Source organism: Haladaptatus sp. SPP-AMP-3 (assembly GCF_049568665.1).
Taxonomy (GTDB): domain Archaea; phylum Halobacteriota; class Halobacteria; order Halobacteriales; family Haladaptataceae; genus Haladaptatus; species Haladaptatus paucihalophilus.
On record NZ_CP145898.1, the window covers coordinates 169,729 to 224,426 of the forward strand.

The 54,698-nt window shown below is 63.1% G+C and carries 58 protein-coding genes (1 of these 58 running past the window's edge); 35 read left to right on the plus strand and 23 right to left on the minus strand.

What is annotated here, in order from left to right:
• The 3 genes from V5735_RS17460 to V5735_RS17470 all read left to right on the plus strand — a co-directional run.
• Positions 1-621 carry the 3' portion of a tyrosine-type recombinase/integrase gene (locus tag V5735_RS17460; RefSeq protein WP_423746377.1) on the plus strand. Its footprint begins 477 nt before the window's first position, so the window shows 621 of its 1,098 coding nt (coding positions 478-1,098); the start codon falls outside the window, past its left edge; it ends in the stop codon at positions 619-621.
• A 96-nt stretch (positions 622-717) separates the two neighbouring features.
• Complete coding sequence (locus V5735_RS17465; protein ID WP_423746378.1) at positions 718-1,983, plus strand: DUF7405 family protein; 1,266 nt, start codon at positions 718-720, stop codon at positions 1,981-1,983.
• A gap of 86 nt (positions 1,984-2,069) precedes the next feature.
• Complete coding sequence (locus V5735_RS17470) at positions 2,070-3,125, plus strand: DUF7350 domain-containing protein (protein WP_423746379.1); 1,056 nt, start codon at positions 2,070-2,072, stop codon at positions 3,123-3,125.
• On the opposite strand, the gene V5735_RS17475 is transcribed toward V5735_RS17470, so the two are convergent.
• The 3 genes from V5735_RS17475 to V5735_RS17485 form a co-directional block, all read right to left on the minus strand.
• Entirely contained in the window at positions 3,122-4,192 is a 1,071-nt protein-coding gene (locus tag V5735_RS17475) for a hypothetical protein (RefSeq protein ID WP_423746380.1), read from the minus strand. The genes V5735_RS17470 and V5735_RS17475 overlap by 4 nt on opposite strands.
• A 365-nt stretch (positions 4,193-4,557) precedes the next feature.
• Positions 4,558-5,544 (minus strand): transcription initiation factor IIB, encoded by a 987-nt coding sequence (locus V5735_RS17480; protein WP_423746381.1) that lies wholly within the window; start codon positions 5,542-5,544, stop codon positions 4,558-4,560.
• Between the two features lie 310 nt (positions 5,545-5,854).
• Positions 5,855-6,478, minus strand: coding sequence for a phosphoribosyltransferase (locus V5735_RS17485; RefSeq protein ID WP_423746382.1), 624 nt, complete (start codon positions 6,476-6,478; stop codon positions 5,855-5,857).
• Between the two features lie 162 nt (positions 6,479-6,640).
• Between V5735_RS17485 and V5735_RS17490 the strand changes: the two genes are divergently transcribed.
• From V5735_RS17490 to V5735_RS17505, 4 genes are all read left to right on the plus strand, one after another.
• Positions 6,641-9,205 carry a PAS domain S-box protein gene (locus tag V5735_RS17490; RefSeq protein ID WP_423746383.1) on the plus strand — a complete coding sequence of 855 codons (2,565 nt, stop codon included), beginning with the start codon at positions 6,641-6,643 and terminating at the stop codon, positions 9,203-9,205.
• Between the two features lie 194 nt (positions 9,206-9,399).
• Positions 9,400-10,800: an ArsR family transcriptional regulator gene (locus V5735_RS17495; RefSeq protein WP_423746384.1), complete on the plus strand. Its 1,401-nt coding sequence runs from the start codon at positions 9,400-9,402 to the stop codon at positions 10,798-10,800.
• A gap of 69 nt (positions 10,801-10,869) precedes the next feature.
• Complete coding sequence (locus V5735_RS17500; RefSeq protein WP_423746385.1) at positions 10,870-11,634, plus strand: class I SAM-dependent methyltransferase; 765 nt, start codon at positions 10,870-10,872, stop codon at positions 11,632-11,634.
• Between the two features lie 128 nt (positions 11,635-11,762).
• Entirely contained in the window at positions 11,763-12,737 is a 975-nt protein-coding gene (locus V5735_RS17505) for a WD40/YVTN/BNR-like repeat-containing protein (RefSeq protein WP_423746386.1), read from the plus strand.
• 53 nt (positions 12,738-12,790) lie between these two features.
• Here the strand turns inward: V5735_RS17505 and V5735_RS17510 are convergent, their stop codons facing one another.
• From V5735_RS17510 to V5735_RS17520, 3 genes are read right to left on the minus strand one after another with little or no spacing between them, the layout of a single operon-like run.
• A complete protein-coding gene (locus tag V5735_RS17510) occupies positions 12,791-12,952 on the minus strand; it encodes a hypothetical protein (RefSeq protein ID WP_175424287.1) in 162 nt (53 codons plus the stop codon).
• Between the two features lie 54 nt (positions 12,953-13,006).
• Positions 13,007-14,677, minus strand: coding sequence for an NADH-quinone oxidoreductase subunit D (locus tag V5735_RS17515; protein WP_423746387.1), 1,671 nt, complete (start codon positions 14,675-14,677; stop codon positions 13,007-13,009).
• Positions 14,674-15,336, minus strand: a complete 663-nt coding sequence (locus V5735_RS17520; RefSeq protein ID WP_007980706.1) for an NADH-quinone oxidoreductase subunit B — start codon at positions 15,334-15,336, stop codon at positions 14,674-14,676. The genes V5735_RS17515 and V5735_RS17520 overlap by 4 nt, the downstream gene beginning before the upstream one ends.
• Before the next feature lie 222 nt (positions 15,337-15,558).
• On the opposite strand from V5735_RS17520, the gene V5735_RS17525 reads away from it, so the two are divergent.
• A complete protein-coding gene (locus V5735_RS17525; RefSeq protein ID WP_423746388.1) occupies positions 15,559-16,251 on the plus strand; it encodes a glycosyltransferase in 693 nt (230 codons plus the stop codon).
• A gap of 20 nt (positions 16,252-16,271) precedes the next feature.
• Here V5735_RS17525 and V5735_RS17530 read toward each other — a convergent pair whose 3' ends face one another.
• On the minus strand, positions 16,272-16,853 hold the full coding sequence (locus V5735_RS17530) for a DsrE/DsrF/DrsH-like family protein (protein ID WP_423746389.1): 582 nt from the start codon (positions 16,851-16,853) through the stop codon (positions 16,272-16,274).
• Between the two features lie 2 nt (positions 16,854-16,855).
• A complete protein-coding gene (locus V5735_RS17535) occupies positions 16,856-17,113 on the minus strand; it encodes a sulfurtransferase TusA family protein (protein WP_007980708.1) in 258 nt (85 codons plus the stop codon).
• A 216-nt stretch (positions 17,114-17,329) separates the two neighbouring features.
• On the opposite strand from V5735_RS17535, the gene V5735_RS17540 reads away from it, so the two are divergent.
• The 8 genes from V5735_RS17540 (at position 17,330) to V5735_RS17575 (ending at position 22,974) form a co-directional block, all read left to right on the plus strand.
• Positions 17,330-18,517: an MBL fold metallo-hydrolase gene (locus V5735_RS17540; RefSeq protein WP_423746055.1), complete on the plus strand. Its 1,188-nt coding sequence runs from the start codon at positions 17,330-17,332 to the stop codon at positions 18,515-18,517.
• A gap of 18 nt (positions 18,518-18,535) precedes the next feature.
• Entirely contained in the window at positions 18,536-19,027 is a 492-nt protein-coding gene (locus tag V5735_RS17545) for a YeeE/YedE family protein (RefSeq protein WP_026177962.1), read from the plus strand.
• Complete coding sequence (locus V5735_RS17550; protein ID WP_423746056.1) at positions 19,024-19,494, plus strand: DUF6691 family protein; 471 nt, start codon at positions 19,024-19,026, stop codon at positions 19,492-19,494. The genes V5735_RS17545 and V5735_RS17550 overlap by 4 nt, the downstream gene beginning before the upstream one ends.
• 337 nt (positions 19,495-19,831) lie before the next feature.
• Positions 19,832-19,981 carry a DUF7512 family protein gene (locus V5735_RS17555; protein ID WP_007980712.1) on the plus strand — a complete coding sequence of 50 codons (150 nt, stop codon included), beginning with the start codon at positions 19,832-19,834 and terminating at the stop codon, positions 19,979-19,981.
• A gap of 17 nt (positions 19,982-19,998) precedes the next feature.
• A complete protein-coding gene (locus tag V5735_RS17560) occupies positions 19,999-20,976 on the plus strand; it encodes a sulfite exporter TauE/SafE family protein (RefSeq protein ID WP_423746057.1) in 978 nt (325 codons plus the stop codon).
• A gap of 397 nt (positions 20,977-21,373) precedes the next feature.
• On the plus strand, positions 21,374-21,523 hold the full coding sequence (locus tag V5735_RS17565; RefSeq protein WP_423746392.1) for a DUF7512 family protein: 150 nt from the start codon (positions 21,374-21,376) through the stop codon (positions 21,521-21,523).
• A gap of 2 nt (positions 21,524-21,525) precedes the next feature.
• Positions 21,526-22,497 (plus strand): sulfite exporter TauE/SafE family protein, encoded by a 972-nt coding sequence (locus V5735_RS17570; protein WP_423746058.1) that lies wholly within the window; start codon positions 21,526-21,528, stop codon positions 22,495-22,497.
• A 78-nt stretch (positions 22,498-22,575) separates the two neighbouring features.
• Positions 22,576-22,974, plus strand: a complete 399-nt coding sequence (locus V5735_RS17575; RefSeq protein ID WP_007980716.1) for a helix-turn-helix domain-containing protein — start codon at positions 22,576-22,578, stop codon at positions 22,972-22,974.
• Between the two features lie 49 nt (positions 22,975-23,023).
• Here V5735_RS17575 and V5735_RS17580 read toward each other — a convergent pair whose 3' ends face one another.
• On the minus strand, positions 23,024-23,668 hold the full coding sequence (locus tag V5735_RS17580) for a hypothetical protein (RefSeq protein WP_423746059.1): 645 nt from the start codon (positions 23,666-23,668) through the stop codon (positions 23,024-23,026).
• A gap of 72 nt (positions 23,669-23,740) precedes the next feature.
• On the opposite strand from V5735_RS17580, the gene V5735_RS17585 reads away from it, so the two are divergent.
• Together V5735_RS17585 and V5735_RS17590 are read left to right on the plus strand one after the other, a co-directional pair.
• Positions 23,741-24,178 carry a CopD family protein gene (locus V5735_RS17585; RefSeq protein WP_423746060.1) on the plus strand — a complete coding sequence of 146 codons (438 nt, stop codon included), beginning with the start codon at positions 23,741-23,743 and terminating at the stop codon, positions 24,176-24,178.
• Entirely contained in the window at positions 24,178-25,470 is a 1,293-nt protein-coding gene (locus tag V5735_RS17590; RefSeq protein ID WP_423746061.1) for an MFS transporter, read from the plus strand. Before V5735_RS17585 ends, V5735_RS17590 begins: the two co-directional genes overlap by 1 nt.
• A gap of 12 nt (positions 25,471-25,482) precedes the next feature.
• Here V5735_RS17590 and V5735_RS17595 read toward each other — a convergent pair whose 3' ends face one another.
• Positions 25,483-26,151, minus strand: a complete 669-nt coding sequence (locus V5735_RS17595; RefSeq protein ID WP_423746062.1) for a helix-turn-helix domain-containing protein — start codon at positions 26,149-26,151, stop codon at positions 25,483-25,485.
• 84 nt (positions 26,152-26,235) lie between these two features.
• Between V5735_RS17595 and V5735_RS17600 the strand changes: the two genes are divergently transcribed.
• Positions 26,236-27,132 carry an alpha/beta fold hydrolase gene (locus tag V5735_RS17600; protein WP_423746063.1) on the plus strand — a complete coding sequence of 299 codons (897 nt, stop codon included), beginning with the start codon at positions 26,236-26,238 and terminating at the stop codon, positions 27,130-27,132.
• 65 nt (positions 27,133-27,197) lie between these two features.
• Here the strand turns inward: V5735_RS17600 and cydB are convergent, their stop codons facing one another.
• Together cydB and V5735_RS17610 are read right to left on the minus strand one after the other, a co-directional pair.
• Positions 27,198-28,160: a cytochrome d ubiquinol oxidase subunit II gene (cydB, locus tag V5735_RS17605; protein WP_423746064.1), complete on the minus strand. Its 963-nt coding sequence runs from the start codon at positions 28,158-28,160 to the stop codon at positions 27,198-27,200.
• On the minus strand, positions 28,153-29,547 hold the full coding sequence (locus tag V5735_RS17610; protein ID WP_423746065.1) for a cytochrome ubiquinol oxidase subunit I: 1,395 nt from the start codon (positions 29,545-29,547) through the stop codon (positions 28,153-28,155). The genes cydB and V5735_RS17610 overlap by 8 nt, the downstream gene beginning before the upstream one ends.
• Positions 29,548-29,703: 156 nt before the next feature.
• On the opposite strand from V5735_RS17610, the gene V5735_RS17615 reads away from it, so the two are divergent.
• The 4 genes from V5735_RS17615 to V5735_RS17630 all read left to right on the plus strand — a co-directional run bounded on the left by V5735_RS17615 (position 29,704) and on the right by V5735_RS17630 (position 34,609).
• Complete coding sequence (locus V5735_RS17615; protein ID WP_423746066.1) at positions 29,704-30,135, plus strand: universal stress protein; 432 nt, start codon at positions 29,704-29,706, stop codon at positions 30,133-30,135.
• A 161-nt stretch (positions 30,136-30,296) separates the two neighbouring features.
• Positions 30,297-31,559 (plus strand): ABC transporter permease, encoded by a 1,263-nt coding sequence (locus V5735_RS17620; protein WP_423746067.1) that lies wholly within the window; start codon positions 30,297-30,299, stop codon positions 31,557-31,559.
• A 288-nt stretch (positions 31,560-31,847) separates the two neighbouring features.
• The gene (locus V5735_RS17625) at positions 31,848-33,473 is read left to right on the plus strand and encodes an ArnT family glycosyltransferase (RefSeq protein ID WP_423746068.1); all 1,626 of its coding nucleotides are present in this window, start codon (positions 31,848-31,850) and stop codon (positions 33,471-33,473) included.
• Positions 33,474-33,586: 113 nt separating this feature from the next.
• Entirely contained in the window at positions 33,587-34,609 is a 1,023-nt protein-coding gene (locus tag V5735_RS17630) for a Gfo/Idh/MocA family protein (protein WP_423746069.1), read from the plus strand.
• 58 nt (positions 34,610-34,667) lie between these two features.
• On the opposite strand, the gene V5735_RS17635 is transcribed toward V5735_RS17630, so the two are convergent.
• Positions 34,668-35,174 (minus strand): DUF3592 domain-containing protein, encoded by a 507-nt coding sequence (locus V5735_RS17635; protein ID WP_423746070.1) that lies wholly within the window; start codon positions 35,172-35,174, stop codon positions 34,668-34,670.
• 105 nt (positions 35,175-35,279) lie between these two features.
• Between V5735_RS17635 and V5735_RS17640 the strand changes: the two genes are divergently transcribed.
• A complete protein-coding gene (locus tag V5735_RS17640) occupies positions 35,280-36,506 on the plus strand; it encodes an MFS transporter (protein WP_423746071.1) in 1,227 nt (408 codons plus the stop codon).
• A 51-nt stretch (positions 36,507-36,557) separates the two neighbouring features.
• Here the strand turns inward: V5735_RS17640 and V5735_RS17645 are convergent, their stop codons facing one another.
• The 3 genes from V5735_RS17645 to V5735_RS17655 all read right to left on the minus strand — a co-directional run bounded on the left by V5735_RS17645 (position 36,558) and on the right by V5735_RS17655 (position 39,629).
• The gene (locus V5735_RS17645; RefSeq protein WP_423746072.1) at positions 36,558-36,773 is read right to left on the minus strand and encodes a DUF6684 family protein; all 216 of its coding nucleotides are present in this window, start codon (positions 36,771-36,773) and stop codon (positions 36,558-36,560) included.
• The gene (gene ctaD, locus V5735_RS17650; protein ID WP_423746073.1) at positions 36,773-38,551 is read right to left on the minus strand and encodes a cytochrome c oxidase subunit I; all 1,779 of its coding nucleotides are present in this window, start codon (positions 38,549-38,551) and stop codon (positions 36,773-36,775) included. The genes V5735_RS17645 and ctaD overlap by 1 nt, the downstream gene beginning before the upstream one ends.
• Positions 38,552-38,738: 187 nt before the next feature.
• Positions 38,739-39,629: a succinate dehydrogenase/fumarate reductase iron-sulfur subunit gene (locus tag V5735_RS17655; protein ID WP_423746074.1), complete on the minus strand. Its 891-nt coding sequence runs from the start codon at positions 39,627-39,629 to the stop codon at positions 38,739-38,741.
• 162 nt (positions 39,630-39,791) lie between these two features.
• Here V5735_RS17655 and V5735_RS17660 point away from each other — a divergent pair, with 162 nt between their 5' ends.
• The 3 genes from V5735_RS17660 to V5735_RS17670 all read left to right on the plus strand — a co-directional run bounded on the left by V5735_RS17660 (position 39,792) and on the right by V5735_RS17670 (position 42,981).
• Positions 39,792-40,352, plus strand: a complete 561-nt coding sequence (locus tag V5735_RS17660) for a twin-arginine translocation signal domain-containing protein (RefSeq protein ID WP_423746075.1) — start codon at positions 39,792-39,794, stop codon at positions 40,350-40,352.
• Positions 40,353-40,394: 42 nt separating this feature from the next.
• Positions 40,395-41,981 carry an acetolactate synthase large subunit gene (locus tag V5735_RS17665; protein WP_423746076.1) on the plus strand — a complete coding sequence of 529 codons (1,587 nt, stop codon included), beginning with the start codon at positions 40,395-40,397 and terminating at the stop codon, positions 41,979-41,981.
• 64 nt (positions 41,982-42,045) lie between these two features.
• Positions 42,046-42,981 carry a phosphorylase gene (locus V5735_RS17670; protein ID WP_423746077.1) on the plus strand — a complete coding sequence of 312 codons (936 nt, stop codon included), beginning with the start codon at positions 42,046-42,048 and terminating at the stop codon, positions 42,979-42,981.
• A 23-nt stretch (positions 42,982-43,004) separates the two neighbouring features.
• Here the strand turns inward: V5735_RS17670 and V5735_RS17675 are convergent, their stop codons facing one another.
• Complete coding sequence (locus V5735_RS17675; protein ID WP_423746078.1) at positions 43,005-43,823, minus strand: aldo/keto reductase; 819 nt, start codon at positions 43,821-43,823, stop codon at positions 43,005-43,007.
• 100 nt (positions 43,824-43,923) lie between these two features.
• Complete coding sequence (locus V5735_RS17680; RefSeq protein WP_423746079.1) at positions 43,924-44,748, minus strand: phosphosulfolactate synthase; 825 nt, start codon at positions 44,746-44,748, stop codon at positions 43,924-43,926.
• 124 nt (positions 44,749-44,872) lie between these two features.
• Between V5735_RS17680 and V5735_RS17685 the strand changes: the two genes are divergently transcribed.
• Together V5735_RS17685 and V5735_RS17690 are read left to right on the plus strand one after the other, a co-directional pair.
• Positions 44,873-45,349: a hypothetical protein gene (locus tag V5735_RS17685; RefSeq protein WP_423746080.1), complete on the plus strand. Its 477-nt coding sequence runs from the start codon at positions 44,873-44,875 to the stop codon at positions 45,347-45,349.
• A gap of 113 nt (positions 45,350-45,462) precedes the next feature.
• Entirely contained in the window at positions 45,463-45,597 is a 135-nt protein-coding gene (locus V5735_RS17690; RefSeq protein WP_423746081.1) for a hypothetical protein, read from the plus strand.
• A 51-nt stretch (positions 45,598-45,648) separates the two neighbouring features.
• On the opposite strand, the gene V5735_RS17695 is transcribed toward V5735_RS17690, so the two are convergent.
• The 3 genes from V5735_RS17695 to V5735_RS17705 all read right to left on the minus strand — a co-directional run bounded on the left by V5735_RS17695 (position 45,649) and on the right by V5735_RS17705 (position 48,154).
• The gene (locus V5735_RS17695) at positions 45,649-45,981 is read right to left on the minus strand and encodes a hypothetical protein (protein WP_423746082.1); all 333 of its coding nucleotides are present in this window, start codon (positions 45,979-45,981) and stop codon (positions 45,649-45,651) included.
• A gap of 154 nt (positions 45,982-46,135) precedes the next feature.
• A complete protein-coding gene (locus tag V5735_RS17700; RefSeq protein ID WP_423746083.1) occupies positions 46,136-46,441 on the minus strand; it encodes a hypothetical protein in 306 nt (101 codons plus the stop codon).
• Positions 46,442-46,810: 369 nt separating this feature from the next.
• Entirely contained in the window at positions 46,811-48,154 is a 1,344-nt protein-coding gene (locus V5735_RS17705) for an MmgE/PrpD family protein (protein ID WP_423746084.1), read from the minus strand.
• A 116-nt stretch (positions 48,155-48,270) separates the two neighbouring features.
• Here V5735_RS17705 and V5735_RS17710 point away from each other — a divergent pair, with 116 nt between their 5' ends.
• On the plus strand, positions 48,271-48,729 hold the full coding sequence (locus V5735_RS17710; protein WP_423746085.1) for a cupin domain-containing protein: 459 nt from the start codon (positions 48,271-48,273) through the stop codon (positions 48,727-48,729).
• 2 nt (positions 48,730-48,731) lie between these two features.
• Here the strand turns inward: V5735_RS17710 and V5735_RS17715 are convergent, their stop codons facing one another.
• On the minus strand, positions 48,732-49,124 hold the full coding sequence (locus tag V5735_RS17715) for a MaoC/PaaZ C-terminal domain-containing protein (RefSeq protein WP_423746086.1): 393 nt from the start codon (positions 49,122-49,124) through the stop codon (positions 48,732-48,734).
• A gap of 87 nt (positions 49,125-49,211) precedes the next feature.
• Here V5735_RS17715 and V5735_RS17720 point away from each other — a divergent pair, with 87 nt between their 5' ends.
• The 4 genes from V5735_RS17720 (at position 49,212) to V5735_RS17735 (ending at position 52,931) form a co-directional block, all read left to right on the plus strand.
• Positions 49,212-50,015, plus strand: coding sequence for an alpha/beta fold hydrolase (locus V5735_RS17720; protein WP_423746087.1), 804 nt, complete (start codon positions 49,212-49,214; stop codon positions 50,013-50,015).
• Positions 50,008-51,693, plus strand: a complete 1,686-nt coding sequence (locus V5735_RS17725) for an AMP-binding protein (protein ID WP_423746088.1) — start codon at positions 50,008-50,010, stop codon at positions 51,691-51,693. The genes V5735_RS17720 and V5735_RS17725 overlap by 8 nt, the downstream gene beginning before the upstream one ends.
• Before the next feature lie 216 nt (positions 51,694-51,909).
• Positions 51,910-52,113: a hypothetical protein gene (locus tag V5735_RS17730; protein WP_423746089.1), complete on the plus strand. Its 204-nt coding sequence runs from the start codon at positions 51,910-51,912 to the stop codon at positions 52,111-52,113.
• 116 nt (positions 52,114-52,229) lie between these two features.
• Positions 52,230-52,931, plus strand: a complete 702-nt coding sequence (locus V5735_RS17735; protein ID WP_423746090.1) for a helix-turn-helix domain-containing protein — start codon at positions 52,230-52,232, stop codon at positions 52,929-52,931.
• 3 nt (positions 52,932-52,934) lie between these two features.
• On the opposite strand, the gene V5735_RS17740 is transcribed toward V5735_RS17735, so the two are convergent.
• A complete protein-coding gene (locus tag V5735_RS17740) occupies positions 52,935-53,897 on the minus strand; it encodes an alpha/beta hydrolase (protein WP_423746091.1) in 963 nt (320 codons plus the stop codon).
• Between the two features lie 397 nt (positions 53,898-54,294).
• On the opposite strand from V5735_RS17740, the gene V5735_RS17745 reads away from it, so the two are divergent.
• Positions 54,295-54,693, plus strand: a complete 399-nt coding sequence (locus V5735_RS17745; RefSeq protein WP_423746092.1) for a hypothetical protein — start codon at positions 54,295-54,297, stop codon at positions 54,691-54,693.
• The last annotated feature ends 5 nt before the right edge of the window (positions 54,694-54,698 follow it).

Consider the following 54,698-nt stretch of genomic DNA (forward strand, 5'->3'; position numbering starts at 1 on the left):
CGACTGCTCGCGCTGACCGGCGTCCGCGGCGCGGAGGTGTTCCGCGACCCGGCGGACGACAAGCGGAGCGGCATCGCGTGGGACGACGTGGACATCGAGGGCGGTTCGGTTCGCGTCTTCGGCAAATCGCGCGAGTACGAGTACGCCCAACTGCCGCGGAAGGCGGCGGACGCGCTGGAGCGCTATCGTCGGGTGTACGACCCACCGACACCACGGTTTCCGGTGTTCCCGACCGACCACGCACCCTCTAAGTACCGGGTCGCGCGGGAGGCTTTGGGCGAGGAGTTTTCGGAATCGCGCGTCGAGAAAATACTCGACGAAAACGACATCGACGACGTGATACGCGACCACGAAATCGTCCTCCCCGCGATATCCACCCGCGGCGCGCGCAACCTGATGAAACGCCTCTGTGATTCGGCCGGACTCGACATCGACGGCGAGTACCTGAAACCGCATGGCGCGCGGCGCGGACTGGGCCACCAGTTGTACAGCGAAGGACACGCCGAACTGGCCCAGTCTGCGCTCCGCCACGCCTCTATCACGACGACCCACGAGAGCTACTCGAACATCCGCGCCAGCGAGACGGCTGAACGCGTGGACGACGTGCTTGACGGAAGTTGACTCGCGCGTTGGCGTCTCCCCGGTATCGCGTTTTCTCGACCCTTTTCGACGGGTGTACCAGAACCCCTTTTCTCGCCGACTCGCTAGTGTCGAACGATGAGCGAATCGACGCGAGGAATCCCCCGGCGCGAGTTCATGAAAGCGGCCGTCGCCATCGGCGGGTCGGCGGCGCTGTCGGCCTGTCTCGACCGGGGCGGGATGCCGGACGTATCGAAGGGACCGTCCGACCTCTCGACGCTCCCGGAGCGACAGCACGCGTGGAATCGGTTTCTCGCCACGGACGACCACGGCAACAACGTGGCCGCCCGTCACAAAATCCTGCTCTTCTTGAACTACCGGGGCGACGGCACGCCGACCGACGCCGACCGTGAGACGGTCGAGCAGTCGCTTCGGAGCCTCGAACGCGCTTACAAGCGCGGCCACGACGGGTTGTTGTTCTCCATCGGCTACTCGCCGTCGTACTTCGAACGGTTCGGTGCGACGGACGTGCTCCCGAAACCCAAGGCGCTCGCGTCGTTCGAGGACCCGAAACTGGACGAACAGGACGCCGTGGTGCAACTCGAAAGCGACCATCCACAGCTCGTCCTCGCGGCCGAGGAGGCGCTCCTCGGAAACCGCGACGAACTGAACGGCGTGGACGCGAGCGGCGTCACGGACGTGTTCGAGAAGGCGGACCGACGGACCGGATTCGTCGGCGACGGCCTCCCCGCCGACCATCAGGACGTGAACGGGATTCCCGACTCGAACCCCGTCCCGGAAGACGCGCCGCTCTACATGGGGTTCAAGTCCGGCTTCAAGAAGAATCAGGCGAGCGAGGACCGAATCACGATTCGGGACGGACCGTTCGCGGGCGGGACCACCCAACACATCTCCAACATCGAACTGCACCTGGACCAGTGGTACGAACAGGACAGCCGCGACCAGCGCGTCGGCAAGATGTTCTGTCCGGTACACGCCGAGAAGGGAAAAGTCGAGGGCGTCGGGAACAACCTCGGCGATTCGAGCGAGATGACGGACGAGTGTATTGACCACGTGGAAGACCACGCCCGTGAGCGCGGCATGGTCGGCCACTCCCAGAAGGCCGCCGGAGCGCGAAAGGACGACTCGCCGGTCATCCTCCGACGGGACTTCGACTCGACGGACGGCGGCAAAGCGGGCCTCCACTTCGTCGCCTTCCAGCGCACCATCGAGGACTTCGAATCGACGCGCACCGCCATGAACGGCGACGACCTCGCCGGGAACTCCTCCGTGGGTCAACGGCTGAACAACGGCATCCTCCAGTACATGACCGTGACTCGACGCGGAAACTTCCTCGTCCCGCCGCGCTCGCTTCGCTCGCTCCCGACGCCGAACCCGAAATAACCGCATCGGGCGACTCGGGTGGCGTTCTCCCCTTTTCGACGGGTGTACCAGAACCCCTTTTCGCGGGGAGTGGTAATTCCGAACCAATGAATCGCCGTAGCGTTTTGCGGACCGCTGGCGTCCTCGGCGTCTCCTCGCTGGCAGGCTGTTCCGGGCTGTTCGAGACACGAACGATGGCACGAGCGCCGCCGCTCGTCAAAAATCGGCCGGACGCTGTGTACATCCCGACGCACAAGGAGGGCATGGAGATGGCGGGGATGGCGAAACAGGGTCGATACCGCCTCGCGCTGTTTTACTCCTACCCGCACCGCTTCTGGCTGATGGGCGGCGGGACGGCGAAACAGGAGAAGAAGGTAACCATCAAGGACGCGGACGACCTGCACCTGATGGCGTCCGTCTGGGATTCGAAGACGAAGACGGTGCTCCCGACCGGCAACGTCCAGGCCGAACTGTCGAACGGCGACTGGAGCGACAGGAGGACGCTATGGCCCATGCTCTCACAGAACATGGGTTTTCACTTCGGGGACAATATCGGGCTGAACGGAGAGAGGAAATACACCGCAAAGATACGCGTTTCCGGGTTGGATGTCCGCCGGACGGGCGCGCTCGCGGGTCAGTTCGGCGACGGCGCGACGCTCACCACCGAGTTCGAGTTCGACAAGGACACGGTGGAGCAAATCTCGTACGAAAAGCTCGACGCGAGGAAGGGGCAGAAAGACGCGATTCAGCCGATGGAGATGAACATGCCGATGAGCCACGTTCCCCAACAATCGGACCTTCCGGGCCGACTCGTCGGCGAAGGGTCGAGCGGCGACGCGAAGTTCCCGGTTGCGGCGGTCGAAAACTCCGACTTCGCCGATGACACGTATCTGCTCGTCTCGCCGCGAACGCCGTATCGCCGCTATCCGATTCCGAACATGTCCCTGTCGGCGACGCTGAAGCGGGACGGAGAGGCGGTGTTCGACGACGCGCTGAACGCCACCCTCGACCCGGACGTTGGGTTGCACTACGGGGCGAACGTCCCGAGCGTCCGGACGGGAGACGAGCTCACGGTTCGGGTGGACTCGCCGCCCATCGTTTCACGTCACGAGGGGTACGAAACCGCGTTCCTGAAGATGCCGAAAATGCAGTTCTCGGTTTAGAAGGCGTCGAGTAGCGGCCAGACGAGGACGGCGATCCACATGACGAGACCCGCCTGTACCAACGAGTTCCAGCGTCCGTCCGTCTCCTGATACGAACCGCCGACCGCGAGCATGCCGACGACGCCCAGAACGGCGAGTCGGTGTAACACGACCGCGATGGGAAGCACGTTGACGCCGATGCTCCGATAGTCGAAGAGGAACCCGAGACCGAGGGCGAGGATGGCGACGGCCAACCAGTCCGTCGATTGTCGTCCGTTCGGAAGGGAAACCGCCGCCAGCGGAAGTCCGAGACCGAGAACGAGGTAGCCCACACCGGCGATTGCCTTTATCGGGACGGACGGGACGGCCGTCTCGACGGCGATGCTCGCGCTGCGCACGAACAGCGGCAGTCCGAAGAGAAAGACGCTGAAGGCGATGCCGCGTCGTACCGTCTCCCTCGTCAGCCGCGAAGCGAGGTCCCGAATCGTATCCACCACGGAGTCCGTTCGGTTGATCGAGCCGAGGAGTAAGACTGCTATCAACGCCACTGGAACCGGTCCCATTTTCGTCTTCGGTCGCAGGTCGACGACGGACACCCACCCGTTGGAGTCGATGATGCCGCCGTTCGCGTACCGTTGGCGCGAGACGCCGTCGACGTACCACTTCCCGTAGTACTGTCCGTCGAGGTGGTACTGTGCTTTTTCGAGCGACCCGACCGTGTGCCGGAGTCGAAACCAGTCGAAGTATTCGTGGTGAGCCTGGATGGCGGTCCACGTTCCGTTCCCCTTCCCGCCTTCGTACAGCCGAAGGTGATAGCGCGAGCCGAAGTACGCGCCGTCGTGGAGTTGGGCCGTCTCCGTCATCCATCCGCCGCGCGGACCCGGCGCTTGGACGTACGTGTACCGAACCGCCCCCGTCGTGTTGTGCCACTCGACAGCGCCTTTGCCGACGCCAGCCGTCTCCTCGTCGCTGGCGACGCCCTGCCACTCGTTCGAGTCGTTGTTCCACTGTGCGTCCCGTCGATGTCTGAGTTCGCTCACCACCCGCGACGCGGGTCCTTCGACGACGACGTTGATGGGAAGCGTCAACGAGTCGTATCGTTTGTGGCGGCTCGTGAACGGCCACAGCTTCGCCGAACTGTTCGGATTCGGCGAAACGAGTCGAACGTCAGTGGAACGCTTCGGGTGCGGTTCGTCTCTCTGATTCGGACTGAGGAATCCGGGCTGAACGACGAGGAGACTAAACAGTATGAGAAATATAAGACTGGTAGCAACTCGCCTGTTCAACCCGATACGAGAGCCGGGCATGGTTGCCCGGAAATTAAAAACCGTGTAAAATTAGTGTATCGGCCGTTTCCGCCCTCAAAAACCATGGATGTTTCAAAAATAGTTCATAGTTCGGACGTGGGTCGGATTCACGACCGTCGCCGGAAACGAAAGGGGGTCCGGGTCGCTTAGGCGGCGACGCCGCCGTCTTGGCTCGCTTCGAGCAGTTCCTGGTACCGGTTGCGGATGGTGACTTCGCTCACGTTGGCGACGTCACTGACCTCGCTCTGTGTCACCTTCTCGTTGCTGAGTAGGGCCCCGGCGTAGACGGCGGCGGCCGCGAGACCGACCGGCGACTTGCCGCTGTGGACGCCCTGTTCCTTCGCGGTCTTGAGCAGGTCCTTCGCCCGGCGCTCGGACTCGTCGCTGATGTCGAGGTCCGAGGCGAACCGCGAGACGTAGCTCAAGGGGTCGGCGGGTTGGATTTCGAGGCCGAGTTCGCGGACGATGTAGCGGTAGGTGCGCTTGAACTCCATCTCGTCGATGCGGCTGACGGCGGCTACTTCGTCCAGACTGCGCGGAACGCCGGTCTGTCGCGCGGCGGCGTACACCGCCGAGGTTGCGACGCCCTCGATGGAGCGTCCCGGCAGGAGGTCCTCGTCGAGCGCGCGGCGGTAGATGACGCTGGCCGTCTCGCGAACGTTCTTCGGGAGGCCGAGCGCGCTGGCCATGCGGTCGATTTCGCCGAGCGCCTGCTTGAGGTTGCGCTCCTTGCTGTCGCGGGTGCGGAAGCGCTCGTTCCACGTTCGGAGACGCTGCATCTTCTCGCGCTGGCGGGAGCCGAGGGTGTTGCCGTAGGCGTCCTTGTCCTGCCAGCCGATGTTGGTCGATAGCCCCTTGTCGTGCATCATCTTCGTCGTCGGGGCACCGACGCGGCTCTTCTGGTCTTTCTCCTTCGAGTCGAACGCGCGCCACTCGGGGCCGCGGTCGACGGAATCTTCTTCGACGACGAGGCCGCACTCGGCGCAGACGGTTTCGCCGCGACCTTCGTCGCTGATGACGTTGCCGCCACATTCGGGGCAGACGCCCTCTTCTCGCTCGTCCTCGCTCTCGTGTTCCCGTTCGTGGGCCGATACGCCGGACTCGCTATAGCGTTGTATTCTGGTTGTAGTCATGGGTATGCGTTGGCGGAGGCTCCCAGTAGGGAAAACCCGAAGAATCCCGGAAGCTTAGTTCCTAACTCCTGGTTAGGGCGAAAGTTACTTAAATGTTTCGCAATCTGGTGCGGTTTTCACCGGACCATATTCGCCGTTAATGACGCCGCTACCGCGCATTAATCGCTGTTTGAGTCTCAGATAATCTCCGTGTCCTGAATCGAAACTAACAAAATCCTGTCGGTTTATACGTCGGGGAATACTTCCCGGGCATTTCGGTCCCGTCGTCTGGCTCGTGTCGTCTTCGAACGATGCTCCTGTTCCCCCTATCCTAGCCCTCTAAATACGTTCTCGCCACCTCGTCGGGTACTTGCTCGAACACTCGATAGAACTGCCCGACCGCCCCGAACTGGAACGGCGCTTCGATGCAGAGCACCTCGTCCGCCTCGCCGCGCAACTCCTCGATGGAACTCGGCGACCCGACCGGAACGGCCAGCGTGACGCGACTGGCACCCTCGCTCTTCACCTGTCTCAAACAGGCGGTGGTCGTCGCGCCCGTCGCCACGCCGTCGTCCACGATGAGTACCCGTTTCCCCTCGATGTCGGGTACCCGGTCGCCGCCGCGGTACGTCTCCGCCTTCTCGCGGGCCGCTTCGGTCTTGCGCTCTTTCTCCCCTTCGAGGTACGCGTCGCCGACGCCGAGTCGGTCGATGAGGTCGTCGTTCAGCCAGACACTTCCGTCCGCGCCGACGGCCCCGATTGCGAGTTCCGGATTCCCGGGTGCACCCAGTTTCTTTGCGACAACCACGTCGAGCGGGACGTCGAGTGCGTCCGCGACCGGTCGTCCTATCGGCAGCCCGCCGCGTGGAATCGCGAGTACGATGTCCGCGTCTACCCCCTCCCGTGTGACGAGCGACGCGAGTTGTTCCCCCGCGTCAGTTCTGTCGTCGAACATGACTGTCCCCGTTCGGACAGAGGCGACTCCCGCGGATAAAGGTGTGCGCCGCCGAAAAACGCCGAACAATCCTCTTTCTGAACATAACAATTATGACAGCATACGCCAGTTATAGAACGAACTTGAGAGATGGGTGAGACGCCTCCTATCGTCGTTCTGTACGTGAACGACGACACAGAGATGTTCGGCCGCGCGGCGACGTTCCTCGAACGGGAGTCGAAGCAGCTACGACTCCGAACCGCAACCTCGGGCGAGGAGGCGCTTTGCACCCTCCGTGCGGAAGATATCCACTGTCTCGTTTCGGAGTACGTGTTGTCCGGAATGGACGGGGTGTCCCTCCTCGAATCGGTTCGGGAGGAGTTCCCGACCCTCCCGTTTATCCTTTTTACCGATGCGGGGAGCGAAACCGTCGCCGGTCGCGCTATTTCGGCTGGCGTCACCGACTACCTCCAAAAGGAAGCTTCGACCGAACAGTACGCGGTGTTGGCGGAGCGAATCGAAACCGCCGTCGATTCGACCGATACCGAAGACGCGCTCCAAGAGAGCGAGGAGCGTTATCGAACGGTCGTCGAGAGCGGTCACGACGCGGTGTACATCTATCAGGACGACCACTTCACGTTCGTCAACGAGCGTGCCTGTGAGATGACCGGCTACAGCGCGGACGAACTACGGGGCCTCAACGTCTGGTCGCTCGTCCACCCGGACGACCACGAGCGCGTGCGGACCATCGCCGAAAATCGACTGTGCGGGACGCACGACGTTTCGACCTACGACGCCCGATTCAAGACGAAAGGCGGGGAGACGCGATACGGGAACTTCTCCGTCCGCGAAACCACCTCCGAGGGACGCGCGGCGACCATCGGATCGGTTCGCGACGTGACCGACCGCAAACGAACCGAGGCGCGACTGAAGGCGCTCATCGAGCACTCTCACGACCTCGTAACGCTCGTCGACGACCGGGGGATGATCCGGTACGAAAGTCCCTCCGTCGAGCGTCTCGGCTACGACCCCGACGAACTCGTCGGCAAACCGGCCCTCGAATACATTCATCCGGACGACCGCTCGCACGTCGTCGATACGTTCTCCCGGACGCTCGATTCTCCCGAGATTTCGCCGACCATCACCTACCGCTTTCGGCACGCGGACGGCTCGTGGCGCTATCTCGAAACGACGGGTGAAAACCACATCGCGACCGTCGACGTGGAGGGAGTGGTGTTGAACTCGCGGGACGTGACCGAACACGTCCGCATGGAGGAAGCGCACGAGGACATCCTCACGCGCATGACCGACGCGTTCCTCGCGCTCGACGACGACTGGCGATTCACGTTCGTCAACGAACGGGCGGAAGAGTTGCTCAACCGAACCGCGCCGGAGATCATCGGCGACGTCATCTGGGACGAGTTCCCCGAGGCTATCGACTCGGCCTTCTACGACGGCTACCACGAGGCCATGCGAACGCAGGAACCGACGACGTTCGAAGCGTACTTCCAGCCGTACGACAGGTGGTACGAAGCGAACGCGTACCCGTCCGCCGACGGCCTATCGGTGTATCTACGCGACGTGACCGAGCGAAAGAACAGGGAGACGACGCTCGAAGAACTCCACAACGCAACCCGGACGCTCATGCAGGCGCAATCCATCGCCGCCGTGAGCGACATCGCGGTCCGCGTGGCCCGCGACGTACTCGGTCTCCCGGTGACCGCCATCTGGCAGTGCGAGGACGCCACGCCCCGACTCATCGCTCGGACGGCGGAGCACCGCACGGCGTACGGCGAGTCGGTCTCGGCTTCCGACCGACGGGCGACGGCGAAAACCTACGAAACCGGCGAGACGGTCACCAGGGAGACTCGTATCGAGGGCGTCGAGTCGGAAGCGTTCGTTCCGCTCGGCGCGCGCGGCGTCATCACCTTCGGAGCGGAACGGCTGGACGAGTTCGACATCTACTACGCGCAACTGCTCGCCGCGAACACCGCCGCGGCCCTCGACCGTGCGGAGCGCGAGGACGAGCGGCGGGAGCACCAATGGGAGTTGGAACGGCAGAACGAGCGGTTGGAGGAGTTCGCAAGCGTCGTCTCGCACGACCTCCGAAACCCGCTGAACGTCGCACAAGGCTATCTCGACATGTATCGTGCGACGGCGGACGAAGACCACCTCTCCCGGATTGAGCGCGCCCACGACCGGATGGTCAACATCGTCGACGACGTGTTGACCCTCGCGCGACAGGGGCGGACGGTGAGCGAGACGAGAGCGGTCTCGGGATTGGCCGTCACCACGAACGCTTGGGGGTCCGTGGAAACCGGCACCGCCACCCTGGACGCGTCGTGGACGGCGACCATCAACGCCGACGGGAGTCGGCTCCAGCAGTTGCTCGAAAACCTGTTCCGAAACGCGGTCGAACACGGCCAACCGGACGTCACCGTTCGCGTCGGTGCGCTCGACAGTATCGCCGGGGATGGAGGGATGCAACGCGACCGACCGACTAGTACCACGAGCGAAGCGGCGACCGACCGCGGGTTTTTCGTCGAAGACGACGGGCCGGGAATTCCCGGCCCGTCGCGTGAGGATGTGTTCGAGTCCGGCTACTCCACCGGGGAGCAAGGCACCGGACTCGGTTTACCCATCGTCAGACAGATAGCCGAAGCCCACGGCTGGCGGGTTTCGCTCGGCGAGGCGGAAAGCGGCGGCGCACGGTTCGAGTTCACGGGCGTCGAACTGGCGGACGAATGATGCGCCATCGGTCGGTTGGGTCGGACGACCGCACCGACATTACTCACCAGTTCGACGTGTTCGGTCGTCGGGAATGACTACTTCATCGAACGGCGGAGGGTCCGTATTCGGGTTTCATCCGACGAAAAATCAGGAGCACGACAATGGTCGACGAAACACAAAATACTCAAACAGTTCGTGGACATGACTACGTTATGGACTGGACGGACCGACTCCCGCCACGGGATTGGCTCACGCGCGGGGTCGTCTTATTGCTGGTCGTCGCCCTATTGACCCCCTCCGTGGTCTCCGCGATAACGTACGACCGAGAAGCATCGAATCTCAAACCCGGAACCATCGAACAGCCCGCCAACGGGACGACGATTATCAGCGTTCAAGGCTACCACTTCCAAGGTCAAGGAAACAAGAAAAAGCCCGCGCGCCTCGTCGCCGTCGGCCCGAAAGGCGGCGTGAAATGGGTGTACAACGGTTCGAAGGAGGGCGCGACGTGGTTCTACGACGTCGACCCGCTTCCGAACGGCAACCTGCTCGTCGTCTCGACGCAGCGCGGCGGCACCCTCGTCTACGAGATGAACCCGAAGACGAAGGAGAAGGTCTGGAAGAAGTTCCTCCCGATTCACGACACCCACGACATCGACCTCATCAACAACGGAACGCAGTTGCTCGTCGGCAACATGCGGAACTACAACGAGACGACCGGAAAGAACGACGACCGGGTGTACGTCTACGACCTCGAAAAAGACGAAATCGTCTGGCAGTGGCACCTGCGCAACTACTACGAGAAGAGCGCCGGCGGCGACTACACGAACGACTGGTCGCACCTCAACAACGTCCAGAAAATCGCCGACGGGAAGTACGCGCTCGACCCGCGGAACATGGACGAGGTGATAATCGTCGACCGGAACACGGGAGAGGTCACGACGAAACTCGGCGAGGACGACAACCTCGACATCCTCAACCAGCAACACAACCCCGACTACCTCGAAAGCGAATCGGGCAAACCGACCTTCCTCGTCGCCGACTCCGAGAACAACCGCATCGTCGAATACGAGAAGAACGGCGAGGACTGGAAGCGGACGTGGGAACTCGGGTCCACCGATACCCTCAACTGGCCCCGTGACGCCGACCGCTTGCCGAACGGCAACACGCTCGTCGTGGACTCCTCGGACCACCGCGTCATCGAAGTGACCCCCGAGGGAGAGATCGTCTGGGAGTTCTACTCGCCGTGGCTGCCGTACGACGCGGAACGCATCGGAACCGGCGACGAATCCAACGGTCCGACCATCGCCGACCAGGACGCCCAAGGGAAGTACGCCATCACCGGCAGCGCGAACCTCGACCCCGGAACGGGCAAGAGCCTCAGGATGTCCGTCTTCCTCTCGAACGCCTTCGCGGGAACGTCGATGCAGGACACCATGCGCCACTACGGCGCGCGCTGGGACCAAGTGACGCCGTTCATCCGCCCCGTCTGGATGAACGAGTACGCCTTCATCGCCGCCATCTTCGCCCTCTTGCTCCTCATCTTCTGGCTCGTCGGCGAACTGGTGTACCAGCGACGGCGGATTTACGACGGCGTGAAGTATCGGTTGGGCTAAACGTCGCCCATCGACCGCTCGTCCGATTTTGCTAGATTTATTCGCCTCCGAACCGTCGGTATTTACACGATGGACGAACCCGAAGACGGGACCGAACACGAAGCGAAAACGTGGTGGAACGGTTGGGCGAACCAGTTTCAGGCGGAGTACGGCGACGGCGAGATACCCGTCGGAGTCGCGTTCGGACCGGGTGCCCCACAGGGTGACGACTTGGGCCTCCTCGGAGAACTGGACGGAACGAAAGCTATCGAACTCGGGTGCGGCGGCGCGCAGTTCGGAATCGCGGTGTCGAAGCGCGGAGCGGACGTGACGGGCGTGGACATCTCGGAGGAGCAGTTGGCGTTCGCGCGAACCCTCGCGGACGAACACGACCAGGACATCGAGTTCGTCGAGAGCAGCGTGACGGAGATGCCGACGGTTCCCGACGAAACGTACGACCTCGCATTCTCGGCCTTCGCGTTCCAGTGGGTCCGCGACCTCGAAGCCTGCTTTGCCGAGGCGTATCGCGTCCTGAAAGGGGACGGGAAACTCGTCTTCAGCGTGGACCACCCGTACTACAAGACCCTCGACGCCGAAACCGGGGAGTTCGAGCGGAGTTACTTCTCCGACGAACCGAGGCGGGTCTACAGCGAGGAGTTCGACGCGGAGATGGTAATTTACAGCCGAGGGGTCGGGGAGACCGTTTCTCTCCTGACGGACGTCGGATTCACCGTCGAAGCGATACGGGAACCGGGATACGAGGACCCCGAGCGCTACGAGTCCGAGTACGGGAGTTTCGTCCCGGAACGCATGGCGACGGTTCCGCCGACCATCGTCTACTCCGCGCGGAAGTGAGGGGAATCCCGTTTCACTCCATGGTTCGGTACATCGGCGCTCGCTCGGATGAACTCCGAACGTGAAATATGTTCTACAAAAATGCAGTGCAGATAGCACTTAAGCCCCCCTCGACCGATTTCGTTCACATGCTCATCGCGGGAAGCGACGACGGAGTGTATCGAATTTCGGGCCTCTTCGAATCGAGAGGAACGACGGCCGAAAAGCTACTCGACGCAGAGAAAGTGTTTCGAGTCGAGCAGTTCGATGGATCGGACGGGCTGTTCGTGGCCGCGAAGTCGGGGGTATACTATTCGCCCGATGGGGACGAGTGGACGACCCTCTCCGTCCTGGACGAGGAAGTGTACAGCGTCACCGTCGTCCCGTCGAGCGGGCGACTGTACGCCGGTACGCGGCCCGCCCGCCTGTTCGTCGCCGACATCGGTTCGGGCGTCCCGTCCGACGCGGAGGCGTGGGAGGAAGTCGTCGGTTTTCGGGAGTTACGTGACCGAATCGACTGGGGGTTGGACCGCCACGACGGTCTCGCGCAGATTCGAAGCCTCCGTACGCACCCCGACGCGCCGGAACGACTCGTCGCGGGCGTCGAAGTCGGCGGCGTTCACGTGAGCGACGACAGCGGGGAGAACTGGCAGTCGCGGTGCATCGACTGCGACGCGCCGCACACGGACGATATCCACCACCTCGCTCTCGAAGACGAGGGGACCATCGTCGCCTCGACCGGAAGCGGCCTGTACCGCTCCACCGACGTCGGCAGGACGTGGACGCGATTGGACGGCGACCACGACCAGCGGTATTTCCGCGGCGCATTCGTTCACGACGGCACGGTCTACGCCGGTGGCGCACCCGCGTCCTCCTCGTCGTGGGAGGAAGGAAACCACGCGCTGTTCGCGTCTCACGACGGGAAATCGCTCGAACGGATTTCCTTCCCGACGTCCGACGAGGTGGCGATCGGATGGTGCTCAGTCGATGGCGACGTGCTGACCGCGACCCACCGCGGGACGCTGTTCCGGCATCGCTCCGGCGACTGGGAGACGGTCGGGTCGGTCCCGACCCCCGGACGTGTGCGGGGCCGGTACATGCCGTTGACGTGGTACGAGCCCTGACGATTGCGATAAAAGGGGCGGTCGTCCGCGGTTTCGTCTCCGAACGAACGGGGTTATTCTGTGGCCGTTTCGAAGTCGAGTTCGGTCTCTTCCACGTCGTCGTCGAGCATCTGCGGTTTGCCGAGCGGGAGCGAACCGAAGAGGGCGTAGTGGACGGCGAAGGCGACGCCGACGAGCGCGACGAGCAGGGTCAGGGTACGTTTGACGCTTGCCATATTCGGGACGATGGGCGCGAAAAGAAAGAGTGCTTCGGTGTGTCTTCGGGTATCCTACCGGTCCACTTCGCCGAGCACGATATCGAGGCTCCCGAGTGACGCGATCAGGTCCGGCACCAATTCGCCTTCCGACATCTCCGGCAGGGCCGAGAGGTTGTGGAAACACGGGCTTCGAATCTTGAACCGCGCGGGGCTGTCCGTGTTGTCCGAGCGGATGTAGACGCCGAGTTCGCCCTTCGCGCCCTCCACCGCGCGGTACGTCTCCGCGTCCATCGGCGGTTTGAGCGTCCGGGGGACGTTCGACTGCAGGGTGCGCTCCTCCTCGGGCCAGTCGTCGAGCAGTTCGACGCACTGCTCGACGATTCTTGCCGACTGCTCGACCTCCCGGAGTCGGACGAGGACGCGAGCGTAGTTGTCACAGCCGTCCTCGGTCACGACGTCCCAGTCGAGTTGGTCGTAGTAGCCGTAGGAGTCGTCGCGGCGCAGGTCGTAGTCGATGCCCGACCCGCGGGCGACCGGTCCGGTGACGCCGTACTGTTTCGCCACGTCGGGTTCGAGGATGCCGGTATCGACGCAGCGGAGTTGGAATATCTCGTTGCTCGTGAGGAGGTTGTGATACTCCTCCATCGTCGCCGGGAGACCGTCGATGAAGTCCAGCGTCTTGTCGAAGAACTCCCGACGCGGCTCCGGAACGTCCCAGATGACCCCGCCGAGGCGGAAGTAGTTGTACATCATGCGCTGGCCGGTCAGGTCCTCCAGGATGTTCTGGACGATTTCGCGATCCCGGAACGCGTACTGGAAGATGGCGGTGAAATCGCCGTACACGTCGAGCGCGAAGGTCCCGAGCGCGAGGAAGTGGCCGGTCATGCGCGAGAGTTCGACGCCGAGCGTCCGGAGGATTTGGGCGTACTCCGGCACGTCGATGTCCGCGAGGTCTTCGGCCGCCCGCGCGTACGCCCACTCGTTGGTCATGTTCGCGGTGTAATCCCAGCGGTCGGGGTACGGCATGATTTCGTGCCGGTATTTTCCCGATTGAGCCATCTGTTCCTCGCAGCGGTGGAGGTAGCCGATGTCGGGCCGCACGTCCAGCACCTGCTCGCCGTCGAGGACGGTTTCGATGTGGAGGACGCCGTGGGTCGCCGGGTGGTGCGGCCCGATGTTCAGAAACATCGTGTCGGCGTTGTCCGCGTACTCGTCGTGTTTTATCGGGTTTCTGTGGGCCTCCAGCGTGACGATTTGCGGCCGGTCCTGGTCGTAGTCGAGGGAAAGCGGGTGGCCCTTCCACGCCTGCGGAAGGAGAATTCGGCGCAAGTCGGGGTGCCCCTCGTACTCGATACCTACGAGGTCGTAGGCCTCCCGTTCGTGCCACTCCGCGGTTCTGTAGACTGGTTCCGCGGTCTGGCTCACGGGCGCGTCGGTCGGCGTGGGGACGACGATACTCACCTCTTGGGTGGGGTCGGCGTACTTTTTTAAATGGTAGATACTCTCGAAGCGGTCCTCGTACTGCTGAGCCGACAGACACGAGAGGTGGTCGAATCCGGCCTCGTCCCGGAGCGTCGTCAAGGCGGTCTGCACTTCGTCGGGCCGAACGACGAATCCCGGCGCGTTCAAGTGGTCGTCGCGGCCGATGGCGAGGTCGCCGAGGAGTTCGGCCAGTTCGTCCTCTTCGAGTTCTCGTACCGCCGGGAGGCGTTCCTGCCCGCGCTCTTCCCGTTGTGAACTCATGGCGAATCCACCCAGTTGTAGCGCATGACGAGGGTGTCCTCGTCGATTTCGTCCGTGAGCGACTGCACCAACTCGTCGCGTTCCAAGTCGCCGAACCGCTCCAGTTCGTACGGTTTGACGACGACCGGACTCGCCTCGCCGTGGGCGATTCGCTCCTGTAGCTTGGCGATGCCGTAGATGAGCGCCTCGGGGCGCGGCGGACACCCCGGAACGTGGATGTCTACCGGGATGACCTCCTCGGCACCTTTGATGACGTTGTAGCCCTGCTGGAACGGTCCGCCGGAACAGGTACACGAACCCATGCTGACGACGAACTTGGGTTCGGGCATCTGGTCGTAGACGCGCTTCATCCGCGGCGCGAACTTCGAGACGATGGTCCCCGGCACGATGATGACGTCGGCCTGTCGCGGCGACGCGCGGGGCACCCCCGCCCCGAAACGGTCCAAATCGTGTTTGACCGCGTAGGTGTGCATCATCTCGATGCTGCAGCAGGCGATGCCGAACTGCAGCATGAACATCGACGACCCACGAACCCAGTTCATGAACGCGTCGAACTTCGTGAGAATGAACGGCGAGGTGCCGAGCGCCTCTCGGAGTTTCGAATCGAACCGCCCCGGCAGTTCCTCCTTTCCCTGTTCACGACTGGTCGGTTCGACCATCTCCCGCTCCGTAGCCCCCTGTCTCCGTCGAGGTGGATGTGTATCACTACTCATTGTTTCCACTCCCCCATGTGCCCGTCGCGGGCGTTGACTATCGTTCGGGAGCGAAGCGTATGAGTATTCGGTCGTTACCGCACCGTTTTCCGACCGTGAAATTTAACGCGGCTCAGCTGGGGAGAAATTAAGTCGTCGCGGTGTCGATTTTTCTTCGAGGGAGACCAGATGACCGCACCAGACGTCTCGATAGTCACCGCGGCGTACAACTCGGCGGAGTACATCGAACGCGCGCTCGAAAGCGTCCGGCGACAGACCGTCGGGACGGACCGAATCGAACACATCGTCGTGGACGACGGTTCGACCGACGAGACGGCGTCGATAGTCGAATCGTTCGAGGCACCGTACTTGCGCCTCGTCGAAAACGAGGAGAACAGCGGTAACGGGACGGTCGCCTGTAACAGAGGAATCGAGCGAGCACGCGGCGAGTACGTCGTCGTCCTCGACTCGGACGACGCGTTCTTGCCGTCGCTGGTCGAACGGTCGTTCGACGCCTTCTCGACGCGAGAGGAGGTCGATTTCGTGTACACCGACTACTACGAGCGGTTTCCCGATGGAGAGCGGGAACTCGTCGAGACGGGAGGTGACATCACGAAGACGGTCAAAGTCGGGACGATGCACCGGACCGACCGACTTGAGGAATTCGGTTTGTACAACCCCGAGATGATATTCGCGGAGTACGACCTCTTGTTCCGATATCTCGACGCCGGTCTCGCCGGATACCACGTCTCCGAACCCCTGTTCGTGTATCACCGTCGGAGAAACAGCCAAACTGATGACAGTACGCGCGTCGAAGCAGGAAAATCGGAGTTACGGGAAAAATTCGGGGAGAACGTTCGGATACGGGCCTACGACTTCTGAACCGCGTGCCGTACACCCGCTTAGACCAACAGTTGCACGTCAGACTCGGCCATGTGTTCGAGGGCGGTCGCGGCCCCGACGCCGGTGACGACGCCGTCGTAGAAGTCGTTCTCGTCGTAGTCCATCAGGTCGATGGTCATCTGGCAGGCTTGCAGTTCGACGCCGGTGTCTATCGAGACGTCGATGAGTTCCTCGATGGTGGCCGTCCCGTTCTCCTCGATTTTGCGCTCCATCATCTTCGTCGCCATGGAGTCCATGCCGGGGAGTGCGGCCATCGCGTTCGGCATCGGCATGCTCGGATTGCCGACCGCGCTGAGTTTGAGGTTCTTCGACTTCTTCTCGTGCAGGATGTCGAGTCCCCAGAACGTGTGGAAGACGACGACGTCCCATCCGAAGGCGGCCGCGGTGCTGGCGAGGATGAGCGGCGGGTACGCCATGTCCAACGTGCCTTTCGTGGCGATGATGGTCATCTTCTTCTGCCCGTCGTCGTCCGCTTTCAGGTCGGCCAACTCCGCCTCCAACTCCTCGATACGGGCGGCGAGGTCGGCGTCGGAGTTCGCCGCGTCCACGGCGTCACCGGAGTTAGTCGTGTCTGTACTCATGATTATTCCGTCTTCCGAACGAAGTGCCGGTAGACCGCTTCGCCGCCCTCCTCATCTTCCTCTTGGTCGAGCATTTCGACGCCGTCGGTCGTGTCGGCCCACCCCTTGAGGTCGCTCATGCTTCCCGGGTCGGTTGCGACGACTTCGAGCACCTCGCCCTCGGCGAGCGAGTCCGTGGCCTGTTTCGTCTTCACGACCGGCATCGGGCAGTTCAATCCTTGTACGTCTAGGGTCTCAGTGATATCGAATTCTGTACTCATCGTGTGAATCTCCTATATTGGACGTATCGAACAATATCGGATACACCATTAAAAGTGTGTTGGTTATTGTGGATAGCATCCACGAGCGAATTAATTATAGTGTCTATCGTGCGCTCGTGTGGGGTTTTTCCGATTTCGATCCAACACTGTATTGTATGATTTGTGGAATACTATACGAACGCTTTTGTAGCTGTAGCCGATACCAGTTGGTACAGCATGAGCGACGCAGCGTTTCCATCGCCGGACGCCGAAGTGGAATCGGTGACCCCCGACGAGCTATACGAGAAGATCGACGCGGGGGAGTCGGTTACCATTCTCGACGTCCGAGCGACGGGCGAGTACGAGAAGTGGCATATCGACGGGGAGAACGTCGAGACCATCAATGTTCCCTACTTCGAATACCTGGACGACCCGGACGACGAACTGTTCGAACCGGTCCCCGCGGACGAGGACGTGACCGTCCTCTGTGCGAAGGGCGGGTCGAGCGAGTACATCGCCGGTATGTTCGTCGAGCGGGACTACGAAGTGAACCACCTCGAAGACGGGATGAAGGGATGGGCCCGCGTCCTCGAACGAAAAGAGATCGAAGGCGCTGACGAGGACACGACGGTCGTCCAGTATCAGCGGCCGTCGAGCGGTTGTCTCTCTTATCTCGTCGTTTCGGGCGACGAAGCGGCGGTCATCGACCCCCTCCGAGCGTTCGACGAGGAGTACGCCGCGGACGCGAACGACTACGGTGCCGACCTCCGCTACGCCATCGACACGCACGTCCACGCGGACCACGTGAGCGGCGTCCGAACCGTCGCGGACGACGACATCGAAGCCGTCGTTCCCGCATCCGCGGAGGCGCGCGGCATCGACTACGACGAGTCCTACCGAGCGGTCGAGGACGGCGAAACCCTCCCGCTGGGCGAGACGGAAATCGAAGTCATCCACACGCCCGGCCACACGACGGGAATGACCTCGTACCGCGTGGGCGGCGTCCTGTTCACGGGAGACGGCCTGTTCACCGAGAGCGTGGCTCGCCCCGACCTCGAAGAGGGCGACGACGGCGCACCCGACGCCGCCGCGATGCTCTACGAGACGCTGCAGGAACGGGTGTTGTCGCTCCCGGACGATACCGTCGTCGCACCCGCGCACTTCAGCGACGCGGCGACGACCGCCGACGACGGCACGTACACCGCAACCGTCGGCGACCTGCACGAGTCGATGGACGCCCTCTCGATGGAGAAAGACGAGTTCGTCGAGTTCATCCTCTCGGACATGCCGCCGCGCCCGGCGAACTACGAGGACATCATCGCAACGAACTTGGGGCAACAACACGCAGACGACGAAGAAGCGTTCGAGCTCGAACTCGGGCCGAACAACTGTGCCGCGAGTCAGAATTCACTTACGAGCGACTGACGTGGCAGGAGGAAAACAATGGATTTAGTGCCAGCATTTGCATTTACGAACCTGTTCCCGAACGGAATCGGCCGGTACGCCATCGGTGGAATGTTCATCGGGCTCGGCGTCGCCGTCATCTACCTCGGAACCGGAATCATCGCCGGGGCGAGCACGTTCTTGGAGTCTACACTGTCCTACGTCTCCGACGTGCCCCGGTTTCAGAAACCGAAATACGTCGCGTCCCGTGACTGGCGTGTGTTGTTCACGCTGGGAATCGTCGGCGGAGCGGCCATCTACCAACTCGCGTTCAACGGCCAGTTCTGGACGACGGACGTCCAGTGGTGGCGGCTCCTCGGCGGCGGTTTCCTCGTCGGCGTCGGCACCCGAATCGGAAAGGGATGTACGTCCGGCCACGGGGTCTGTGGCGTCGGCTCCGCGTCGTTCACGTCCATCAGCAACGTCGTGACGTTCATGGCGGTCGCCATCGGCGTCGCACAACTAGTGCAGGCCTTGGGGGTGTCGCCATGAGCGGAGAATCGAAGAGTCGAGGACCCCTCTTCAACGTCCTCATCGTCGCGGGCGGGTTGATATTCGGTTTCGGGCTGGGTTTCAGTCACATGGCTCGTCCCGAGGTCGTCCTCAACTTCCTGCAGTTCGAGGATTTCGGCCTCCTGTTCGTCATGGGCGGTGCGGCGGTCGTCACCGGGGTGACCTTCGCGGTTGCAAGCCGCTCGTCCGGTCGAGCACCATTGACCGGAAAAGCGTACACCCGAAGGCTGAAATCGTTCGACCGGAACGTCCTCATCGGCGGCGGTATCTTCGGCGTCGGCTGGGGGCTCTCCGGAATCTGTCCCGGTGCGGCATACGCGAGCCTCGGTATCGGTAACTACCCCATCCTGTTCGCTATCGGCGGCATGTTCGCCGGTGCGTACGCGCAGGGGCTCTGGCGGAAACACAGCGTGAGCGACCGACCCGTGTCGTCGGAAGCGGACTAATTTCTCGTTCGGCTGCGGTACTCGTTTCGTGACGGAGCGCGGTCGTGTTTTTGATGTGAAAAACCATCGTCGAAACTCCCCCGGCAGCGTCGGCACCGTCGAGTAGCGCGTTCGACAGAGAAGAGTCGCTGAATCAATTCTCCGAAGGTGGAATCCGAGTTCGAGGGCGATATTCGACGTAGGGGACGATGTGACGGATTAGCGCCGGATAACATATGGGAATAGTATTGCCCGCTAGACCCAAAACTATTAAAAGCAATTGTGGCTAATCCACGGCCAAGCGACATAGTATGAAACGTACACAACTACCCAGTCGGTGCACGACGGATCGATATCCATGTTCGGAATAGAATCGCTCAGCGGGAACCTCCACGCGGCGGCTATCGTCGGACTCGTGTTCAGCGAGGCGTTGGTGCTGTATGCCGGATACGGCGTCGCCACCGGTGCCCTCGCCTCTGTCGTCGTGAACGCCATCCGGGGTGAGTGACGATGGAGGTTCTCGGTATGAGCCTTCTCCTCGTTTCCCTCTTCGTCGGCTTCGGCCTCATCATCGGCATCCTGTTCGGCTTCTTCGGGATGGGCGGGTCGTTCCTCGTCACGCCCGCGTTGCTGGTGTTGGGATATTCGGCGAAGGTCGCGGTCGGAAGCGGACTGGCGTTCGTCTTCGGCACCGCCGTCATCGGTGCGCTTCGACACCGCGACCTCGGACAGGTCGATTACAAGCTCGCGGCGCTGATAATCACCGGGATGACGGTCGGTATCGAAATCGGCAAACGGGCGGTTCTCCTGTTGGAACGAGCGGGCTTGTCCGATATCGTCATCAGCGTCGCGTACGTCGGCCTGCTCGTCGTCGTCGGCCTGCAGACGCTTCGCGATTCGATGCAGGGCGAGTCGGACGACGGCGATACGTTGGACCTCTCGAACGCCCTCGAACGGGTCCGAATCCCGCCGATGCTAACGTTCACGGGCGGAACGACCGTTTCGCTCTGGGTGACGCTCGGTATCGGACTCGGTATCGGTATCCTCTCGGGGTTCCTCGGGGTCGGCGGCGGTTTCCTCCTCATGCCGACGATGCTCTACGGCTTCGGCGTTCCGGCCGAGGTCGCCATCGGCACTAGCGTGCTTCAGATAACGATTCCCGGCAGCTTCGGTGCGTTCGTCTACGCGCAGGAAGGAGCGGTCAACGTCCCCGTCGTCGCGTCGTTGCTCCTCGGGAGTGCGCTCGGAGCGCGCATCGGCGCGGCCGCGACCGAACTGATAGACGGGGCCGACATCAAGGGCTACTTCGCCGCGATGCTCCTCGCGGGCAGCGTCGCCGTCGCGAGCAAGAAACTAAGCGCCATGACCGGCATCGCCGCACTCAAAACGGTGAGCATGCTCCTCATTTTCGGAGCGGCGATCCTCGTCAGCGGGGCCATCATCTACAGCTCCGTGCGGGTGCTCAGGGGACAGTCGGTTTCGGGTCGGCCGTCGACGAACTGACCCGACCTCGGCATGCCGTGCGATTTTTGGCCGGGTAACGAACCGATGTCAACGACTGCACCGCAGTCGTCGGTTCGACTACGCCGCCGTGGAACCGCGGACACAATACTGACCCATCCAACAATATTGTATTTCTATTGCAAATCAATGGGGATAGTTTCGCCGATTTTTTCGAGCCGTGCTGATGCTTTCCGAGAAGGAAGGGGAGGATATAATGTCGCTCGAAAACGACTCGTTACTGCAATAGAGCCCCGATACCCGCCGATATCCGGTTTGGACCGTGGCAGATTGTATTGCACAATATTCACAAAACTATTAAGACCTGTGAGCGGATAGGCTGTAGTGAGTAGAAAAGTATGATTCGCACAAAACCGCGGTCAGTACGAAAGCGAGGTCGATAAGCATGTTCGGAATCGAATTGAGTGGACTCGGAGCAGCCACGACGGTCGGTGCCGTTCTCGGGGAGGCAGTCGTCCTCTATGCCGGATACGGTGTCGTCGTGCAGATGGTGAGTTCGAACGTTATCGACGCGATTACGGGTGAGTAATCGTGGAGCCACTCCTCATTGCCCTGTTCATCGGGTTCGGACTGGTCATCGGTATCCTGTTCGGCTTCTTCGGGATGGGCGGGTCGTTCCTCGTCACGCCCGCGTTACTGGTGTTCGGATACCCGGCGAAGGTCGCGGTCGGAAGCGGACTGGCGTTCGTCTTCGGCACATCGGTCATCGCCGCACTCCGGCACCGTAACCTCGGGCAGGTCGATTACAAGCTCGCGTTGCTGTTCATCGTCGGCATGACGAGCGGTATCAAGGTCGGAGAATACGTCGTGTTGTGGCTCGAAGCGACCGGCATGGCCGACATCGTGGTGGGGACCGCCTACGTCCTCCTGTTGGCCACGGTCGGTCTCTTCACGCTCCGCGACTCGCGTGGCAGTGACGACGACGGCGCGTCGTCGCTCCCGGAGCGCTTCGAGGTGCTCCAGATTCCTCCGATGGTTTCCATCAGCGGTGGCGTGGAGATTTCGGTCTGGCTCACGTTGGGCATCGCGCTGTTCGTCGGCATCCTGTCCGGCTTCCTCGGCGTCGGTGGCGGTTTCCTCCTGATGCCCGCGATGGTGTACGTCCTCGGCGTCCCCACCGTGGTGGCGGTCGGAACTGACGTGCTCCAGATCACCGTCTCTGGCGGTTTCGGCGCGTTCTCCTACGCCCAGAACGGGGCCGTCGAACTCGCCGTCGTCGCTCCGCTCTTGGCGGGAAGCGCGCTCGGAGCACGCATCGGTGCAGCGGCAACGAACCTGACCGACGAGGACGACATCAAAGGCTACTTCGCCGCGATGCTCCTCGCGGGCAGCGTCGCCGTCGCGAGCAACCGAGTCGGTGACGCGCTGGGTATCCACCTCCTCGACCAGATCAGTCTGGTGCTCATCTTCGGCTCCGCGGTGGTCGTCGCCGCGGCGGTCGTCTACAGCGCACTCGTCAACCTTCGGGAGCGCGAGTCGCCGAGCGTGTCGACCTCCGACTGACCTTCGGGGCAAACAAGTAGTTTTGTACAAACCATGCAAAATCCTTATACGTGCCAAATTCTTACTCACGACTTGAAAATGGCGAACTCGATGGCCGAGTACCTTCAGCAAGACATGGAGTGTGAAGGATTGCTGGAGTGTCTTCACGGACTGAAAGAACTCGATAAGCAGTGTTATCGAGTCGTGATCGAGAGCGAGAACCCACTAACCATCGACGACATCGCGGAGCGGATCGACCGCGAACGGTCGACGGCGTATCGCTCTATCCAGCGACTGCTCCAATCTGGGTTCATCCAGAAAGAACAGGTCAACTACGACCAAGGTGGCTACTACCACGTCTACAAGCCGACCGACCCCGGCGAAGTGTCCCACGATATGCAGCGCATGTTGAACGAGTGGTACGCCAAGATGGGCCAGTTGATTCAGGAGTTCGAGGACAAGTACGACCCGATGGAACAGCCCGAACAACCGGTCTAACCGGCCGTCTCACGGGACCCCATCGCCGCTCTCGACATCACGAAGACGGTTACGTCTCGACGAGAACTTTTACTCGGTTGTACGGAAGCCAGCGTAGCTCGGCGTCCAGATAGTCGGCGACGTGCGCGACGAACTCGTCTTCCTTCAGGAGGCCGTCCTCGTCCGCCTCGTCGCTCAACTGGAGCGTGACCTCCTCTACGTCCTCCAAGACGTCGCTGCCGACCATGACGGAGAACAACTCGGCGGGCGTCACGGGTTTCCCGGCGTCGATGGCGACCGCAACGTCGTCCACGGCGGTCTCGACCTCCGTTTCGACGTCGAACCGCACGTCCACCGACACCGCTTGGCCGAGCATGTCGGCCGCGTGAACCTCCTCCGCCTTCCGAATCGCGGGTTCGAGGGCGTGTCCGAACTCGCCTCCGCTCTCGCGCATGCCGATGTACGCGAACGAGAGCATGGCGGTCAATCCGTCCATGAACCGCCCGTCGTCGGTGTCGAACACCTGTCGTCGGTCTTTCTTTTTCAGGTGGTGGACGAGAATCCCGAAATCCAGTATCGCGTCCGTGATTCGACCGCGGATTCGCGCCTCCGCGTTGCGCTTCGACTGTTCGTGTTCCATGTCGGCCTCGCCGAGGAGGTAGGCTCGGTCGGCGGGCGAGAGGATGCCGCGTCCCCTGTCGGTGTCTGGCGTCATAATCGGAATGGGATTATACAGCATCCGATTCTATCCGAAGCTATTTGAAGGGTGTGAAACAACCACCGACAAATGACGCTCATCGACGTGACGATGCGAATCGCACACACGCTTTTCGCGGGCGTGTGGGCAGGGTGGACGGTGTTCATGGCGGCGCTCGTGGTCCCGGCGGCACGGGACGGGAAACTCGGCGCGGAGGGAATCCGGTGGATGACCCAGCAGTTCACGCGCTTTTCGTCGCTCTCGTCCGTCGTGTTGTTGCTCACGGGGGGATTCATGGCCGGAGACCTCTACACCACGGAAACCCTCACGGGTAGCTCGAGCGGTCATCTCGTCCTCACGATGGTCGTCCTTTGGCTCGCGCTCTCCGGGTTGAGCCACATGGCGGGTAGTCGATTGAAAAGGAACCTCGACGCCGGTGCGAAGCAGGCCGCGGCGGGAGCCACGACGCTGTTTTACGTCGCGGGCGTCGTGGCGCTCGGCCTGCTCGTCGTCGCCGGGTGGCTCTGATGGCCGACGACGGGTCCAAGCGGGCGCTGGCGACGGTGTTCGCCATTGTCTTCGTCGACCTCCTCGGCTTCGGGATTCTGATTCCCATCATCCCGCTGTACGCCGAGCACTTCGGCGCGAACGAGTTCGTCGTCGGACTCCTGCTCGCCTCCTACTCGGTCATGCAGTTCCTCTTCGCGCCCGTCCTCGGCCGCCTCTCGGACGAGCGCGGCCGCCGACCCATCCTCCTGCTCTCGCTGTTCGGGAGCGTCGTCGCGTGGACGCTGTTCGGCCTCGCGGAAAGCCTCCTCGTGCTCTTCGTCGCTCGCATCCTCGCGGGCGCGATGGGCGGCAACATCGCCACCGCACAGGCGTACATCGCCGACATCACGCCGCCGGAGGACCGTGCGAAGGGATTGGGCCTCATCGGCGCGGCGTTCGGACTCGGCTTCGTGTTCGGTCCGGCGCTCGGCGGCATCTTCTCCAGCGACGCCGCGCTCTCGCTCGCGCGGAACGTCCTCCCCGCGGTGGTGCCCGTGAACCAGTTCTCCCTGCCGAGTTTCTCCGCCGCGGCCATCTGCGGCCTCAATCTCGTCGTCGCCGCGCTCGTCCTCCCGGAGACGCGCACCAAGCGGGACAGCGACGAGGAGACGACGGACGAGCGTCAGTCGCGTCTCGCCCGCCTCGCGGACGCGTTCGCCGACCCGGCGCTCGCCGGACTCGTCGCCTCCTTCTTCCTCCTCTCGCTCGCGTTCTCCTCGATGGAGAGCATGTTCGTGCTGTTCACCGAACAGCAGTACGGCTTCGGACCGGCGATGAACGGCTACGTTCTCGCCTACGTCGGCGTCGTCATCGCCGTCGTCCAAGGCGGCCTCGTGGGAAAGCTCACGAACCGGTACGGCGAGCGGACGCTCGCGCTCGTCGGCGTCGTGCTCGAACTCGTGACGCTCGCCACCCTCCCGTTCTCGCCGATGCTCGGCGACCACCTCCCCGCCATCGGACCGCTCTCCGGTGGACTGTTCGTCCTGCTGGTCATCCTCACGCCCCTCGCGGCGGGCAACGGGTTTGCGAACGTCTCGCTCACGACGCTCGTCTCGAAGAGCGCGACGGAGGACACCCAAGGCGGCGCGTTCGGACTGACCCAAAGCGCCGGAAGCATCGCCAGAGCGGTCGGCCCCATCGCGGCGGGAGCGCTGTACGCCGCGGTCGCCTACTGGCTCCCGTTCGTCCTCGGCGGCCTGCTCATGCTCCCCATCGGCTACGTCCTGCTGACGACGTTCCAGGGTAACGGCACCCCGACACCGGTCAACTAGCAGTTTCGACCGCTATAGCGGACTTCTCCCGTATACTCCGTTTCCTCCAATCGCGTCCGAGATGACCGCCGATTCAGCTTTTCGAAGGAGTTCCCCGGCCGTGCTGTGGGCACAGTCGAGCGCCGCGGCCACGTCGTCGACGCTTCCCGTCCGCGGAACGTCGTAGTATCCCGCATCGAGGGCCGCCACGAGCGCCCGCCGTTGTCGCTCGGTTATGGACGGGACGGGTCGATGCGGATGAAACGTCTGGAGCCGTTCGATTCGAACGGACAAGAGCGCCGCAACGTCACTGTACAGCGCGCTCAAAGCGGCTTGTTCGCCGACCGCAGTGAACCGGAGTTCGCCGGTATCGAAAAAGGAGAGCGGGGGAACGAACGCGACCCGAGTCCCCGAGATGAGTGCGAGCACCTCGGAACCGAACTCGTACTCCGACCGTTCGACGAACGCGTACGTCCCTTCGTCACCCGGAACGAGGTAAGCGTCGCTCACGCTCTCGACCCGACCGAGGAGCGACGCGACGGCGGATTCGTCGCCGTCGAACCACGAGAGCGTCGGGACGCCGAGTAGTGGTCCCCAAACGAGGAGATCGACGCGCGAAATCGAATCGTCCTCCATCACCTGCCGGTGCGTCTGCTGGGCGGTTTCGACCGTGTAGGAGACGGTCATCGAAACCTGCTTCATGCGCTTACTCCCGTGAGCATATGATGAACCGTACTCATCCGTCAGTATAAATACTACAACCGGAGCACAACCGTTCTGCCAGAGATGAGCGGGTCCGCACCGAATCGAGACCGGGAATCGAACGCCGAAATCGGAAACGAACGGACGGTCGGGGTCCACGGTGGGCGAACGGTTCGCTACGCCGAGTACGGTGACCCGGCCGGAGTCCCCGCAATTTTCTTCCACGGAACGCCGGGGTCGCGCGTTCTCGGAGCGGTGTTCGACGGACATGCGCGCCGACACGGGGTCCGACTGCTCGCCCCCGACAGGCCGGGATACGGGCGTTCGTCGCCGAACCCGTCCCGCGGTTCGACCGATGTAGTGGCCGACGTAACCGCCGTCCTGGACCGCGCCGAGGTCGAACACACCGCAGTCGTCGGATTTTCGGGCGGCGCACGCTACGCACTCTCGCTCGCGGCGACGGAATCGTCACGCGTGACGGACGTCCACCTCGTCTCCGGTGCGACGCCGCCGTCGCTCCGGGAACGGACGCCGGGGGTACAGAAACTCCTCGGTACCCTCGCGCGCACGACGCCGCGGCTGTTGACGGCCCTGTTTCGCGGCCAACGCTGGGTCGCAAAACGCGCGTCTCCCGACTTCGTTCTCGCCCAATACACGACGGACGGCGCGGCCCCGATTCCGAGGGACGTCGCGGAAATCGTCCGGCGGGACTTCATCGAGGCGTTCGAAACGACGCGGAGCGGCGCGGTCACCGAGTGCCGGCGGTTCGCCGAGGCGTGGGACGTTCGCTTCGAGGAGATAGACGACGGCGTTCGATTGTGGCACGGCCGACGCGATACGAACGCGCCCGTCGATTCGGTTCGACGGCTATCCGAACGACTACCGGACGGGGAACTGACCATCTTCGAGAATCAGGACCACCTCGGCGCGTTGGTCCGGAGCCGCGACTCGATACTTCGAACGGTCGCCGAAAACGGATAGCGCCGTCGAACCTGCACGACCGACCAGACGACGACGGTCGGACCGGTGCCCATCCGACGGGCGCCTCAGTAGGTTTCCGAGGGGTCGGCGGGACCGCTGAAGACGGAGTACACCACGCCGAAGTACACCGCGACTATCGGTAGGATGAACGCCGCGGCGACGGTCAGCATCGTGAGCGGCAGGTCCGAGACGACGCCCTCCTGTACCGTCAGCCCGACCGCGGGGTCGATGGCGGGATAGAGGAGGTTCCCGACGAACGCGACCAGCGCGTACGGGAGGAACGCGGCCGCCGCGAACGCCGCGCGGTGCCGGTCCGCCCTGCTGGCGAGGACGACGCCCGCGACCAGCGCGACAGAGACGACGACGGCCACCAGCGAGAGCGGCGACAGCAGCGCCCCGTGAAGGTCCGAACGCGTCGCCGCGAGGTAGCCGATGACGACGACGACCAGCGCGAGGTACGCGAGCGCGGCGCGACCGCTGTAGTCCGACATCTCGTCGCGGAGCGTTCCGCGCGTCTTCAGCCCGAGGAACGCCGCCCCCTCGACGAGCGTGAGCGCGACGACGGTCAGCCCGAACGCGAGCGAGGGAACGGACACGATGGTCGATGCGCCGAGCACCCAGTTGGCGGCGAACATGCCGAGCAGGAACGGTGACAACGCGCTGCCGACGATGAACGACCGACCCCACCACCGCTTCCAGCGGTCGTCCGACCGCTGTTCGTACAGTTCGGGCGCGATACCGCGGAGGATGAGCGCCCCGAGGATGGCGAACATCAGGAGATAGTGGCGGCTGAACAGCCCGGCGTACGCCGCCGGGAAGACGGCGAACAACGCCCCCCCGAACACGACGAGCCACACCTCGTTGCCGTCCCATATCGGCCCGATGGCGGCCAGCAGCGTCTCGCGCTCCTCCTCGTCGTCGCGGGTGGCGAACAACAACCCGACGCCGAAGTCGAATCCGTCCAGGAAGAGGAACGTCCCGAGCAGGACGAACACGAGCGCGAACCAGAGCACCGCGAGATCAATCATCCGCGGCCACCTCGCTTCCGGGAGCCTCCCGCTGTGCGCGTTCGATTTCGGGCGCTCCACCGCGGATTATCCGACGGATGACGTACACGTACACGACCAGCAGGGCTGTGTACACCGCGACGAACCCGAGCAGCGTCAGGGTCGCTTCGGTGCTGGAAAGTCCCGGCGAGACGCCCGCGCTCGTCTTCATCACGCCCTGTACGACCCACGGTTGGCGACCGACCTCGGTGACGACCCAGCCGGTTTCGACGGCGAAGAACCCGAGCAGCGACGTCCAGACGAACGCCCTGTGGAGGAGTCCGTCCTCGAACAGTTCGCCCGTCCGCCAGCGGTAGCCGCCCCAGAACGCGAGGAGCATGAACCAAAAGCCCATGGCGACCATCAACCGGAACGACCAGAAGACGATGGCCACCGGGGGCGACCCCTCGAACTCGTTCAGGCCGACGATTTCGGCCTGCGCGTCGCCGCCGCTGGCGAGCCACGACGCTCCGCCCGGAATCCCGATGCCGAAGATGTCCTTCGCGCGGGGATTGAGGATGTCGTTCAACGACGTCGGGAAGGCGACGATGTACTCGGGGACGTAGGTTGCGGTGTCCCAAACCGCCTCCATCGCGGCGAACTTCTGGGGTTGCGTCACCGAGACGTGGCGGGCGTACGCGTCGCCGTGAAGCACCTGCAGCGGGGCGGTGATGATGAGCGCGACGAGCGCGATTTTGAGCGTCGCGCGCCAAAAGCGGTCGTCGTCGGTTCGCGCGCTTCGAATGTGATAGGCCGCGATACCCGCCATGAGCAGCGCGACGGAAAGCACGGCCGCGTTTTGCATGTGCACGAACATCCACGGGAACCGCGGGTTGGCGTAGGCGGCGATGGGGTCCACGAGGGTGACGATGGGGTTGCCGTTCCGCATGGCGACCTCGAACCCGCGCGGCGTCTGCATCCACGAGTTCGCCACCAGAATCCACACCGCGGAAAGCCATGTTCCCAATCCGACCAGAACAGACGAGAGGAGATACAGTCTGTCAGAAACCCGCTCGCGGCCGAAGACGAAGATTCCGAGGAACGTCGCTTCGAGGAAGAACGCCATCATCCCCTCGACGGCCAGCGGTCCCCCGAACAGTTCCCCCGTCGTCGCCGCGAACGCCGCGAAGTTCGTCCCGAACTCGAACTCCAACACCAGTCCGGTGACGGTACCGACGACGAAGCTCACCGCGAATATCCGAACCCAGAACCGCCGTAGCTGCTCGTAAATGGCCTCGCCCGTCCGTACCTCCTTCCACGTGAAATAGACGAGGAACGGCGCGAGACCCATACTCACCACTGGAAACACGATATGTACGATAGTCGTCAGCGCGAACTGGAGACGGCTTGCGGTTGTTGGGTCGAGCATACTCACTCCTGCTCCGAGCTTAGTGTGACATTCGCTTTAGAACGCGGATGATTCCCATCCCACGATAATCAGATGCCGAGAATTAGAACTGTTACGGCCGACGAACTGTTCGGACCAGTATGATTTTGAGCGTCGATAGCGTCCGTTCTAGGGTAAATGTACGAGCGAATCCTGCTTCCAACGGACGGGAGCGTGTCCACTGACAAGGCGGTCGAACAAGCGCTCAATCTCTCGGACGCCTACGACGCGAGCCTACACGTCCTGTCGGTCGTCGACCGAACCATCGTCCCGCCGGACGTTCGGTCCGACATCCTCTACGACGAACTCGAGGACGAGTGCGCCGACGCGGTTTCGGACGTCGAAGCCGCGGCGAACGAGGCGGGTGTGGACGTGGAAACGACGGTACTCCGCGGGACGCCACACCGCGTGATTCTGGACTACGCCGACGATAACGACATCGACTGCATCGTGATGGGAACGCACGGCCGCCGCGGTCTCGACCGATACCTCCTCGGCAGCGTCACCGAAAAGGTCGTCCGCCTGTCGGAGGTCCCGGTCCTGACGGTTCGGATGAACGAGGAGGAGTGAAACGAGGGCCGAAGCCGAACGGTGAAAACCCCCGGATACGGTATAATTTGGCATTTCAGGCGGTTAAGACCGGATTTCGCGTCATAGACTTTTGTCGGATGACGCCGTAGACGTGTGCGGGTAGATGAGAAAATGATTGACACGCTAACAGACACGGGCGGATGAACGTTCTCGAAAGCGTTCGAATCAGTTGGCGAAACATCCGCGAACACAAACTCCGCTCGACGCTGACGACGCTCGGCGTCATCATCGGCGTGGCGGCGGTCATCACCTTCGTCACGCTCGGCGCGAGTTTGCAGGCGGATATCGTCAACACGGTCGCCGGCGGCAACGCGGCGACCATGTACGTCTCGGCGGAGTCGCCGAGTCAGAGCGGGATTCCGAACTTCGGGAGTAGCGGCGGACAAACGATTTTCACCGAGCACGACCTCGGCGGGATTCGGTCGCTCGAAGGCGTCGAAGCGGCCGTCCCGGAGAGCGGTATCGCCGCCTCCACGGTGGCGTTCAACAACTCGACGGTCGGTCGGCAGTGGGTCGTCGTCACCTCCCCGCCCTACTTCGACGTGAAAAACCAGCAATTCGTCTCGGGCGGGTCGTTCCGGAGCGGGGAGCGCGAAGTGGTCCTGAACCGCCCCGCCGCGCGGATGTTCAGCGGCGGAAACGTCTCCGTCGGGGACAACATCACCGTCACGCGCGCCGTCAACGGGGAGGAGATCAACGCGACGGTGACGGGCATCGTCGAACCGTCCGACGAAACCACGTTGGGCATCAGCAGCGGCCCGACCCCGCGAATCTTCGCGCCGACGGACCCCTTCTACCAGCGGACGGTGAACAGCCCGTCGGCGGACCGCAACCAGCGCGTGTACGGGCGGATACTCGTCCTCGCGGACAACCCCGGCCAAGTGGACGCGGTGCAGGGACGCGTCTACACGTATCTGGGTGAGCGCTCGGACGCGAGCGAACTGAAATCGGAGAACTACAAGTTCAAGGTGACGACGCAGGAGGAACTGGTCAGTCAGGTCAAACGGGTCAGCGACACGTTCACGGCGTACATCTCCGGCATCGCCCTCATCTCACTCATCGTCGGAGCCATCGGCATCGCCAACATCATGCTGGTGAGCGTGACCGAGCGGACCCGCGAAATCGGCATCATGAAAGCCGTCGGTGCGCAGAACACCGACGTCCTCCAGTTGTTCCTGTTCGAGGCGGTGTTGCTCGGCCTGTTCGGGTCGGCGCTGGGCGCGCTCGTCGGCTTCGGTGGCGGCTACGTCGCGGCCCAACTCATCGGACTCCCCCTCGCGTTCAGGGCGGAGTGGTTCGGCATTGCCGTCGTGGTCGGCGTCATCGTCGGGGTGCTCGCGGGACTCTATCCGGCGTGGGACGCGTCCCACACGAACCCCATCGACGCGCTCCGGTACGAGTGACGGTCGCGGAACCTCTCGGACGGGGGAACGGTTCCGTGAACTGTTTCGACCGTTTCAAATCGGGGACGACGGAGCGAACTCGTTTGGACGGTCCGCCCCGAAATCGACGCGCTCACAACCTCGTGTTACTGCCGGTGGAATTCACACCTACCCTCGCTCCGCGGTCAGTATTCGTTGCTATCCCGCCGATAGCCACTGGATAACAAAGAGTGAATCCTGCGATAGTTCCGTCCGAACGAGAACAGTGCCGCTGCCAACCTCGGAGCGGCCGCTTCCCCCAACACAACCATGGCTAGTCATCAGACGGATTCGAAGACGGCGCAGGAATCGAGAGGACTGAGTTACGAACTGCCATGGCTCGTCCCCGCGCTCATCGCCGGAGTGTGCGTCCTCTATCTCTACGTCGGAAGCCACCCCTACCCGTCCTTCGGTGCGGGGCTGTACCTCCACATCGCCGAGGAGATTCAGAAAAACGGCTACGTCCTTCCGAAGACGATTCCGGGCTACACGCCCGACGGCGTGCCCTTCGCGTATCCGCCGTTCATGTTCTACATCCTGGCCGTCATCCTCGACGTGACGCAACTCGGCGCGTTCACCATCGCCAGATACCTTCCCGGCCTCGTCTCGGTCGCATACCTCGTCCCGCTGTACTTCCTCGCGCGGGACCTGTTCGGGTCGCGGCCACAGGCCTCGCTCGCCACGCTCATCGTCGCCGTCAGCCCCCCGGTGCTCCAATGGCACATCTCGGCCGGGGGCATCGTCCGCGCCCCCGCGATGTTGTTCTCGCTGACTGGAATCTACGCCGGGTTGCACCTCTTTCGGAACCACGACCGCCGGTGGCTCGTGCCCGCGCTCGTCACCTTCGCGCTGACGGTGCTGACGCATCCGATGTACACCATCTTCTTCGTCATCAGCTTTCTCGTGCTCTACGTCCGGTTTGACCGGTCGGTACGCGGGCTCGCCTACGGGCTGGTCGTCGGTCTCGGCGGGATAGTGCTCACAGCTCCGTGGTGGCTGTCGGTCGTCTCGATGCACGGAACCGCCGTGTTCAGCGGGGCCGCGGGAACCCACGGCGGGCTCGGCGGTGCCATTCCGGCGCTGCAGGGACTGTTACGCCAGCAGCTCAACGAACCGCCGTTCCTGTCGGTGTGGCACCTGCTTCCGGCGATCGGGTGCCTCTGGCTCGTGCGGCGGCGCGAGTACTTCCTCCCCGCGTGGTTGGTCGTCATCACGGCGGCGATGGACGAGGCGCGTTTCGTGTTCCTCATCGGCGCGCTCATCACCGCGCGGTTCGTCTTCGACGGCATTTTCCGGTGGGTCAAGGAGACCTCTTCGTCCGCCGGACGGAACGAAATCGTCACGTTCTCCGTGGTGTTGCTGGCGACCATCGGCCTCAGCGGCGGGATGTTGTACGCGATGGGTGGGATGAACGCCCACGCCGGGAGTCCGTCCCTCCCGCAGTTCGTCAACGACAACGACGTCGAGGCGATGACGTGGGCGGGCGAGCACACCGACCCGTCCGCACAGTTTCTGGTGCTCGGCGACGCAGCGGAGTGGTTCCCACAGCAGACGGACAGAACCATCGCCATCGGGCCGTGGGGCGTCGAGTGGAAGGGTCACGAGCAGTACCAGTATCAACTCCATCAGTTCCGCGAGTTATCGCGGTGTCACAGTGCTAACTGTCTGACGACGGAACTGATGCGGATGCAGGTACACCCGCAGTACATCTACGTTCCGAAGGAGACCTACACGATTCGCGGGATGCACCACTACCAACCGCCGGAGATGATGTCGACGATGCTCTCGTCGCCGCAGTATCACCTCGCGTTCGAGAACGACGAGGTGGCGATATTCACGATGTCCGAGGGGTGGTATCCGTCGGGACCGGGGACGAGCGGGCCGATGCCCATCTGAGGGGAATGAGTTCGAGCGCGGCCGTCGAATCCGTCCCGAAAACAGCCGTGAGAGATAAGTCACGGCCGCGTGTATCGACCATTCGGACGAATTTATTCACGAGAGAGTTACTTATGTCAGGACAATCACCATCCCCGGAAAAACTCCGCGTCGGCGTCATCGGCGGCGGATTTATCGGAACGACCGTCGGACGCGCCTTCGAGGAGGACCCCCGCTCGACGGTCGTCGCCCTCGCCGACGTGAACGATGTGGCACGAGCGGAGGCCGGAAACGCGCTCTACGTCGGACAGGGGTCCCAGTACGAGCAGTACGAGGCGATGCTGGATGCCGAGGAGTTGGACGCGGTGCTCGTCGGGACGCCACACGTCTTCCACTACGAACAGGTAACGGCCGCGCTCGACCGCGGGTTGCACGTGCTCTGTGACAAACCGCTCACGACCGACCGCGAGAAAGCGCGCGAACTCGCGGAGCGAGCGGAGACGAGCGACCAGGTGCTGATGGTCGGCTATCAACGCCACCTGAACGAGGCGTTCGTCGAGGCGCGCGAGCGGTGGGACGACTCGGAACTGACGCCGCGGTTCATCAGCGCCGAAATCACGCAGGACTGGATTTCCCGGTTCGAGGACACGTGGCGGACCGACCCCGACCTCTCGGGCGGCGGCAACCTCTACGACACCGGAAGCCACCTCGTGGACGCCGTTCTCTGGACGACGGGGCTGACGCCGACGTCGGTGCAGGCGGAGATGGAGTTCGCCGACGAGGACGACCGCGTGGACGAGCGCGCACAGCTCACGGTCGCGTTCGAGAACGGTGCCTCGGCCAGCATCTCGGTGTTCAGCGATGCGCCGTGCGTCCGCGAACACATCCACGTCTGGGACGACGAAGGGGCCGTGTACCTCGAAGGACGACAGTGGGAACCCCGGCAGTTAACCGAGATTCGGGAGGACAGCACGACGGTCTCGCCCTACATCGACCAGCAACGGAGCGAGGACAAGGCGGCCGTATTCATCGACTGCATCGAGAGCGGGAAGACGCCGCCCGCGACGGCCCGCGACGCGTTCGCCGTGACCGCGCTCACCGAAGCGGCCTACGAGTCCGCGCGAAACGGCGAGCGCGTGACGGGTTCGCTCGACTGACCCCCGAGGCGGTACCGGAAGAAGCGTTCGTAGCCACCTTCGGTACTTTCCGTTCGGGTCAGGTCCACCCGAGACCGTCCACGACGTGCTTGCCGCCGATGAGGATGAGCGCGCCGCCGGCGAGGAGCACGAATTTCAGCGGTTCGTTCGTCGTTTCGGGTTCGAGAAATCCATCGCTCGGGGACCCCGGGGGTACGTACGCCGTCACCGAGACGTCCGTCTCGTACCCATCGATGACCGACCGGGCCTTCGATTTCGTATCGTAGCTCGGCGTGATAGTGGCGGGATAGATGTTGTGCGCGGTGTAGGACTCGCCGCGGTAGCGATAGTCGAACGTGACCGTCGGCTTGTAGTCAGGGCTGCTACGACGCCTCGAAATACGTTCGACGCCCGTATCGGTGATGGTGGCGTTCACCGTCACTGCATCGGCCACGGCGTCGGATTGTTGCGTGTAGTCGTAGACGCCGTAGCCCGCGACGGCGATGCCGACGACCAACAGTAACGCCCCGAAGTGGGTACGGTCGAACGTGTTCAACGCGGTGGAGAGTTTCGAATCTGGGGACACGACCGGACGTGACAACCAAAAGATGATAGTTTTTACGCACTAGCCGTTGGCGTACATCGCCGCATCCGTCCGCTTTTTGACGGTTCGCTACCGACCAACGAGCGAATGAGAACCCGAGTGTCCGGTCGGTTTTCGCGCGCCGCCGACTACGACACGCTCCTGTTGACGGCCGGACTCTGGTTTCTCGCGAAGTTCCTGCGGTACGCGCTTCCGGCGCTGTTTCCCACCTTTCGAACCCAGTTCGGCGTCTCGAACGCGTTCCTCGGGACGGTGTTCACGGCCACGATGCTCGGCTACTCGCTCATGCAGTTTCCCAGCGGCGTCCTCGCCGACCGGTTCGGCGCGGTGTGGGTCATCGCGGCGGGTGCCGCGGTCACCGCCGGAGGGGCGCTGGTGCTCGGGGTCGCCGCGCCGCTCGCGGTGCTCGTCGGCGGTATGCTCCTCGTCGGTGTGGGGACGGGCATCCACAAGACGGTCTCGATTCGGTTGCTCTCTCGGGTGTACCCGACGAGGACCGGTCGGGCGCTCGGCCTGCTCGACACGCTCGGGGCGTTCGGCGGCGTGGCCGCACCCGCGGCCGTCGTCCTCGTGACCGACGCCGGAAACTGGCACGCGCTCTTTCTCGCGGGTGCCGTGGCGGGGTTCGCGCTCGGCGTCGGCGTCCTCGCGTACGTCCCACGGCGGTCGTCGGACGCCGAGGACGATGGTGAGGGTGACGACTCCGCCGGTGGAGACGATTCCGCGAACCCGCTCGCGTTTCGGCGGTATCTCGACCTCTTTCGAAGCCGTCGGTTCACGGTATTCGTCGGCGTGACCATCTGTTTCAGCTTCGCGTACAACGGCGTCGTCGCGTTCCTCCCGCTCTATCTCACCGACCACGGGTTGTCCGAATCGGCGTCGTCGCTCGTCTACAGCGCCCTGTTCGCCGTGAGTCTGGTGCAGGTCGTTACCGGCGACCTCTCGGACAGAATCGGGCGGCTTCCGCTCGCCGTCGCCGTCCTCGCCGTGGCCGCGGGGGCGCTCGGAGCGCTCTCCCTCGCGGGAACGGCGAGCGCCCTCGTCTTCGGCGGTATCGTCGTCGCGCTCGGCGTCGGCAGTCACGGATTCCGTCCAATTCGCGGCGCGTACCTCGCGGCGACGATTCCCGACGACGTTGCCGGAGGCGGCCTCGGGTTGGTCCGCACCCTGCTGATGGGCGTCGGCGCGCTCGCCCCCGCCGTCGTCGGCGTCGTCTCCGACACGACCGGATTCGCGGCCGCGTTCGGCCTCCTCGCGGTCGTGATGTCGTGTGCGGCGCTCTTGGCCGTTCTCACCGCACTTATCGGGGAGTGAAACCGACGAGCGGGGCGAGCGGTTGCGGTCATCCCCGGACCGTTCGACCGGTCAGCCGACGTAGTGGGCGGCGACCCACGTCAACAACCCGAGCAGGACGAACGGGACAACGAGCAACAGCAGACCGAGGATGCGGTAGAGTTCGTTCGGCGGATACGGCGACGTCACGAAGAAGAGGACGAAGAAGAACCCGAGGATGACGAGCGGAACGATGTTCACCACGATGTCGAGCAGCGTCTCGCGGTCGAAGACGGAGTAGGTGGCCATCAGTCGTCACCTCCCGTGGCCTCGTCCGAACCGCCGTCAGTCAGTCCGTCGCCATCGCCGTCGCCACCGTCGGCGAGCGCGGTTTCGCGTCGGTTCTCGAACCACACCCACTCGGGCGAAAGCATGCCTTCCTCCTCCAGCGCCCACGGGTCGCCGCTTTCGACCGCCGGGCCTTCGAGCCACGACTGGGTGATGTTCCAGACGAAGATGAACTGACCGATGCCGAGGATGAACGCACCGAGCGTGGCGACCTGGTGCCATGTCGTGAACTGCGGGAGATAGGTCGCGTACCGGCGGGGCATGCCGCCGTAGCCGAGGAACAGCATGGCGAAGAACGTCACGTTCGTTCCGATCATCGTCAGCCAGAAGTGCCAGTGGGCGAGCGACTTCTGGTACATCTTGCCGCTGTAAATCGGGAACCAGTAGTAGAACGCCGCGAACAGGGCGACCCCGATGGCACCCATGACGATGAAGTGGAAGTGGCCGACGACGTAGTAGGTGTCGTGGAGCACGAGGTCCACCGGAATCGAGGCGAGGAAGACGCCCGTCACGCCCCCGATGATGAAGTTCTGGATGAACCCGATGCAGAACAGCATCGGTGCCGTCAGGCGGATGTTTCCGTTCCACATCGTCGTAATCCAGTTGAAGACCTTGACGGCGCTGGGCACCGCGATGGCAAGTGACACCGCCATAAAACTGAGACGGATGCGCGGGTCGATGCCGGTGGCGAACATGTGGTGGGCCCAGACGCCGAAGGACAGGACGCCGATGGCGAGCGTCGAGTAGACGACGAACTTGAATCCGAACAGCTTTCGGCCCGCGAAGCGCGGTAGAATGAGACTGACCAACCCCATCGGTGGGAGGACGAGGATGTATACCTCCGGATGGCCGAAGAACCAGAAGAGGTGTTGCCACAGAATCGGACCGCCGCCGCCTTGCGGGGAGAAGAACGTGGTCCCGAAGTTGCGGTCGAGCAGGAGCATGATGATGGCGCTCCCGAGCAGCGGGAACGCGAACAGGATGAGCCCCGACTGCGTGACCATCGTCCACGAGAACAAATCGAGATTCTCCCACCCGATGTTCGGGCCGCGTTCGGTGAAGATGGTGGCGATGAAGTTGATGGCTCCCATCGTGGTACTGATACCCGAGAGGTGCAGACCGAGGAGCATCAGGTCCGTCGCCGGACTCGGTTGCTGAACGGAAAGTGGCGTGTACATCGTCCAACTCGTCTGTGCCGGTTGGATGCCCGACCCGATTGCCCCGAGCGGGAAGCCGATCCAAACGAGAATCGCCGCGGGCGGTAGCAACCAGAAGGCGATGGCGTTGATGCGCGGGAACGCCATGTCGTCCGCCCCGATGAGGAGCGGGATGAAGTAGTTCGCAAACGCCGCAATCATCGGCGTCCCGAACAGGAGCAACATCGTGAGGCCATGGGTCGTCATCAGAGCGTTGTACGCCTGCGCCTGAAGGAACATCGTATCTGGCGAGAGCAGTTCGGTTCGCATCAGCAGGGCGCCGATACCGCCCCACGCGAACGCGACCAACCCGTAGATGCCGTACAGGATGCCGATATCCTTGTGGTCGACGGTCGTCAGCCAACGGAGTATCCCCGAGGGCTTTTGTGCGTAGCCGACCCCCTGCTCTTCGCCGCGACCGAACCCCCCACCGGTGGGTGTGTACGACCGCCAGTCCTCGACTTGGAGAATGAAGTAGAGGACGACGAGAAGGAACCCACCCATCAGAATGGAGAGCGCCAATGATGTGGTAAGCGCTGCCATCACACAATGGTCGGCGGGGAAGGAGTAATTCGTTTCGGTAGTTTGTCATTTTTTGCGTGGCCACACGAGTTCCATCTATGACCTGAAATGTATTCGACTCGAGGCGCTCCGATAAAATGGGCGCGGCACGACAAATCAAGTGGCGGACGCCGACGGGGAACGCACGGCCGACGCGCCGAACCGGGCGTTACCAGAAGGAGAGGTTTTTCTTCACCGCTTCCCGCTTCAGCTCCTGAATGTGCTGTGTCAGCGGGATATCCTTCGGACAGACGTTCGTGCAGGAAAACTGGGTCTGACAGCGCCAGACGCCGTGTTCTTGGTCCATCAGGTTCAGTCGATGTTCCGTCACGGACTCGCCCTCGCGTTCGTCCATGGCGAACCGGTACGCCGCGTTGATGGCCGCCGGGCCGAGATACCGGTTGTCGCCCGCCGCGATGTTACACGAGGACATGCACGCACCGCACCAGATACACCGGGTCGCCGTCTTTATCTCCTCGCGGTTCTCCCGGGACTGGCGCTGTTCTTCGAGGTCGTCGTCCGGTTTCTCGTCCGTCTGGAAGTACGGTTCGACCGCGTGCATCTGATCGTAGAAGTGGTCCATCTCCACCACGAGGTCTTTGATGACCTCCTGATGCGGCAGCGGCTCGACCTGCACCGGACTGTCGAGGTCGGACACCTGCGTCTGGCAGGCCAGCCGCTGTGACCCGTTGATGAACACGGCGTCGCTCCCGCAGATGGCCTGCCGACACGAGTGGCGCACCGTCAGCGTGGAATCGAAGTGGTCGCGGGCGTAGATGAGCGCGTCGAGGACCGTCAGCCCCCGCTTATCCGGGACGTAGAAGTGGTCGAACCGCGGCTTTTGCTTCTCTGGCACGTCGGGGTCGTACCGGAACACCTTGAGATGAACCGACTCGTCCGGCGATTCGGCGGCCCGTTCCGCCTCGGCTTCGCGCTCTCGTCGCCGACGCGCCTTGCGCTCCAGTCGGCGCTGTTGTGGCGACGATTCGGCCGCTCCTCCAGCCTGTTCCACTTCCTCCTCGGACTCCTGTCGCTCCATTTCCCCTTCCTGTTGGCTCATCGAAACCCCCTCGAACGGGTATCACGGGCCGAACGAGGATAAACCCCGTCGTCGATGTGCCATTTCGGTCGGACGTGAGCGACGGAACGACCGTTCGACGAACACCTCTCCGAAACGGACAAAAACGGTAACATGTTGGGCGACCATTCAGGAACGATTCGCATGGAATCCAAACGACACGCACAGAGCAGACGACGCGTCCTCAAACGGGGTGCCCTCGCCACCGCCGGGGTGGCCTTCGGCGTCCCCTCGCTCGTCGGGCAGGCGAGTGCGCAAGACGGGACACGGGACTGCTGTAAGACCTGCTGGATGGACGTGAAACCCGGCTGTTGTCCGAACACGGTGAACGCGCGGACGGACGAACCCGTCACGGTCTACATCGGCTGGCCGAACGTGAAACCCGAGAGCGTTCGTCTGGTTCCGTCGTCGGACCGGGCACCGTTCGAATCGCGGCGCTGTCAGAAGTACCGAAATCCGAAGTGGCGAGACATCTCCTGCGCGGACATCGACGGTCTGCTCTCGGAAACCGACGGGCGGTCCGCACCGGCGTGTCGCGTGAAAAACGAGAACGTGGACGGCGACGCCGACGGCGACACCGTACTGACGTTCTGTAGCTGTGACCTCGAACTGTGTTCGAGCGATCGGAGCCTGCTCCTCGAAGCCGAGACGGGAAGCGGCTGTCGCCTGCTCGCCGTCGATAGCGTGAAGCCGGTCAACTGCTGACCCGCCACCAAGCACTAATCCTTCTTCCTCGTATTTCGAGCGATGAAAGCATCCGACTTGCTGGTGGACTGTCTGGAGCAGGAGGGCGTCGAGTACGTATTCGGGTTGCCGGGCGAGGAACTCGGCGACGTCCTCTTCTCTCTCCGCGACTCCGACATCGAGTTCATCCCCGTTCGACACGAACAGGGTGCGGCGTTCATGGCCGACGTGCACGGTCGGGTGACCGGGCGGGCGGGCGTCTGCCTCTCGACGCTCGGCCCGGGCGCGACGAACCTCCTGACGGGGGTCGCGGACGCACATCTGGACAAGAGTCCCGTCGTCGCCATCACCGGACAGGCCGGACTCGAGCGCCAGCACAAGGAGAGCCATCAACTGCTCGACGTGCTTCACACCTACCGGTCGGTGACGAAGTGGAACACGCAGATGACCGACCCGGAAACCATCAACGAGTCGGTCCGCAAGGCGTTCAAGCTCGCTGAATACGAGAAACCCGGCGCGACGCATCTCGAATTCCCCGAGGACGTCGCGGCCGAGGAAACGAGCGCGAAACCGCTCGAATCCACCCGTCGGGTGCGGCGGCCCGACCCGGACGAGCAGTCCGTCGAGCACGCCGCCGAACTGCTCCAGCGGGCCGACAGACCGCTCGTCATCGCTGGCAACGGCGCGGTTCGGGAGCGGGCGGCAGAGAGCCTCCGCGAGTTCGTCTCGGAAACCGAGGTTCCCGTCGTCGGGACTTACATGGGCAAGGGGGCGCTCTCGGACGCCGACGAACACTCCCTGTTCACGCTCGACTCGGGCGAGAACGGCGAGGCCGCGGACGCCATCGCGCGGGCCGACTGCGTGCTCACGCTCGGATACGACATCGCCGAACACGACCCCGAAAGCTGGAATCCCGACCGCGACAAGGATGTCGTTCACCTCGACTCCGAACCCGCCGAGGTGTACGAACACTACAACCCGAACGTGGAACTCGTCTGTGACATCTCCGCCGGACTCGACGCGCTTCGGGAGCGACTCGACGTGACCTGCCCCGCCGGATGGTACCACGACCAGCGCGAGGCCATCGCCGAGCAGACGACCCGGCACCCCGAATCCGACGACCCGGTGACGGTGAAGAACGTCCTCCCACTCCTCCGGGGGGCGATGGCCGACGAGGACGTGCTCGTCTCCGACGTGGGCAGCCACAAGATGGCCATCGCGCAGAACTTCCCGACCTACGAACCGAACACGGTCATCGTCTCGAACGGCCTCGCCAGCATGGGAATCGGCGTTCCGGGCGGTCTGGCGGCCGACCTCGCGTCCGATTCGAACGTCGTCGTCGCCACGGGGGACGGCGGGTTCATGATGAACGCGGCGGAGATAGAGACGGCAACCAGACTCGGCTGTGCGTACACCATCGTCGTTTTCAACGACTCCGAGTACAGACTCATCACCGAGGAACTGGAGGAGGAGTTCGGCGACCACTTCGGCACCGGTCTGACGAACCCCGACTTCGTGAAATTCGCCGAAAGTTTCGGCATCGACGCCACGCGGGCCGAGACGTGGGACGACATCGACACGGCGCTGACCGAAGCGGTCGAGAGCGACGGCATGACGCTGGTCGAGATACCGGTTGAGAAACGGATTTGAGAACGCGAATTCTGCCGACATCGGTCACCAGACTCTATAGGAACGCTACCGAACGCGCTTTTACATGACGGATACGACAGAGCAGATTTCGCTCGACGTACTCCTGTTGCCCGCCTTCTCGGCCGACGATTTCGAGATGGAGAAAGACCTCCCCGACGAGCTCGAGCGGTGGCGAGACACCTACGAGTTCGAGCACTCGGCGTCGGTGCCCGGCGCGAACATGCCGGTCTACTACACGGACGACGGCATCGGAATCACGTCCACGGGGATGGGAAAGGCCGCCGCCGCGGCGACCGTGACCGCGATTCTCGCCGGAGAGCGGTTCGACTGCTCGGAGACGTACTTCATCACTGTCGGCATCGCCGGGTCGCCGCCGGACGTTGGAACGCTCGGGTCGGTGTTCGTTGCCGATCACATCGTGGATTGGGATATCAAACATCGGTGGGTGGCTCGAGACGGGAAGACGGAGGAGGAACGGAACCATCCTCTCGAACTGTTCTCGTATCGTCCGTACGATTACGTCTATCACCTCGACGACGACCTCGTGGACGTGGCTCTCGACGCCGGACAGTCGGTCGAACTGCGCGACGCCCCCGGTATGAGAGAGTACCGAAACCAGTACTCGCAGGACGCTGCGCGGTCGGACCCGAGCGTGGCCGTCGGAACGACGCTCTGTAGCGACGAGTTCTGGCACGGCGAGACGGTGTCCGAGCACGCCCAGTGGCTCGTGGACGAGTACGACGCCGGGACCTACGCCACGACCGAGATGGAGGAGATGGGAACCGCGACGGCCCTCGACAGGTTCGGGGCGCTCGATAGGTTCCTGAGCGTTCGCGGCGTCGTCAACTTCGACCGACCGTACGATGGGCAATCGATGCGGGAAAGCCTCCACGAGGGCGCGGAGGCGGAAACGTTCGACGCCACGCTGGAAAACGTCGTCACCGTCGGGTCGGCAATCGTGGACGAACTCCGCACCGATGGCGCGTCGTTCGACGGGTGAAAACCGAGTTCGAGGGCTGTAAACTACCGTCCCAGTCGACCGCGAACCATCGAGAGTCCGGTTCGAAGGCGCGAGGGACGCGCCACGAGCGCCATCTCCGTCTCGGTCAGTTCGAAGTCGAAGATTTCGAGGTTCTGTTTCAGGTGCGCCTCGCTCGTCGATTTCGGAATCGTCACCACGCCGTCCTGCTGTGTCACCCACCGGAGCGCGACCTGTGCCGGGGATTTGTCGTACTTCGTCCCGAGTTCCGTGAGAACGTGGTCGTGCATGGCGCCGCCGTGGGCCAGCGGACTGTAAGCCGTCAGCAGCACGTCGTTTCGCTGGCAATAGTCGAGCAACTCCGCCTGCGGGTTGAACGGGTGGAACTGCACCTGGTCGGTGAACACGTCCACCGTCGCCTCCTCCCGCGCCGTCTCCAACTGCTCCGTATCGAAGTTGCTCACGCCGATGTGGCGGGCCACTCCGTCACTCTGTAGGTCCGAGAGCGTCCGCATCACTTCGCCCGTCGAGGCGAGCGGGTTCGGCCAGTGGATGAGGAGCAAGTCCACGTACTCGGTCCCCAACTGCGCCAGACTCTCGTGGACGGAGTTCACGATATCGGGACGTTTGCGGTGCATCGGCCACACCTTCGTCGTCAGAAAGACGTCCTCGCGGTCGACGTCGGAGTGCTCGATGGCTTGCCCGACCTGCCGCTCGTTGCCGTAGGCTTGCGCGGTGTCGATGTGTCGATAGCCGAGGTCGAGCGCCGTGGAAACCGCATCGCGGCACGTCGCGCCCTCCATCCGCCACGTTCCGAGGCCGACCTTCGGAATCTCCTCTCCGTGAATCGTCTCGTACTCCATATCGTTCGTATGCGTGCGGGACGGTAAATATCGACTGGCGGACCGGTGAGGGTCGAACGGCGTTCCCGATACTACGCCGCGACCCCTCGTCGTTCCGCCGCTATTCCTCGTCGTACGACACCACGCGCCCCCACGAACTCTTCTTCCCCCACAGCCCCGAACGCATACACTCCAACTCGACGATTTGGGAGTTGTCCACGAACAGGTTCACCTCCGGTCCGAAGTTCTTGATGTACCACTCGAACACCTGTGGGTCGGCGGCCTCGAACACGCAGTTCTCGATGCCGACCTCGTTCGCTATCTCGAAGGCAACGTCGGTCCGCCAGTCGCGGACGCGTTCGGTGATACCCTCGGATTCGACCATTATCTTGTACGCACCGGCGTCGAGGTGCCGCTCCGCTTCCCGAATCGCGCTCGCGGGGTCGATGGCCGCCTCGCTCTCCAGTTCCTCGACCGAAGAGGCCCCGCCAGCGCCGAACTGGACGTTGATTTCGGGCTTGGCCTTCAGGCCGTGGTTCTGAACGAGTCGGGTCAGTTCCACGAGGTCGTCGGTGTCGATGGCGATGAACCCCGAGGATATTTCTACGATGTCGAAACCGAGATTTCCGGCCTCCTCGATGTACCGTTCTACCTTGTCGTTGTCTCGGACGAGAACGTTCTCGATGAACCCTCCGGTCGAAACCTGAACGTCGTACTCGTGGCAGATGGTGATGAGTTCCTCCACCACGTCCTCGGGCATCAGTGCGAACGACCCGCCCGAGAACTTGTAGATGTCCACGTACTCGCCCATCGTGTCGAGGATGTCCTGCAGTTCGCGCGGCCCCATCGGATCGTAGTACGGCCCGCGCATCTCGGTGATTCCCTTCTCCCGCGGTTTCGATTCGCGCTCGTTGACGTGCAGAAAGTCGAATGCTCTGTCGGTCATGAAACCCCCGGACGGGGTACGACGAACAGATACTAAAGGCGTTGGGCGCCCAGTAAGTGACAATTGGTCAATAGAAAATCCGTTCGCCAAACGCTGAAGGGACGCGGTTCGAAATTCTACGGGTATGGGCTCTCCACCATCGCTGGCGTCGGAGATTCGGTCGATGAGCTTCGACGATATCTTTTTGCTCACCACGATGGCGGTGGTCGCCGTCTCGTTCATCGGCCCGGACTCGTACTTCGGAATCGACGACGGGGCGATTGCGTGGGGACTGACCTTGCTGGGGATGACGTGGGCCTTCTCCCGAGGACGAGTGGCGTACTCGCCGACGAGCTTCGGGGTGAAACACCGCACCGACACCCGACCCATCGAAACCGACGAACGGGTCCGCTGTGACTGCTGTGGAGGTCGAACCGAGGACGGCGAGCGGCGGCGGTACGCCAAACAGCAGGTCGCCTTCGGCATCCCTCTCAGAACGCTCGACTGGGGCGAAAACGCCTACTGTCGGGAGTGTCTGTCGCCGGAATCCGACGCCGAACCCGGAACGGAACCGATAGCGGAAGGAAACCGTTCGACGGGACTCGAACACGGACATCGATAGGCGGGTCGTTCGACGCCGAGACGTGCGGAAACCCGGCATTTCTCGTCGGTAGCGAGCGTTTGAAGCGCGACAGAGACGGTCTGTCTCGACTGAAGGGAAACGAACGGCGAACGATGAGGTATCCGGTCGGCTTCCGCGCGTCGATGGTCGAGGACGGAACGCTCACGGATTCTCCGGGAATCGACATCGAACGGGACGACGCCGACGGCGAGGACAGACTGGACGACATTCGACTGCTCCCGAACTAGCCCGAAGCGTGTAGTCTCGAAATCCCGTTCGGTGGTCTGTATGGCGGGGCGCTACAGCGGCACCCACGGCGGTTCGCCGATGCGGTCTATCTGCTCACCCGCCGGAAAACGAACGAAGTCGTTTCGCCCGCAGCCAGCGCCGTAGCGCTGGAGGTGCCACAGGACGCCGTTGTCGGACGGCGCCGAACAGGAGTCCGCAGCCGTCTCGGTCGGCGGTGACGGCGACGACGGCGCTCCCGAGAGGACGCCGGGAACGATGCCGAACGACAGGACGACGAGCAGGACGACGCCGCGCGTCGTCGCGTCGGTCGGCCGAAAACGCCGGTCGTCGGGGTCAGAATCGGAGTCGGCCGCGGTTCTGGACGGACGGTCTGCGTCGGTCATATCGAAACGGAGAACGGCGCTCTCGTGCTTTGTTATTGGGAACACATCCGTCGCGCAATCCCGATTACCGGTCGTCGTCTCGCCGACGGGCGGAAAAATAGTCGTGCTGTAAAGCGTTTGGAACTCGATTCACCGAGTTCGGGAATCCGCTGGTTTAGTCGTCCTGGTTCTGCCAGTTGTAGTTTTCCGCGCTGGACCAGGCAGCCTGCGCGTTCTCGTTCTCCTGCTCGTTGTACTGGGCCGCGTACGCGTCGCCGGATTCAGCTTCGTCGTCCCAGCCGAGAGCCGCCGAGGCCGCGACGTTGGTATCCTGCGAGTTGGCGTTACCCTGTGCGACGTACTGGTCCTGGCTCACACCGGACCACGCGTGCTGTTCACTGTACTGCGCCTGATTGTCGTCCGCAAATGCGGCCGCGTTTCCGACGAAGCCAACCGCGAAGAGGCTGGCAACGACGGTCATAGCGAGGAGCATTCTAGTTCCTTTTTTCATTGTATTCACCTTGGACGACACCGACACGTCGTCGTGTGTTCATCGTCCACTTTCTCGTGTCGTCGCAACTGTATTTCAATGGAGAGGACCGTTTTTTCGATGCGGACGGTTGGTACCTGCTGGCTACCTTTATCGGGATGGGGTAAGCAGGATAAGCCGCTCGATACAGCCGAATTCAGGCCTTTCAGTCCAAAACGGTTCGGCGAACTTATCGGATAAAGCACAGCCGACCGGATGGTAAATGTCATGTACGATATGATATGTCCGAGCTGCCATCCAAGTTATATGCTATCCATTGACAGCATATCCGGGAGTTAACCGCGGGCTGACGCGCCGCCGTTAGTCGAGTAACCGAACGATGTCGTCGGCATCCCGGTCTTCGAGTCCGTGTACCGTCTCGATGATGTCCTCCCGGTGTGCCTCGTCGTACCGGGATTCGGCCATCCGTTCGAACTTCGACTCGACCTGTTCCCACGACATCGAGTTGTTCGGGTGGCCCGCGAAGTCGTCCTTCTCGATGTGGTACGTCGTACCATCGTCCATCACCACGTCGATGTTCGCGGGCATCTCGCCCGCCTCGAAGCGGTCCGTGAGGTCCTCGTCCTCCTCCACGTCGACGGTTCGGAGCAGTTCCTGTACGTCGTCCCGACGGATTCGGTCCGGGTCGTACTGCGCGTTCGTCATCTCGCGGTCGATGAGCGAGACGGCGAGCATGTACGGCAGGGAGTGGTCGGCTTGCGCCTTCGTCTCGACCTCGTAGCGCGACCCCTCGCCGCCGCCGATGATGAGTTTCGCACCCGCGAACGTATCGAGGTGAATCGATTCCACGTCGTCGGGGTCGATGTCCTCGCGCTCCGCCAACTCGATGATACCCTCCACGGCGGATTGGGCGTACGTCTCGGCGACGTATCGTTTCGTCATCACGTCGTGAACGCGCTCGCCCGGCGACAGGTCGACGTCGAACTCGCCGGAGACGATCTGCTTCCATCCCTTTTGACCCTCGAAGAGGTTCGTCGGTCCCTCGACGCCGTTTTTCGCCAGCATCGCGGAATAGACGGCGTTTCGCGCGGCGTTCGCCGAGGCGAGGCCCTTCCACTCCGAAATCCCCTCGGTCCGCGTCACCCGGAGGGCGTTATGCGCGGTTCCGGCGATGCCGATGGCGGACCGGATTTCCTCGCGGTCCAACCCGAGCAGTTTCGACGCGCCCGCAGTCGCCGAGATGACGGTGTGGGTAACGTGGTCCCACCCCCTGTCCCGAACGGGCGCGTTCCACGCTAGTTCGGCCTGCACCTCGTACGCGACGGCGATGGCGGTGATGAGGTCCGTTCCCGTACTCCCCTCGTACTCCCCGCACACGATTGCGGCCGCGATGTTGTCGCTGGGATGCGGCGTCTCGCCGGGCGCGAGAAACGAGTCCATGTAATCGAGATACCGGACGTACGCCGTGTTCAGCATGGTCGCGTCCGGCGGGGACGCGCTTCCGCCACCCCACAAGGTGCAGTCTCCGTCACCCATCTCCTCGACGGTCGCGCGAACCGCCCCGACGGGTTTTTCGCCCATCGCTCCCACGGCGATTCCCACCGAGTCGAGCACCCGCTTTTTGAGTTCGTCCACCGTATCCTCCGAAAGGTCATCGTAGGTCGTTTCCGCGACGAAATCCGCGAGTTCTGCTGTCGTCGTCATGGCTCATGTGGGCAACGGGCACGGGTAAAAGTACAGCGGGCGATACGGGTCGGTGGTTTGGCGGCACTTTCGGGGTATGGTAAACCATTATCGACATCCACGTGAATCCACACGAGATGAAGAAAGTCGCAATAGAGGATACGAACGGCCACGCGCCGCGCGCATTCCAACCGCTCACCGAAGCGCTCGGGGCTACCGGCCTCGCACTCAACTACTACGAACGCGCTTCCGGCGAACACATCGGCGATTGCTATCACCGCCATCACAAGCAGGAGGAAGTGTTCTACGTCCTCTCGGGTACGGCGACGTTCGAAACCGAGGACGGAAATGTCGAAGTAGACGCCGGGGAACTGATACGGTTCGCACCGGGCGAGTGGCAACAGGGGAGGAACGACGGGGGCGACCGACTCGTCGTCCTCGCGCTCGGTGCGCCGCGTAGCGACGAGCCGATGGACCTCCGCCGAACGTGCGCGTCGTGTGAGGAGCGAACGCCAGCAGTCCCCGAGGAGTCGGACGGCGAAGTCGTGTTCTACTGCGAAGTTTGTGGCGCAGAAACGGGACGATACGGTTGGTGACCCTATTCGTGCGGAAGCGACATGACGGTCGTCTCGCCGGAGAGGACTTCACGGTCGGTTTCCGCGCGAACTTCGACCGCGAGGCGGTCCGTGCCCAACTCCTCGGTCACGGTCGCCGTCGCGCTGACGGTTTCTCCCGGCCGAACCGGGTTCTCGAACTCCAAATTCTGCGAGAGATAGACGATATCGCCGGGAAGCGCAGCGAGCGCGGCGCTGACGACGCTAGCCGTGAGCGCACCGTGGGCGACGCGACCCCCGAAAAGCCCGTCCTCGGCGTAGTCGGCGTCCACGTGGAGGGGGTTCTCGTCGCCGGTGAGCGCCGCGAACCGGTCGATTCGTTCCTGCGTCAGTTCCAACGTCACCGTCTCGGAGTCCCCGACGGATGCGACTGGCATACCCGAACTCGGTCCCCGGCCGGAATGAATCTCCGGGTTAACATGTAAAACAGGGGGTTGATTACGCGTTCATACGTCGCAATGCGTATGCCATTTACCGACAACGACGGCGTTTCGCTCTACTACGAGGAGCACGGACCGACGAACGCCGACCCCATCGTTTTCGTGGAAGGACTCGGCTACGGACGGTGGATGTGGCGCTGGCAACGCGAGTCGTTCGCCGACGACTATCGCGTCGTCGTGTGGGACAACCGCGGGACGGGGGAGTCCGACGCGCCGGACGGTCCCTACAGCATCAAGGGGATGGCGGGCGACCTCGAAGCGGTGCTCGCGGCCGTCGGCGTCGAAACGGCACACGTCGTGGGTGCGAGCATGGGTGGAATGATAGCCCAGCAGTACGCGCTCGACTACGACCGAGCAGAGACGCTCTCCCTCCTCTGCACCACGCCGGGCGGCGACAAGGCGGTTCCGACGCCGCCCGAGACGCAGGAACGGATGTTCGACGTGCCCGAGGGATACGACGAACGCGAGGCGATTCGCTACAAGATGGCCCCCGCGATGACCGAGGAGTTCGCCGCGGAGCGCGACGACCTCGTTTCGGACATCGTGGACTGGCGGCTGGCGGGCGACGCGTCCGACGAGGCCAGGAAAGCACAGGCGATAGGCGTCTCGAACTTCGACGCCAGCGACCGTCTCGGTGAACTCACGCTCCCGACCCTCATCGCGCACGGAACCGCGGACCGCGTGCTGCCCTTCGAGAACGCCGAACTGCTCGCCGACCGCATTCCGCACGCCGAACTCGAATCCTTCGAGGGCGGGCCACATCTCTTCTTCATCGAACAGTCCGGTGCGGTAAACGAACGACTCCGAACCTTCCTCGACGATGCCTGAGCACTCGACGCGGCCGTACGAATGGGTCGGCGCGTGGAGCGAAAAGCGGGCGCAACTCTCCCCCGACGCGGTGGGGTTGGTGGACGCCACCACGGGCGAACGCTACACCTACCGCGAACTCGACCGACGGGCGAACCGCACCGCCCGACTGCTCCGCGAATACGGGGTCGCCGACGGCGAGCGCGTCGCCGTCCTATCGCGCAATCGCCCGGAACTCATCGACTGCTTTTTCGCCACCGGGAAGACCGGCGGCGTGCTCGCGCCGCTCTCACACCGCCTCGCACCCCGCGAACTGGTGCAGATGCTGAACGACGTCGAACCGAAACTACTCGTCGTGGAAGCGCCCTTCGCCGAGCTCGCCGCCGACGTGCTGTCCCACGACGCCCGCGAGTTCGAAACGGCGGTCGTCACGCTCCCGGCGGACGAGAATTCGTCGGAAAGCGATTCGGACCCGTCGGGCGGGTCCGAATCGCTCGCGGCCGAATCGCGAGGGGGCGAATGGCGGGGAGACAAATGGTGGTCGTGGGATTCGACCCTTCCGGTGGACGGTTCGCCGGTCGAAACCGCCGACGTATCGATGGACGACCCGCACCTCTTCCTGCACACGGGTGGGTCCACGGGCGTCCCGAAGGAGACGGTCATCACTCACGGCTCCATCCTCTGGAACTCCTTCAACACCATCACGGCGTGGGGGTTGCGACCGGAGGACGTGACGCCGATGGTGTTCCCGCTGTTCCACACCGGCGGGTGGAACGTCCTCACGGTTCCCCTCTTCCACCTCGGCGCGCGGGTGGTCATCGCCCGCGAGTTCGACCCAGAGTCCGTGCTCCGACTGGTGGAGTCGGAAGGGGCGACCGTCCTCGTCGCGGTCCCCGCCGTCCTGCGGATGATGTGTCACCACGACGAGTGGGACGACACCGACCTCTCGACGCTCCGCTTCGCCAAGAGCGGCGGCGGCCCGTGCCGCAACTCGGTGATGGAGGCGTGGTGGGACCGCGGCATCGAACTCTCGCAGGGCTACGGGCTCACCGAGTGCGGACCGAACAACTTCACCCTGCCGGACGGCTGGTCCCACGAGAAATCCGACAGCGTGGGCGTCCCCGCGATGCACGTCGATGCCCGCGTCGTGGACGACGACGGCGAACCGCTCCCGTCGAGGACCATCGGCGAACTCGAACTCGCCTCGCCCCACGCCGCGGACCGCTACTGGAAGAACCCGGAGGAGAGTGCCGAGACGTTCGGGATTCCCGTGAGCGAAGCGAATGGAAGCCCGAACGGCGAACAACGCGAGTCTTCCGGCGAGTGGGTGTCCACGGGCGACCTCGCGCGCGTGGACGAGGACGGCTACGTCTACATCGAGGGGCGAAAGAAAAACATGTACGTCAGCGGCGGCGAGAACGTCTACCCCGCCGAAGTCGAGGACGTCATCGCCGACCACCCGAAGGTCGAGGAAGTCGTCGTGGTCGGCGTCCCCCACGAGAAGTGGGGACGGGTCGGAAAAGCGGTCGTCGAGGGAGACGAGTCGCTCACGCTATCCGATTTGGAGGCGTTTCTCGACGGCGAGCTCGCGCGGTTCAAGCGCCCTCGACACCTCGCGTTCGTGGACGAGATGCCCATGTCCGGGCCGTCGAAAATCGACAGGGAAGCGGTGAAGTCGGAGTTCGGGGAGGCGAAATAGTCGTCGAACCGAGTTCGCCGGACTAGAAAAGAAGTTTAGATTTAGGGAGCTAATTCTGATTTGATGGCGGAAACGGCGGCGGGGCGACGCGTGATTTGAGTCAGTTTCCGTCGAGTGTCGTCGTAACCTTTCGAACGGAAGGTTCGATGGCTACGAGAGAGACCGTGAATTCCTATGTTCCAACACAGATATAGTAGTGGAAAACAAATTTCAGCCATGGATATCTTCAGCCTCGAAAATCCATGGGTCTACTCGACCATCATAGTCGTGCTGTGGGCGGGGATATGGGGTGTGCTCGGTGTGTTCGTCTTCGACGGGGTACTGGTCGCCCCCGTGATTACGGGTGCCTTCGGTGGACTGGCGTTCGCACTCGTCTTTCAGTATCTGCGACGCAACGAGGAGAATGCAACCGGTCCGTGAATATCGACGTCACCGCCTTTTTTCACTCTCGACGGGAGAAATCAGCCAGCAACGAGCGATAAGGAAACTATTTTAACTCGTCTTACGTATGTTCCGCGGTAACAGAGCGAACGATAATGATAGACCTTACGATGGACATGGAGCAGTACGACTGCCCGTTCATCGACTCCTCCGACGATTACGGCGTGGCGTACTCGGCCGTTCACTGGGATTTCGACCGAGCGCGGGAGGAGTTGGAGACGCGGTTGGTGGTCGAGGGTGACGACCGAACCGAACTCGAACACGGTCTACGGGCGCTCCGCGAACACGACAACATGCACGACTGTTCCCTGCTGTCGAAGCGGGAGAACGTCGCGCACATCCGAACCACAATCGGGCAGACGGAGGCGATGGAGTCCATCCGCAACCACGACGGCTACATCACCGGTCCGTTCTACATCGAGGACGGCCACGAACTGTGGCACGTCGGTTTCGACCACGAGGACGTCGCGGAGGGCGCGCTCTCGGAACTCGAATGGAACAACGAGTTCGACGTCGTGTCGCGCGAGACGCCCGACCTGCCCGACCTGCAGAACCTCGTGCAGAACGCGGGGGCCGCGATGACGCTCATCGACGGCTGTCGTGACCTCTCGGACGTGGAGCGCGAGACGCTCGAACGCGCCGTCAGGGACGGCTACTTCCAGAGTCCGCGGTCGGCCACCCTCGGCACGCTGGCCGACGAGTTCGGCGTCTCGAAACCCGCCGTCTCGAAGAACCTCCGCCGCGGACAGCGGAAGATGATCCAGCGCGTCGTGGACGCGCTGGAACTGCTCGACTGAACGTTATTCTCCCTCGAACGCGCTCCGTAGTCGCTCGCCAGCGTAGGCGAAAAACTCGTCCGTCGTGTCCACGACGCCGAGCATGTCGGCGAATCCGTGTACCATCGCCTCGTAATCGCGGTGTTCGACCGACACGCCGTCCTCCGAGAGTCGGTCGGCGTACGCGATGCCCTCGTCCCGAAGCGGGTCGAACCCGGCCGTCACGACCGTCGCGGGCGGAAGGTCGGAGAGGTCGCGGGCGAGCAACGGATGGGCGTACTCGTTTCGCGCGTCCGAGGGCCTGACGTGGTACTGCTCGTCGAACCACTCCATCGCGTCGGCGTCGAGGAGGTAGCCCTCGGCGTTCTCCATGGACTCCGTGACCGGTTGGACGGGAGAGCGAACGGCCGGATAGATGAGGAACTGGTGGGCGAGGTCCGGACCGTCGCGGTCCCGCGCAGCGAGCGCGACGGCGGCGGCGAAGTTGCCGCCCGCGCTGTCGCCCGCGACGGCGATTTTGTCCCGATTGACCCGCAGCGCGTCGGCCTGTTCGCTCGCCCACTCGGCGGCGGCGTAGGCGTCCTCGAACCCGGCGGGGAACGGGTGTTCGGGTGCGAGTCGGTAGTCCACGGAGCAGACGACGCAAGACGCCTCGTTCACGAGGCGTCGGCAAACGCCGTCCGCGCTGTCCAAATCGCCCAAAACGAACCCCCCGCCGTGATAGTAGACGACCAGTGAACGGTCGTCGCCGTCGTCTCCGTCGCCGTCCTCGGGCAGGTACAGGCGGACAGGAATCGACCCGTCGGGACCCTCTATTTCGAACTGCTCGACGGCCCCGACCGGTTCGTCCGGTCCCTGCTCGAACGCCCTCCCCATCGCCTCGCGGGCCGACGAAACCGCCAGTCCGCGCCCTTGGAGCCGCCCGATAGTGGATTGGGAAAGGAATTCGAGCACGGCCTGCACTTGCGGGTCCGGTTCGTCTACCATGCGAACCACCCGTTCCGCTGCCGGTCAGCCAGCTTGTTTCGACGAGTCTCCATCGATGTTTCCATGCTCTCCGCTTCGTCCGAAGCGGTATTGGAAGTTTGGTCCGTTCGTATTCACATACGATAAATAAGGTCTCGGAGGGAATTTTTATCGAGGAGGAGCCGACCACGATATCACGGTTGGGCGTGCCGAAACGAACGTAACCGCCGAGCCGTCAGGGATGGCCCTCCGTCGAGTTACGAAATCCGGTATCGGCTCGGACGGTCGCATTTGTGATCGTACAGTGTCAGATGAGAGTAACGGCGAGATGATCGAATCAGAGCGAATACGATTTCGTGAACCAACAACGGGCGTAAGTGGCGGCGAACCCTCCTTCTACGCGGGGAGGTGAAAACGTATGGCAGTAACTGAACGGGTAGGTGAGCCTGAAGTAACGTACACGCCGCGCACGTACAAAGCCGGTGGCTTCCTGTTGATGTTGGCCGGGGTCATCGGCGTCATCGTGGGCCTCGGACTGTTGATAACGAGCGCCGCCGGGCAGATGCTCGGCGTGACCGGGCTCGGCGCGGCGATCCTCGCTGGCATCGTCCTCGTGTTCTCCATCATCGAGTTCGCGGGGGGTTGGTCGGCGTACAACGGCCACAACTGGTACGGCAGCATGACCGCTGGCGTGCTCGGGTTGGTGACGTTCTTCACGTTGCCGCTCGACCTCATCGGAACCGTCCTCATCGCGCTCGGTGAAGGACAGTTCGACCGCGAGGAGGAACCGACCGAAGAGACAGAGATACCGAACTAACTGGG

What these genes read in the sequence shown, in the direction of transcription:
- V5735_RS17465 (WP_423746378.1), top strand. Translation starts at nt 718, where the DNA reads ATGAGCGAATCGACGCGAGGAATCCCCCGGCGCGAGTTCATGAAAGCG.
- V5735_RS17470 (WP_423746379.1), top strand. Translation starts at nt 2,070, where the DNA reads ATGAATCGCCGTAGCGTTTTGCGGACCGCTGGCGTCCTCGGCGTCTCC.
- V5735_RS17480 (WP_423746381.1), bottom strand. Translation starts at nt 5,544, where the DNA reads ATGACTACAACCAGAATACAACGCTATAGCGAGTCCGGCGTATCGGCC.
- V5735_RS17485 (WP_423746382.1), bottom strand. Translation starts at nt 6,478, where the DNA reads ATGTTCGACGACAGAACTGACGCGGGGGAACAACTCGCGTCGCTCGTC.
- V5735_RS17495 (WP_423746384.1), top strand. Translation starts at nt 9,400, where the DNA reads ATGGACTGGACGGACCGACTCCCGCCACGGGATTGGCTCACGCGCGGG.
- V5735_RS17500 (WP_423746385.1), top strand. Translation starts at nt 10,870, where the DNA reads ATGGACGAACCCGAAGACGGGACCGAACACGAAGCGAAAACGTGGTGG.
- V5735_RS17505 (WP_423746386.1), top strand. Translation starts at nt 11,763, where the DNA reads ATGCTCATCGCGGGAAGCGACGACGGAGTGTATCGAATTTCGGGCCTC.
- V5735_RS17510 (WP_175424287.1), bottom strand. Translation starts at nt 12,952, where the DNA reads ATGGCAAGCGTCAAACGTACCCTGACCCTGCTCGTCGCGCTCGTCGGC.
- V5735_RS17515 (WP_423746387.1), bottom strand. Translation starts at nt 14,677, where the DNA reads ATGAGTTCACAACGGGAAGAGCGCGGGCAGGAACGCCTCCCGGCGGTA.
- V5735_RS17520 (WP_007980706.1), bottom strand. Translation starts at nt 15,336, where the DNA reads ATGGTCGAACCGACCAGTCGTGAACAGGGAAAGGAGGAACTGCCGGGG.
- V5735_RS17525 (WP_423746388.1), top strand. Translation starts at nt 15,559, where the DNA reads ATGACCGCACCAGACGTCTCGATAGTCACCGCGGCGTACAACTCGGCG.
- V5735_RS17530 (WP_423746389.1), bottom strand. Translation starts at nt 16,853, where the DNA reads ATGAGTACAGACACGACTAACTCCGGTGACGCCGTGGACGCGGCGAAC.
- V5735_RS17535 (WP_007980708.1), bottom strand. Translation starts at nt 17,113, where the DNA reads ATGAGTACAGAATTCGATATCACTGAGACCCTAGACGTACAAGGATTG.
- V5735_RS17540 (WP_423746055.1), top strand. Translation starts at nt 17,330, where the DNA reads ATGAGCGACGCAGCGTTTCCATCGCCGGACGCCGAAGTGGAATCGGTG.
- V5735_RS17545 (WP_026177962.1), top strand. Translation starts at nt 18,536, where the DNA reads ATGGATTTAGTGCCAGCATTTGCATTTACGAACCTGTTCCCGAACGGA.
- V5735_RS17550 (WP_423746056.1), top strand. Translation starts at nt 19,024, where the DNA reads ATGAGCGGAGAATCGAAGAGTCGAGGACCCCTCTTCAACGTCCTCATC.
- V5735_RS17555 (WP_007980712.1), top strand. Translation starts at nt 19,832, where the DNA reads ATGTTCGGAATAGAATCGCTCAGCGGGAACCTCCACGCGGCGGCTATC.
- V5735_RS17560 (WP_423746057.1), top strand. Translation starts at nt 19,999, where the DNA reads ATGAGCCTTCTCCTCGTTTCCCTCTTCGTCGGCTTCGGCCTCATCATC.
- V5735_RS17575 (WP_007980716.1), top strand. Translation starts at nt 22,576, where the DNA reads ATGGCGAACTCGATGGCCGAGTACCTTCAGCAAGACATGGAGTGTGAA.
- V5735_RS17580 (WP_423746059.1), bottom strand. Translation starts at nt 23,668, where the DNA reads ATGACGCCAGACACCGACAGGGGACGCGGCATCCTCTCGCCCGCCGAC.
- V5735_RS17585 (WP_423746060.1), top strand. Translation starts at nt 23,741, where the DNA reads ATGACGCTCATCGACGTGACGATGCGAATCGCACACACGCTTTTCGCG.
- V5735_RS17590 (WP_423746061.1), top strand. Translation starts at nt 24,178, where the DNA reads ATGGCCGACGACGGGTCCAAGCGGGCGCTGGCGACGGTGTTCGCCATT.
- V5735_RS17595 (WP_423746062.1), bottom strand. Translation starts at nt 26,151, where the DNA reads ATGAAGCAGGTTTCGATGACCGTCTCCTACACGGTCGAAACCGCCCAG.
- V5735_RS17600 (WP_423746063.1), top strand. Translation starts at nt 26,236, where the DNA reads ATGAGCGGGTCCGCACCGAATCGAGACCGGGAATCGAACGCCGAAATC.
- cydB (WP_423746064.1), bottom strand. Translation starts at nt 28,160, where the DNA reads ATGATTGATCTCGCGGTGCTCTGGTTCGCGCTCGTGTTCGTCCTGCTC.
- V5735_RS17610 (WP_423746065.1), bottom strand. Translation starts at nt 29,547, where the DNA reads ATGCTCGACCCAACAACCGCAAGCCGTCTCCAGTTCGCGCTGACGACT.
- V5735_RS17615 (WP_423746066.1), top strand. Translation starts at nt 29,704, where the DNA reads ATGTACGAGCGAATCCTGCTTCCAACGGACGGGAGCGTGTCCACTGAC.
- V5735_RS17620 (WP_423746067.1), top strand. Translation starts at nt 30,297, where the DNA reads ATGAACGTTCTCGAAAGCGTTCGAATCAGTTGGCGAAACATCCGCGAA.
- V5735_RS17625 (WP_423746068.1), top strand. Translation starts at nt 31,848, where the DNA reads ATGGCTAGTCATCAGACGGATTCGAAGACGGCGCAGGAATCGAGAGGA.
- V5735_RS17630 (WP_423746069.1), top strand. Translation starts at nt 33,587, where the DNA reads ATGTCAGGACAATCACCATCCCCGGAAAAACTCCGCGTCGGCGTCATC.
- V5735_RS17640 (WP_423746071.1), top strand. Translation starts at nt 35,280, where the DNA reads ATGAGAACCCGAGTGTCCGGTCGGTTTTCGCGCGCCGCCGACTACGAC.
- V5735_RS17645 (WP_423746072.1), bottom strand. Translation starts at nt 36,773, where the DNA reads ATGGCCACCTACTCCGTCTTCGACCGCGAGACGCTGCTCGACATCGTG.
- ctaD (WP_423746073.1), bottom strand. Translation starts at nt 38,551, where the DNA reads ATGGCAGCGCTTACCACATCATTGGCGCTCTCCATTCTGATGGGTGGG.
- V5735_RS17655 (WP_423746074.1), bottom strand. Translation starts at nt 39,629, where the DNA reads ATGAGCCAACAGGAAGGGGAAATGGAGCGACAGGAGTCCGAGGAGGAA.
- V5735_RS17660 (WP_423746075.1), top strand. Translation starts at nt 39,792, where the DNA reads ATGGAATCCAAACGACACGCACAGAGCAGACGACGCGTCCTCAAACGG.
- V5735_RS17665 (WP_423746076.1), top strand. Translation starts at nt 40,395, where the DNA reads ATGAAAGCATCCGACTTGCTGGTGGACTGTCTGGAGCAGGAGGGCGTC.
- V5735_RS17670 (WP_423746077.1), top strand. Translation starts at nt 42,046, where the DNA reads ATGACGGATACGACAGAGCAGATTTCGCTCGACGTACTCCTGTTGCCC.
- V5735_RS17675 (WP_423746078.1), bottom strand. Translation starts at nt 43,823, where the DNA reads ATGGAGTACGAGACGATTCACGGAGAGGAGATTCCGAAGGTCGGCCTC.
- V5735_RS17680 (WP_423746079.1), bottom strand. Translation starts at nt 44,748, where the DNA reads ATGACCGACAGAGCATTCGACTTTCTGCACGTCAACGAGCGCGAATCG.
- V5735_RS17685 (WP_423746080.1), top strand. Translation starts at nt 44,873, where the DNA reads ATGGGCTCTCCACCATCGCTGGCGTCGGAGATTCGGTCGATGAGCTTC.
- V5735_RS17690 (WP_423746081.1), top strand. Translation starts at nt 45,463, where the DNA reads ATGAGGTATCCGGTCGGCTTCCGCGCGTCGATGGTCGAGGACGGAACG.
- V5735_RS17695 (WP_423746082.1), bottom strand. Translation starts at nt 45,981, where the DNA reads ATGACCGACGCAGACCGTCCGTCCAGAACCGCGGCCGACTCCGATTCT.
- V5735_RS17700 (WP_423746083.1), bottom strand. Translation starts at nt 46,441, where the DNA reads ATGACCGTCGTTGCCAGCCTCTTCGCGGTTGGCTTCGTCGGAAACGCG.
- V5735_RS17705 (WP_423746084.1), bottom strand. Translation starts at nt 48,154, where the DNA reads ATGACGACGACAGCAGAACTCGCGGATTTCGTCGCGGAAACGACCTAC.
- V5735_RS17710 (WP_423746085.1), top strand. Translation starts at nt 48,271, where the DNA reads ATGAAGAAAGTCGCAATAGAGGATACGAACGGCCACGCGCCGCGCGCA.
- V5735_RS17715 (WP_423746086.1), bottom strand. Translation starts at nt 49,124, where the DNA reads ATGCCAGTCGCATCCGTCGGGGACTCCGAGACGGTGACGTTGGAACTG.
- V5735_RS17720 (WP_423746087.1), top strand. Translation starts at nt 49,212, where the DNA reads ATGCCATTTACCGACAACGACGGCGTTTCGCTCTACTACGAGGAGCAC.
- V5735_RS17725 (WP_423746088.1), top strand. Translation starts at nt 50,008, where the DNA reads ATGCCTGAGCACTCGACGCGGCCGTACGAATGGGTCGGCGCGTGGAGC.
- V5735_RS17730 (WP_423746089.1), top strand. Translation starts at nt 51,910, where the DNA reads ATGGATATCTTCAGCCTCGAAAATCCATGGGTCTACTCGACCATCATA.
- V5735_RS17735 (WP_423746090.1), top strand. Translation starts at nt 52,230, where the DNA reads ATGATAGACCTTACGATGGACATGGAGCAGTACGACTGCCCGTTCATC.
- V5735_RS17740 (WP_423746091.1), bottom strand. Translation starts at nt 53,897, where the DNA reads ATGGTAGACGAACCGGACCCGCAAGTGCAGGCCGTGCTCGAATTCCTT.
- V5735_RS17745 (WP_423746092.1), top strand. Translation starts at nt 54,295, where the DNA reads ATGGCAGTAACTGAACGGGTAGGTGAGCCTGAAGTAACGTACACGCCG.